Origin of the sequence: Arthrobacter sp. Soil762 (assembly GCF_001428335.1) — a bacterium.
Lineage (GTDB): Bacteria > Actinomycetota > Actinomycetes > Actinomycetales > Micrococcaceae > Arthrobacter.
The window spans coordinates 171,039-227,344 of record NZ_LMSG01000001.1 but is presented as its reverse complement, the minus strand read 5'-3'; the positions used below and the strand labels follow the sequence as shown (position 1 = coordinate 227,344).

Annotated in this window: 55 protein-coding genes and 1 tRNA gene (2 of these 56 cut by a window edge); 23 read left to right on the top strand and 33 right to left on the bottom strand. The window is 65.0% G+C overall.

Annotated elements, in window-relative coordinates:
• From ASG77_RS01050 to ASG77_RS00995, 12 genes are all read right to left on the bottom strand, one after another.
• A protein-coding gene (locus ASG77_RS01050; protein WP_056340004.1) for a helix-turn-helix transcriptional regulator crosses the window boundary here: on the bottom strand, positions 1-1,645 show its 5' portion. It extends 344 nt beyond the left edge of the window; the window shows 1,645 of its 1,989 coding nt (coding positions 1-1,645); the start codon lies at positions 1,643-1,645; its stop codon lies off the left edge, out of view.
• Positions 1,646-1,751: 106 nt separating this feature from the next.
• Positions 1,752-2,147 (bottom strand): FKBP-type peptidyl-prolyl cis-trans isomerase, encoded by a 396-nt coding sequence (locus tag ASG77_RS01045; RefSeq protein WP_056340002.1) that lies wholly within the window; start codon positions 2,145-2,147, stop codon positions 1,752-1,754.
• Between the two features lie 41 nt (positions 2,148-2,188).
• A complete protein-coding gene (locus ASG77_RS01040) occupies positions 2,189-3,130 on the bottom strand; it encodes an FKBP-type peptidyl-prolyl cis-trans isomerase (protein WP_056339999.1) in 942 nt (313 codons plus the stop codon).
• Between the two features lie 110 nt (positions 3,131-3,240).
• Positions 3,241-4,605, bottom strand: a complete 1,365-nt coding sequence (gene pafA / locus ASG77_RS01035) for a Pup--protein ligase (protein WP_056339994.1) — start codon at positions 4,603-4,605, stop codon at positions 3,241-3,243.
• Position 4,606: 1 nt separating this feature from the next.
• Complete coding sequence (prcA, locus tag ASG77_RS01030) at positions 4,607-5,338, bottom strand: proteasome subunit alpha (protein ID WP_056339991.1); 732 nt, start codon at positions 5,336-5,338, stop codon at positions 4,607-4,609.
• A 1-nt stretch (position 5,339) separates the two neighbouring features.
• Positions 5,340-6,161 (bottom strand): proteasome subunit beta, encoded by an 822-nt coding sequence (prcB, locus tag ASG77_RS01025; RefSeq protein ID WP_056339988.1) that lies wholly within the window; start codon positions 6,159-6,161, stop codon positions 5,340-5,342.
• An 81-nt stretch (positions 6,162-6,242) separates the two neighbouring features.
• Positions 6,243-6,446, bottom strand: coding sequence for a ubiquitin-like protein Pup (locus ASG77_RS01020; RefSeq protein ID WP_056339984.1), 204 nt, complete (start codon positions 6,444-6,446; stop codon positions 6,243-6,245).
• A gap of 85 nt (positions 6,447-6,531) precedes the next feature.
• A complete protein-coding gene (dop, locus tag ASG77_RS01015; protein WP_056339981.1) occupies positions 6,532-8,205 on the bottom strand; it encodes a depupylase/deamidase Dop in 1,674 nt (557 codons plus the stop codon).
• Positions 8,202-9,953: a proteasome ATPase gene (arc, locus tag ASG77_RS01010; RefSeq protein ID WP_056339978.1), complete on the bottom strand. Its 1,752-nt coding sequence runs from the start codon at positions 9,951-9,953 to the stop codon at positions 8,202-8,204. Before arc ends, dop begins: the two co-directional genes overlap by 4 nt.
• A gap of 83 nt (positions 9,954-10,036) precedes the next feature.
• Complete coding sequence (locus ASG77_RS01005) at positions 10,037-11,095, bottom strand: tRNA (adenine-N1)-methyltransferase (protein ID WP_056339975.1); 1,059 nt, start codon at positions 11,093-11,095, stop codon at positions 10,037-10,039.
• Positions 11,096-11,208: 113 nt separating this feature from the next.
• Positions 11,209-12,375 (bottom strand): site-2 protease family protein, encoded by a 1,167-nt coding sequence (locus ASG77_RS01000; RefSeq protein WP_056339972.1) that lies wholly within the window; start codon positions 12,373-12,375, stop codon positions 11,209-11,211.
• Positions 12,372-13,109, bottom strand: a complete 738-nt coding sequence (locus tag ASG77_RS00995; RefSeq protein ID WP_056339969.1) for an HAD family hydrolase — start codon at positions 13,107-13,109, stop codon at positions 12,372-12,374. Before ASG77_RS00995 ends, ASG77_RS01000 begins: the two co-directional genes overlap by 4 nt.
• A 150-nt stretch (positions 13,110-13,259) precedes the next feature.
• Between ASG77_RS00995 and ASG77_RS00990 the strand changes: the two genes are divergently transcribed.
• Positions 13,260-14,165, top strand: coding sequence for a PAC2 family protein (locus tag ASG77_RS00990; protein WP_056339966.1), 906 nt, complete (start codon positions 13,260-13,262; stop codon positions 14,163-14,165).
• Here the strand turns inward: ASG77_RS00990 and mshC are convergent.
• Positions 14,162-15,439: a cysteine--1-D-myo-inosityl 2-amino-2-deoxy-alpha-D-glucopyranoside ligase gene (gene mshC / locus ASG77_RS00985; RefSeq protein ID WP_056339963.1), complete on the bottom strand. Its 1,278-nt coding sequence runs from the start codon at positions 15,437-15,439 to the stop codon at positions 14,162-14,164. The genes ASG77_RS00990 and mshC overlap by 4 nt on opposite strands.
• Positions 15,440-15,454: 15 nt before the next feature.
• A complete protein-coding gene (locus ASG77_RS00980) occupies positions 15,455-16,288 on the bottom strand; it encodes an undecaprenyl-diphosphate phosphatase (RefSeq protein WP_056339959.1) in 834 nt (277 codons plus the stop codon).
• A gap of 50 nt (positions 16,289-16,338) precedes the next feature.
• Here ASG77_RS00980 and ASG77_RS00975 point away from each other — a divergent pair, with 50 nt between their 5' ends.
• Complete coding sequence (locus tag ASG77_RS00975; RefSeq protein ID WP_056339956.1) at positions 16,339-17,274, top strand: aldo/keto reductase; 936 nt, start codon at positions 16,339-16,341, stop codon at positions 17,272-17,274.
• A gap of 56 nt (positions 17,275-17,330) precedes the next feature.
• Here ASG77_RS00975 and ASG77_RS00970 read toward each other — a convergent pair whose 3' ends face one another.
• On the bottom strand, positions 17,331-17,597 hold the full coding sequence (locus ASG77_RS00970) for a hypothetical protein (protein WP_056339953.1): 267 nt from the start codon (positions 17,595-17,597) through the stop codon (positions 17,331-17,333).
• Positions 17,598-17,636: 39 nt separating this feature from the next.
• On the opposite strand from ASG77_RS00970, the gene ASG77_RS00965 reads away from it, so the two are divergent.
• Positions 17,637-17,870, top strand: a complete 234-nt coding sequence (locus tag ASG77_RS00965) for a DUF5703 family protein (RefSeq protein ID WP_056339951.1) — start codon at positions 17,637-17,639, stop codon at positions 17,868-17,870.
• Positions 17,871-17,920: 50 nt separating this feature from the next.
• Here the strand turns inward: ASG77_RS00965 and ASG77_RS00960 are convergent, their stop codons facing one another.
• Both ASG77_RS00960 and ASG77_RS00955 read right to left on the bottom strand, forming a co-directional pair.
• Positions 17,921-19,081 (bottom strand): acyl-CoA dehydrogenase family protein, encoded by a 1,161-nt coding sequence (locus ASG77_RS00960; protein WP_056339948.1) that lies wholly within the window; start codon positions 19,079-19,081, stop codon positions 17,921-17,923.
• A gap of 12 nt (positions 19,082-19,093) precedes the next feature.
• Positions 19,094-20,398, bottom strand: coding sequence for a M20/M25/M40 family metallo-hydrolase (locus ASG77_RS00955; RefSeq protein ID WP_056339945.1), 1,305 nt, complete (start codon positions 20,396-20,398; stop codon positions 19,094-19,096).
• Positions 20,399-20,570: 172 nt separating this feature from the next.
• Here ASG77_RS00955 and ASG77_RS00950 point away from each other — a divergent pair.
• The 4 genes from ASG77_RS00950 to ASG77_RS00930 all read left to right on the top strand — a co-directional run bounded on the left by ASG77_RS00950 (position 20,571) and on the right by ASG77_RS00930 (position 22,734).
• A tRNA-Leu gene (locus ASG77_RS00950) sits at positions 20,571-20,653 on the top strand.
• Positions 20,654-21,243: 590 nt separating this feature from the next.
• Positions 21,244-21,645 carry a RidA family protein gene (locus ASG77_RS22955; RefSeq protein WP_082575827.1) on the top strand — a complete coding sequence of 134 codons (402 nt, stop codon included), beginning with the start codon at positions 21,244-21,246 and terminating at the stop codon, positions 21,643-21,645.
• Complete coding sequence (locus ASG77_RS00940; RefSeq protein WP_235564223.1) at positions 21,614-22,228, top strand: hypothetical protein; 615 nt, start codon at positions 21,614-21,616, stop codon at positions 22,226-22,228. Before ASG77_RS22955 ends, ASG77_RS00940 begins: the two co-directional genes overlap by 32 nt.
• Positions 22,229-22,431: 203 nt before the next feature.
• On the top strand, positions 22,432-22,734 hold the full coding sequence (locus ASG77_RS00930) for a DUF4193 domain-containing protein (RefSeq protein ID WP_056339942.1): 303 nt from the start codon (positions 22,432-22,434) through the stop codon (positions 22,732-22,734).
• Between the two features lie 112 nt (positions 22,735-22,846).
• Here ASG77_RS00930 and ASG77_RS00925 read toward each other — a convergent pair whose 3' ends face one another.
• On the bottom strand, positions 22,847-23,311 hold the full coding sequence (locus ASG77_RS00925) for a GatB/YqeY domain-containing protein (protein ID WP_056339939.1): 465 nt from the start codon (positions 23,309-23,311) through the stop codon (positions 22,847-22,849).
• A gap of 124 nt (positions 23,312-23,435) precedes the next feature.
• Here ASG77_RS00925 and ASG77_RS00920 point away from each other — a divergent pair, with 124 nt between their 5' ends.
• The 4 genes from ASG77_RS00920 (at position 23,436) to ASG77_RS00905 (ending at position 27,587) form a co-directional block, all read left to right on the top strand.
• A complete protein-coding gene (locus ASG77_RS00920; RefSeq protein WP_430929457.1) occupies positions 23,436-24,173 on the top strand; it encodes a M50 family metallopeptidase in 738 nt (245 codons plus the stop codon).
• 10 nt (positions 24,174-24,183) lie between these two features.
• On the top strand, positions 24,184-25,293 hold the full coding sequence (locus ASG77_RS00915) for a glutathione S-transferase family protein (RefSeq protein ID WP_056339937.1): 1,110 nt from the start codon (positions 24,184-24,186) through the stop codon (positions 25,291-25,293).
• A 38-nt stretch (positions 25,294-25,331) separates the two neighbouring features.
• The gene (locus ASG77_RS00910) at positions 25,332-26,441 is read left to right on the top strand and encodes a serine hydrolase domain-containing protein (protein WP_056339934.1); all 1,110 of its coding nucleotides are present in this window, start codon (positions 25,332-25,334) and stop codon (positions 26,439-26,441) included.
• 93 nt (positions 26,442-26,534) lie between these two features.
• Positions 26,535-27,587 (top strand): FUSC family protein, encoded by a 1,053-nt coding sequence (locus ASG77_RS00905; RefSeq protein ID WP_056339931.1) that lies wholly within the window; start codon positions 26,535-26,537, stop codon positions 27,585-27,587.
• Here the strand turns inward: ASG77_RS00905 and ASG77_RS00900 are convergent.
• The 3 genes from ASG77_RS00900 to ASG77_RS00890 are packed head-to-tail and all read right to left on the bottom strand — an operon-like array spanning position 27,584 to position 31,224.
• Positions 27,584-28,510, bottom strand: coding sequence for a MaoC family dehydratase (locus ASG77_RS00900; protein ID WP_056339928.1), 927 nt, complete (start codon positions 28,508-28,510; stop codon positions 27,584-27,586). The genes ASG77_RS00905 and ASG77_RS00900 overlap by 4 nt on opposite strands.
• Positions 28,507-29,847, bottom strand: a complete 1,341-nt coding sequence (locus tag ASG77_RS00895; RefSeq protein WP_056339925.1) for a 3-oxoacyl-ACP reductase — start codon at positions 29,845-29,847, stop codon at positions 28,507-28,509. Before ASG77_RS00895 ends, ASG77_RS00900 begins: the two co-directional genes overlap by 4 nt.
• Positions 29,848-29,856: 9 nt before the next feature.
• Positions 29,857-31,224 (bottom strand): acetyl-CoA C-acetyltransferase, encoded by a 1,368-nt coding sequence (locus ASG77_RS00890; protein WP_056339922.1) that lies wholly within the window; start codon positions 31,222-31,224, stop codon positions 29,857-29,859.
• Positions 31,225-31,285: 61 nt separating this feature from the next.
• On the opposite strand from ASG77_RS00890, the gene ASG77_RS00885 reads away from it, so the two are divergent.
• Entirely contained in the window at positions 31,286-31,978 is a 693-nt protein-coding gene (locus tag ASG77_RS00885) for a TetR/AcrR family transcriptional regulator (RefSeq protein ID WP_442854226.1), read from the top strand.
• Between the two features lie 53 nt (positions 31,979-32,031).
• Positions 32,032-34,164: an acyl-CoA dehydrogenase family protein gene (locus ASG77_RS00880; protein ID WP_056339919.1), complete on the top strand. Its 2,133-nt coding sequence runs from the start codon at positions 32,032-32,034 to the stop codon at positions 34,162-34,164.
• A 163-nt stretch (positions 34,165-34,327) separates the two neighbouring features.
• Here ASG77_RS00880 and glgA read toward each other — a convergent pair whose 3' ends face one another.
• Positions 34,328-35,524, bottom strand: coding sequence for a glycogen synthase (gene glgA / locus ASG77_RS00875; protein ID WP_056339917.1), 1,197 nt, complete (start codon positions 35,522-35,524; stop codon positions 34,328-34,330).
• Between the two features lie 99 nt (positions 35,525-35,623).
• On the opposite strand from glgA, the gene glgC reads away from it, so the two are divergent.
• From glgC to ASG77_RS00860, 3 genes are all read left to right on the top strand, one after another.
• A complete protein-coding gene (glgC, locus tag ASG77_RS00870; protein WP_056339915.1) occupies positions 35,624-37,033 on the top strand; it encodes a glucose-1-phosphate adenylyltransferase in 1,410 nt (469 codons plus the stop codon).
• Between the two features lie 84 nt (positions 37,034-37,117).
• Entirely contained in the window at positions 37,118-38,569 is a 1,452-nt protein-coding gene (locus tag ASG77_RS00865) for an SDR family oxidoreductase (protein ID WP_056339913.1), read from the top strand.
• Positions 38,570-38,614: 45 nt separating this feature from the next.
• The gene (locus ASG77_RS00860; RefSeq protein WP_056339910.1) at positions 38,615-39,157 is read left to right on the top strand and encodes a pyridoxamine 5'-phosphate oxidase family protein; all 543 of its coding nucleotides are present in this window, start codon (positions 38,615-38,617) and stop codon (positions 39,155-39,157) included.
• Positions 39,158-39,202: 45 nt separating this feature from the next.
• Here ASG77_RS00860 and ASG77_RS00855 read toward each other — a convergent pair whose 3' ends face one another.
• The 3 genes from ASG77_RS00855 to ASG77_RS00845 all read right to left on the bottom strand — a co-directional run bounded on the left by ASG77_RS00855 (position 39,203) and on the right by ASG77_RS00845 (position 42,609).
• Positions 39,203-40,054 (bottom strand): transglutaminase family protein, encoded by an 852-nt coding sequence (locus tag ASG77_RS00855; RefSeq protein ID WP_056339907.1) that lies wholly within the window; start codon positions 40,052-40,054, stop codon positions 39,203-39,205.
• Positions 40,051-40,977 (bottom strand): alpha-E domain-containing protein, encoded by a 927-nt coding sequence (locus tag ASG77_RS00850; protein WP_056339904.1) that lies wholly within the window; start codon positions 40,975-40,977, stop codon positions 40,051-40,053. The genes ASG77_RS00855 and ASG77_RS00850 overlap by 4 nt, the downstream gene beginning before the upstream one ends.
• Positions 40,978-41,052: 75 nt before the next feature.
• Positions 41,053-42,609: a circularly permuted type 2 ATP-grasp protein gene (locus ASG77_RS00845; RefSeq protein ID WP_056339901.1), complete on the bottom strand. Its 1,557-nt coding sequence runs from the start codon at positions 42,607-42,609 to the stop codon at positions 41,053-41,055.
• Between the two features lie 204 nt (positions 42,610-42,813).
• On the opposite strand from ASG77_RS00845, the gene ASG77_RS00840 reads away from it, so the two are divergent.
• On the top strand, positions 42,814-43,803 hold the full coding sequence (locus tag ASG77_RS00840) for a YeiH family protein (RefSeq protein ID WP_056339898.1): 990 nt from the start codon (positions 42,814-42,816) through the stop codon (positions 43,801-43,803).
• A gap of 53 nt (positions 43,804-43,856) precedes the next feature.
• Positions 43,857-46,493, top strand: coding sequence for an aminopeptidase N (gene pepN / locus ASG77_RS00835; RefSeq protein WP_056339895.1), 2,637 nt, complete (start codon positions 43,857-43,859; stop codon positions 46,491-46,493).
• Positions 46,494-46,544: 51 nt separating this feature from the next.
• On the opposite strand, the gene ASG77_RS00830 is transcribed toward pepN, so the two are convergent.
• The 5 genes from ASG77_RS00830 to ASG77_RS00810 form a co-directional block, all read right to left on the bottom strand.
• Entirely contained in the window at positions 46,545-47,636 is a 1,092-nt protein-coding gene (locus ASG77_RS00830; protein WP_056339892.1) for a lipoate--protein ligase family protein, read from the bottom strand.
• Between the two features lie 110 nt (positions 47,637-47,746).
• A complete protein-coding gene (locus tag ASG77_RS00825) occupies positions 47,747-48,004 on the bottom strand; it encodes a type B 50S ribosomal protein L31 (protein WP_056339888.1) in 258 nt (85 codons plus the stop codon).
• 122 nt (positions 48,005-48,126) lie between these two features.
• Positions 48,127-48,951, bottom strand: coding sequence for a TrmH family RNA methyltransferase (locus ASG77_RS00820; protein ID WP_056339885.1), 825 nt, complete (start codon positions 48,949-48,951; stop codon positions 48,127-48,129).
• Between the two features lie 7 nt (positions 48,952-48,958).
• Positions 48,959-49,744 carry a sulfite exporter TauE/SafE family protein gene (locus tag ASG77_RS00815; RefSeq protein WP_056339883.1) on the bottom strand — a complete coding sequence of 262 codons (786 nt, stop codon included), beginning with the start codon at positions 49,742-49,744 and terminating at the stop codon, positions 48,959-48,961.
• Between the two features lie 15 nt (positions 49,745-49,759).
• The gene (locus tag ASG77_RS00810) at positions 49,760-50,545 is read right to left on the bottom strand and encodes an ABC transporter ATP-binding protein (RefSeq protein ID WP_056339880.1); all 786 of its coding nucleotides are present in this window, start codon (positions 50,543-50,545) and stop codon (positions 49,760-49,762) included.
• 166 nt (positions 50,546-50,711) lie between these two features.
• On the opposite strand from ASG77_RS00810, the gene serB reads away from it, so the two are divergent.
• Positions 50,712-51,605: a phosphoserine phosphatase SerB gene (gene serB, locus ASG77_RS00805; protein WP_056339878.1), complete on the top strand. Its 894-nt coding sequence runs from the start codon at positions 50,712-50,714 to the stop codon at positions 51,603-51,605.
• 45 nt (positions 51,606-51,650) lie between these two features.
• Here the strand turns inward: serB and ASG77_RS00800 are convergent, their stop codons facing one another.
• Together ASG77_RS00800 and ASG77_RS00795 are read right to left on the bottom strand one after the other, a co-directional pair.
• Positions 51,651-52,496, bottom strand: coding sequence for a VOC family protein (locus tag ASG77_RS00800; protein WP_235564222.1), 846 nt, complete (start codon positions 52,494-52,496; stop codon positions 51,651-51,653).
• A gap of 172 nt (positions 52,497-52,668) precedes the next feature.
• Positions 52,669-53,421, bottom strand: a complete 753-nt coding sequence (locus tag ASG77_RS00795) for an SDR family oxidoreductase (RefSeq protein ID WP_056339872.1) — start codon at positions 53,419-53,421, stop codon at positions 52,669-52,671.
• Between the two features lie 159 nt (positions 53,422-53,580).
• On the opposite strand from ASG77_RS00795, the gene ASG77_RS00790 reads away from it, so the two are divergent.
• Complete coding sequence (locus tag ASG77_RS00790) at positions 53,581-53,958, top strand: DUF5655 domain-containing protein (RefSeq protein ID WP_056339869.1); 378 nt, start codon at positions 53,581-53,583, stop codon at positions 53,956-53,958.
• A gap of 41 nt (positions 53,959-53,999) precedes the next feature.
• Here ASG77_RS00790 and fabG read toward each other — a convergent pair whose 3' ends face one another.
• The gene (gene fabG, locus ASG77_RS00785) at positions 54,000-54,725 is read right to left on the bottom strand and encodes a 3-oxoacyl-ACP reductase FabG (RefSeq protein ID WP_056339866.1); all 726 of its coding nucleotides are present in this window, start codon (positions 54,723-54,725) and stop codon (positions 54,000-54,002) included.
• Positions 54,726-54,868: 143 nt separating this feature from the next.
• Here fabG and ASG77_RS00780 point away from each other — a divergent pair, with 143 nt between their 5' ends.
• The 3 genes in view from ASG77_RS00780 to ASG77_RS00770 are tightly spaced (each overlapping or abutting the next) and all read left to right on the top strand, a layout consistent with a single transcriptional unit that may run on beyond the window.
• A complete protein-coding gene (locus tag ASG77_RS00780) occupies positions 54,869-55,303 on the top strand; it encodes a DUF3099 domain-containing protein (RefSeq protein WP_056339863.1) in 435 nt (144 codons plus the stop codon).
• Positions 55,300-55,575 carry a hypothetical protein gene (locus ASG77_RS00775; RefSeq protein ID WP_056339860.1) on the top strand — a complete coding sequence of 92 codons (276 nt, stop codon included), beginning with the start codon at positions 55,300-55,302 and terminating at the stop codon, positions 55,573-55,575. Before ASG77_RS00780 ends, ASG77_RS00775 begins: the two co-directional genes overlap by 4 nt.
• Positions 55,576-56,306: the 5' portion of an SURF1 family cytochrome oxidase biogenesis protein gene (locus ASG77_RS00770; protein ID WP_056339857.1), read on the top strand. Its footprint extends 163 nt past the window's final position; the window shows 731 of its 894 coding nt (coding positions 1-731); its start codon is at positions 55,576-55,578; its stop codon lies off the right edge, out of view.

The following is a 56,306-nucleotide window of genomic DNA, read 5'->3' as shown; positions in this document are numbered from 1 at the left end:
GCCTGAAGTTCCGCAGCCCTTGGGCCGAATGGCAGTAGGCCTCGAAATACCAGGTGTTGTCCAGGGAATACAGGCGGAGCGGATCCACGTCCCGTTCGGAGACCTGGTCGCGCTGGGCGGAGAAGTACACGAGCCGCAGCTGCGACCCCTCCTGGATTGCACCACGGACAACGTCAAGGACGGCCGAATCCGCGGGTCCCACCTCCGGACCGGCAAGCGAACCGGCCCGCAGCCCTTCTTCGCCGGCCGCTGCCATCAGCTTGAGGGTCACTGACTCCAGGGCACCTCCTTCGGCAAGCTCGGGTAGCCCATTGAGCGTCTCGAGCCCGGTCAGCAGCGCGCAGGCCTCGTCTACAGTGAACCGGACCGGCCTCTTGAGATCCAGGTCCTGGGTGATGTAAACGTGGCCTTCCTCCCAATGGATGTCCAGGAGGTCGTCAGGGTATCCTTCGGGAAGGCCGGAGCAGATGAGGATCCGCAGGTCGCTTTCCAGTTCCGCGGGTGTGACACCGAAGCGGGCTGCGACGTCCTGGATGTGCAGGCCCTGGTTGTGGACCAGGAACGGCACCAGCTGCAGCATGCGTTTGAGCTGGTCCTCGGACGTGCGTTTGCGGACGGCGCGGCCCCGCGGTGCGTCCGCAAACAGATAGGCAGGGCTGGGAGCGGCGCAGAAGGCGGCAGCGTTGCGCAGCCGGTGCCGCACGGCTGCCACCAGCTCGTCGGGAGCATATGCCACAGCGTCCGGGCCATAGGATGCGAGCTCCTCGCCCAGCACCTCAGCGTCCCTGAAGTTGACCTGCAACCGTTCGTAGCCGGCGTCGGGCGGCGTTTCCGCACTCCCGGCGGCAACCGGCGTGGCGCGCCGGCGCAGGCCAAGGAGGCGGCCCGCCCGGACGTCCACGACGGCGGTCCGGAGCGGGAGCTCCGGAAGCCGGTCCAGTTCTGCGCGGATACTGAAGTTCGGCGGCGCCGGGTAGGTTTCCTTCTCCAGCACCGTGACGGGGCCCGTGAACCGGGAGAGCCGGAAGTGGCGTGGTGCCTTGCGCGAGCGGTCGTAGCCGGTCAGGTACCACTGGCCGAAGCGGCTGCCGAGGCCCCACGGCTCCACCGTCCGTTGCTCTTCCTTGCCGGTGGTGCCGGCCAGGTAGGGAAAGCTGACGGGGTGCTGGGCATGCATGGCAGCCACCACATCATCAAAGGCCTGGCCTGCCGGCCGGATCCGCGGCTGAACACCAACCGGAAGTTCGACGTCGGACACGGTGCCGGAGGCCTGGAGCTTGCGGAGGGCGCTGGCAGCGGCGGTTCCCAGGGCGGCACGCTCCCACAACTGGGACGCCAAGAGGAGGACGGTCCACTCCCCCGGGCTGAGCTGGACATCAGGCAGGCGGTTCGATTCCTTGCCGATGCGGTAGCGGGTGGTGGCCGGATCATCTTCGCTCCAGCCGAGGTCCGTTACGGTTTCCACATCGAAGCCGAACTGCCGGAGGTCATTCTTGTCCCGCTCAAACATCCTGCCGAAGGCCACGTCGTTGCCGGACGTGTCATGGTAGACCTTCGCCCGCAACTCTGCCCGGCGCAGGCCGTATTTGGTGTTCAGCAGGGCTATCAGGAGGTTCAGCAGGCGTTCAGTACGGGAGACGGACACGCTGGCTACGTTACTAAACTCCTCCGCGGAAAGCAGAAAGCGCGGCAACCAACAGGAAAACAAAACCCTGATTGTTACCGCGCCTTCCGGCGTTACGATGCTTCGGTCAGCGGACGCCCACGAGGTCCACCACGAAGATCAGCGCTTCGTTGGGGCCAATGGCTCCGCCGGCCCCGCGGGAGCCGTACGCCAGTTCGGAAGGAATCTCCAGGCGGCGGCGGCCGCCTACCTTCATGCCCAGCAAGCCCTGGTCCCAGCCCTGGATGACCTGGCCCACGCCCACACGGAAGTCCAGCGGGGCGCCGCGGCCCCAGGAAGCGTCGAACTCTTCGCCGGTGGACCATGCCACACCGACGTAGTGGGTGGAGACGGTGTCGCCCTTTTTGGCCTCGGCACCGTCACCCTCGATGAGGTCGGTGATAACCAGTTCAGTGGGGACATCGCCTTGCGGGAAGTCAATTTCCGGCTTCTGGCGGTCGAAATCGCGCTGACCAAATGACATGGTTGCTCCTTTGATTATTTGGGTGGGTGATGTGTTGCTGTTTACTTGACGCCGAGGATGTCCACAACGAAGACAAGGTCACCCTTGGCTTCGCCCTGGCCGGCATCACCGTACGCGAGGTCCTTGGGGACCACCAGGAGGACCCGGGAGCCCACCGTCTTTCCCGCCAGTCCCTGGGTCCAGCCCGGAATGACGCCGGTCAACGGGAAGCTGGCCGGCTCGCCGCGGTCAAAGCTTGAATCAAATTTAGTGCCGCCCACGAGGTTCACGCCAACATAGTTGACGGTCAACGTGTCGGTTTCCTTAACCTCCGCGCCGGTGCCCTTGATCAGGTCCTGGGACACGAGTGCTGTGGGCGCGGCGATTCCGTCAACGGAGATCTCCGGCACGCCCTGGTCGTTGTCCTTCACGGTCGGCAGGCCGGCCGGCGGGGTTACAGTCTCGCCTTCGGGCTTTGCGAGCGGAGCGACGGTCTGCGGTGCGTCCTTGGTGGAGAGCACCTTGATCAGGAGAAGCTGCGTTGGCTGTGCGGGGGCGCCTTCAGCGGTTGCGGCCTGCCCCGGGATGGCCAGGGCAAGGCTCGAGCCGACCTTGGAGCCAACAAACGCGCTGTATATAACCGGGCTTCCGGTCTTCAGTTCCTCGTTCAGCTGCAGTGGTTCGGGCTCGCCGGGGAAAGTGTCCTCCAGCGTGGATCCGTCCGCACCGCTGAGCGCGAGGATGGAGATGTTTGCGATCTGGTTCTCTTTGACCCGGTCACCGTCACCTTCGGCGACCACCTTGATGGTGGGTTCGGTGACTTCGAGGGGCTTGGAGAACTCGACACCGGGAGCCTTCTTGTCCCCGTTGTCCGTCAGTTTCAGGGAGTCGAACTTGGCAGTGTCACCGGCAGACTGGCTGGTGGGTTCCGGTGCTGCGGGCGAACCGCCACAAGCGGTAAGCAGCAGCAGGCCGGGGATCAGGATTGCTAGGAGTCGGCGCACGTAAGAGAACTTTCGTCGGGGCAGGGTGGACGCGGAACCGGAGTCAGGCGCCCGGCACCGCTGCAAGGCCAAGGAACGGCCCCATCAAGGATAGCCCGTGAACCTGAACGTCAGCCCATAGAGCCGAGCAGGGCATCCACCCGCTCATCGACGCTTCGGAAGGGATCCTTGCACAGGATGGTCTGGTGCGCGCGGTCGTTCAGCTTCAGGTGCACCCAATCAACCGTGTAATCCCTGCCCAGTTCCTGGGCGCGCCGGACGAAATCGCCCCTCAGCTTGGCCCGCGTGGATTGCGGAGGCACGTCCACGGCGTCTTTGATCACGGTATCGTCCACAACCCGCCGAACCGCACCCCGGGACTGCAGGATGTAGTACAGCCCGCGGCTCCGCGAAATGTCATGGTACGTAAGATCCAGCTGGGCAATCCTGGGTGCGTCCAGGCCCAGGCCGTGCCGCTGCCGGTAGTTGTCCATCAGTTTTTTCTTGATGGCCCAGTCGATTTCCGTGTCGATGGTGCTGGTGTCACCGCTCTCGATGGCGTTCAGGGTCCGTTGCCAAAGATCAAGGATGAACGGTACGTGGGGATTGTGGGCCCCTTGCTCCTGAACAAAGGCCGTGACCTTGGTGAGGTACTCCTGCTGGATCTCCAAGGCCGTGAGCTGGCGGCCGTTGGCCAGACGGACCAGCGCCCTTCCACTGAGGTCGTGGGAAATCTCGCGGATGCTGCGGATGGGGTTTTCCATCCTCATGTCGCGCATGATCACTCCCGCCTCAATCATGCGCAGGATGAGGTCCACGGTGCCGACCTTGAGCAGGGCTGTGGTTTCGGACATGTTGGAGTCGCCCACAATGACATGGAGCCGGCGGAAGAATTCGGCGTCGGCGTGCGGTTCATCGCGGGTGTTGATGATAGGCCGTGAGCGGGTGGTGGCGGAGGAAACGCCCTCCCAGATGTGGTCTGCCCGCTGGGAAAACGCGTACGTGGCCCCGTGCGGAGTCTTCAGGATTTTCCCTGCGCCGGCGATCAGCTGGCGGGTCACCAGGAAGGGAATCAGGATCTCCGCGAGCCGGGAGAATTCGCCGCGGCGCGGGATGAGGTAGTTTTCATGGCTGCCGTAGGAGTTGCCGGCCGAATCGGTGTTGTTTTTGAACAGATAGACCGTGCCGTTGAATCCTTCCGCGGCCAGCCTTGCCTGCGCCTCGTCAACGAGGTCGTCGAGGATCAGCTCACCCGCGCGGTCGTGCGCAATGAGCTGGGCCAGGTCATCACATTCGGCCGTGGCGTACTCAGGGTGTGAGCCGACGTCGAGGTACAACCGGGAGCCGTTGGTCAGGAACACGTTGGATGACCGTCCCCAGCTGACCACCTTGCGGAATAGGTACCGGGCTACTTCTTCCGGGGCCAACGGCCTCGAATCGGGGCTCGAATACGAGATTCCAAACTCGGTCTCGATACCGAAGATTCTCTTGTCCATCTCAGTCCTCCTCAGCAAGCAGCGCCGTGATATCAGAATCGTTGAGCCGCCGGAAGGCTCTGCGGAAACCCCGGGAGGTCTCCGACTGTCTGTCCAGCACGGCCACCTCCACGGCCTTGGCGGGAAGGGTTCCTCCCGCTTCGCCCTGTTCAGCGGCCGGGTCTGGGCCGCTGGCCAGGCTGCGGGTAGCCAGGCGGACAGCGCCTGCGAAACGCAGCGACGGCCGCCAGCCCTCGGCGATGACCGCCGAGACACGCTCCGCCTGGCCGCCCATCACGATGAAGCCGTGCTCGTCGGCGATGGACCCGTCGAACGTAAGCCGGTAGAGGTGGTCCAGTTCCGGCGTCGGGCCAACCTCGGCGACAGCCAGTTCCACTTCGAAGGGTTTCTGTTCTGCGGTGAAAACGGCACCGAGGCTTTGCGCGTAGACACTCGCGAGCCCGCGTGCGGTGACGTCCTCACGGTCGTAGGAGTAACCACGGACATCGGCGTACCGCACCCCGGCCTGGCGCAGGCTTTCGAATTCGTTGTACTTGCCGACGGCGGCAAACGCGATTTTGTCGTAGATCTCGCCGATTTTATGCAGTGAGGGTGAGGGGTTCTCAGCGACCAGGGCAATGCCGTCCTGGCAGCTGATGACAACCACGGACCTGCCGCGGGCGATGCCCTTCCGTGCGAAGTCCGCACGGTCCTTCATCAGTTGTTCAGGCGAGACATAGAACTGCTGCGTCATCTTAGGCCTCCCGCCGTTCGGCGGACCTGGTTTCGATAATCCTGCCCGCCACAGCGGCGAGCTCGGATTCGGGGATCCGCCGCGCGCCATCCCTGTTCACGGTGTACACCACCGGCCACAACTGGCGGACGGGATCCGGACCACCCGTAGCGGAGTCGTCGTCGGCCGCGTCGTAAAGGGACTCGACCGCCACGGAGACAGCCTCAGCCTCGGCCAGGTTGGGCCGCCAGAGCTTCTTCAGCGCGCCGCGGGCAAAAACGGAACCGGAGCCGACCGTGTGGTGCTCGCGTTCCTCGTACCTGCCGCCGGTGACGTCGTAGGAGAAGAGCCGGCCCACGCCGGCAGTTGTGTCGAAGCCGGCGAACAGCGGCACGACGGCGAGTCCCTGCATGGCCATCGGCAGGTTCCCGCGGATCATGGCCCCCAGCCGGTTGGCTTTGCCGTCGAGGCTCAGCAGCGTGCCCTCGATCTTTTCGTAGTGCTCCAGCTCCACCTGGAAGAGCCGCGTCAGGTCAATCGCGATGCCGGCCGTGCCGGCGATTCCCAGCACCGAATACCTGTCGGCCGGGAACACCTTTTCGATGTGCCGGCTGGCAATGACGTTGCCCATGGTTGCCCGCCGGTCACCGGCCATCAGGACGCCGCCGCCATAACTCATCGCCACGATCGTGGTGGCATGGGGCACCTGCAGGGGAGCTGTCGCCGCCGCTGCAGCAGGCATGGCACGGTTGTACGGAAGCAGGTCCGGCCGGTCGCGCTGCAGATGCTCGGTGAATGAGGATGTCGCGTTGCCGGCTACCTGGTTGGCGGTTGTTTCCTGCACTGATGCACTCCTTGTACGTGGTCCTTCAACGTCGGTACAGATTCCGGCCGGACGCGGCTTCCGCCACCCATCCGGACCGGGTTACTGGCCGCCCTTTTGGACGAAGGCGCGGACGAACTCCTCGGCGTTGGACTCCAGGACGCCGTCGATTTCATCCAGGAGGTCGTCGACGCCCTGGGTGGCGGCCGATGCCTGGGCCTCCGGGGCTGCCGGAGGCGCCTCCGGGATCTCGTCCTCGACCTGGCTGTCGTGTGATTGTGGCTTCTGCTGCTCCTGGCCTGCCATGGTGAACTCTCCTCTAAAAATCCTCGGATCCGGACGGATCTGCTGATACGCCAATATTGCCACGCTGTCCGCCCGACGGCGCGGTTTACGCCGCAGGCGGAGCGGTGTTATGACCCAAAAGTTCGGCGAGGAACGGACCTGCCGTCCGGTGGCGGGCAAAAAGCCCTCCTGTGAGGGCCTTGGTGCCGCGCAGGGGTTCCCGGGTTGGCACGCGCTGAAGCCGGCCGTAGCCCGGAACGTCGAAGATGACCGAGTCCCAGCTGGCCCCCACCACGTCTTTGCCGAAGCTGCTGATGCACCGTCCGCGGAAGAAGGCACGCGTGTCCGACGGCGGTTCGGTCATCGCTGCGGCGATGGCTCCGTCGTCGACGATCCGCTGCATGCGGTTCCGTGCCAGGAACCGGTAGTACAGTCCCTTCTCCGGCCTGATGTCTGCCCACTGGAGGTCCACGAGGCCGAGCCTCGCGTCACCCCAGGCAAGGTTGTCGCGGTTCCGGTAACCCTCGAGGAGGGAGAGCTTGGCCAGCCATTCCACGGAGGTGGCCGCCGCGTTCCTGTCGGAATCGAGCTGGGTCAGCGTGGCAGCCCAGCGCTCCAGCACGTCATGCGTATGGCCGTCCCCGTCTATGGCATCGGCAACGCCGGTGTCCTGGGCCAGTTTTGCTGCCGCCTCGTGGTAGATCCACTGCAGGTCCAGGGCCGTCACGCGGCGCCCGTCCAGCAGCCTGAGTTTGGCTGTCAGCGACGTATCGTGGCTGACTGCCTGGAGGGCTGCGACGGGTTCGTGCACCTCCACTTTTGGCGCCAGCCCGGCCTCGATCAGGCTCAGGACCATGGCGGTGGTGCCGAACTTGAGGTAGTTCGACGATTGGCTCAGGTTGGCGTCTCCGATGATCACATGCAGGCGACGGTATTTGTCGGCGGTGGCGTGCGGCTCATCCCGGGTATTGATGATGGGACGCCGGATGGTGGTTTCCAGGCCCACCTCCGCCTCGAAGAAGTCTGCGCGCTGGCTGATCTGGTACCCGGGCGTGGAGCTGTCCTGCCCCAGGCCCACCCGCCCGGCGCCGCAGATGATCTGCCGCGTGACGAAGAACGGCGTCAGCCCCCGCACGATGTCCCCGAAGGGTACCGAGCGTGGCATGAGGTAGTTCTCGTGGGAGCCGTAGGAGACAGACTTGTTGTCCGTATTGTTTTTGTACAGGTTGACCGGGGGCAGCTCGGGATCCGCGGCCAGGCGGCGGACTGCCGCCAGCGCGACGAGGTCCCCGGCGGCATCCCAGATCACGGCGTCGCGGGGGTTGGTCACCTCCGCACTGGAGTACTCCGGGTGGGCATGATCCACGTACAGGCGCGCTCCGTTGCCCAGGACCATGTTCATCAGGAGGCTGCCGGACTCGTCCTCACCGTCCAGTTCCAACTCCTCGCGGCCGTAGGCAAGCGCCACCGCTTCGGCGTCGAGTACCGGCGGCTGGTCTGTCAGCTGGCTGGGGTGGGCCGAGGCCCGTTCCAAGGTCCAGCCGCGGGCGTCGTGGAGGGGCTCCTCGTCCGTATAGTCCCACCGCGTCTCTGCCCCGCCGGCAGCCCGTTGCCGCGTCACCTGGGCATAAGCCTGGACAACGCGGGCGGACATCATGGTGGCGTTTGCTCCGGGCGCGGACGGGGCGTGGATGCCGTATTCCGTTTCCGCCCCCATGACGCGCATGGCCCCGCCGGCCGGGAGCCCTCCCCCGCCGGCGCGTTCCGGGGCTGCCGTCACAGGTACTGTCCTGTGTTCGGCATCGTTTCGATGGACTTGCCGGGCTCCTGGCCTGCCTTACCCTGCACGATGGTGCGGATGTAGGTGATCCGTTCGCCCTTCTTACCTGAGATCCGGGCCCAGTCGTCCGGGTTGGTGGTGTTGGGCATGTCCTCGTGCTCACGGAATTCATCCACCACGGCACGCAGCAGGTGCTCGATCCGAAGACCCTTCTGGTGCAGTGTCAGGAGATCCTTGATCGCGTACTTCTTGGCCCGGTCCACAACGTTCTGGACTACGGCGCCTGAATTGAAGTCCTTGAAATAGAGCATTTCCGTATCGCCGTTGGCGTAGGTGACTTCCAGGTACTCGTTGGACTTCTCCGTGGAGTACATGGCTTCAACCGTCCGCTGGACCATGGCGTCGACTGTCGCCTGGACGTCGCCGTTGTGTTCGGCGAGGTCGGACTCGTGGAACGGCAGGTCCGTGGTGATGTATTTGTTGAAGATATCGGCCGCGGCCTCGGCGTCGGGGCGCTGGATCTTGACTTTCACGTCCAGGCGGCCGGGGCGGAGGATGGCGGGGTCGATCATGTCCTCGCGGTTGGATGCACCGATCACAATGACGTTGTCCAGCCGCTCCACGCCGTCGATCTCACTCAGCAGCTGCGGGACGATGGTGGTCTCGACGTCGGAGGAGATCCCGGTTCCACGTGTCCGGAACAGCGAATCCATTTCGTCAAAGAAAACCACTACGGGGCTGCCGTCAGAGGCCTTCTCGCGGGCTCGGGAGAAAATCAGGCGGATATGGCGCTCTGTCTCGCCCACGTACTTGTCCAGAAGCTCCGGACCCTTGATGTTGAGGAAATAGCTCTTCAGGTCGACATTGCCGGACCGTTCCGCGGCGCGGGCGGCGAGGGAGTTGGCAACAGCCTTCGCAATCAGGGTCTTGCCGCACCCGGGCGGACCGTACAGCAGAATGCCCTTCGGGGCTTTCAGCCCATGCTCGCGGTAGAGGTCCGGGTGCAGGAACGGCAGTTCCACTGCATCCCGGATCTGCTCGATCTGCGGACCAAGGCCGCCGATGTCCTCGTACGTGATGTCGGGGACTTCTTCGAGGACCAGGTTCTCCACTTCGGAGCGGGGCACTTTTTCGAGGGCGTAACCGGTGCGCGAGTCGATGGACAGTGCGTCCCCCACCCTGAGCTTTTCGGTGAGCAGGGCTCCGGAGAGCCTGATGACACGCTCCTCATCCGCCCGCCCCACCACCAGTGCGCGGTCCGTTCCGAGCATTTCCTTGAGGGTGGCGAGTTCACCGGCGCGTTCATAGCCGAGGCCGGCAACAACCAGCAGTGCCTCGTTGAGGAGGACCTCCTGGCCGACCGCCAGCTGGCTGATGTTGACCAGCGGGCTGATGCCCACCCGCATCTTCCGGCCGGCGTTGAAAATGTCCACCGATTCCTCGGTGGCAGCCTGGCCGCTGTTGCCCGCTGACGGCAGGCGCCTGGGGTTGAGCTGCAGGACGGTGCCGAAGCTGTACGGGGGCTGGCCCTCCTGGTCCAGGGCATTTTTCAGCCGCAGAATCTCGGCCTTGGCCGCTTCCAGCATGCTGACCAGTTTCGTATTGTTCTGCGTGGCGGCCGCAAGCTGGCGGTCAATGTGCCTGAGCTTGTCGCGGAGGACATTGGCCTGCCGCTCCGCAGCCGTCAGTTCGTTGGCGGCCGACTGCTCCGCCGGTGTACGTCCGGAGTCCTGATTCGGCGTCTCCATGGTGCATCAGCCCCTTCCTGCTCTTCTTCTTAAGACCTTAGCCCCAAGTTGGCAGGTACTGCTGGAGACTCCCGAAATGTGGACTAGTTCGTGATCTCCGGTTCGTCCTTGACGTTGGTGCCGGCAATGGCATCGCGCGCGGCCCGGCGCAGCTTCTTATCGGAGACGAGGCGTTCGCCGACGGCACCAGGTGTCCAGGCGTTGACGTCTTCTTCGTTGAAGCCAGTCTTGGAGGGACGGCGCTTGACGGAGATACCGGTGACGCCGTCGGCAAGCCGGCGGGTGACCAGCAGGAAGCCGGTGTGGGCCACCATGCGGTGGTCCGGACGGACAGCCAGGCCCTCAAGGTGCCACCCGCGGACCATGGACTCCCAGGCGTCGGGTTCGGTGAATCGGCCATCGGCCCTGATGGCCTCCGCGGTCCGGGAGAGCTGGGTGACCGTGGCAACGTAGTTGATCCAGACGCCGCCTGGCGCGAGGACAGTGGCGACGGCATCAAGGCACTCCCAGGGTGCCAGCATGTCCAGCACCACACGGTCCACGGATCCGGGTGCCTCGCTGCGGACTACTTCCTCCTGGAAGTCGCCGAGGGAGATCTTCCACGCCGGGTGCGGGCCGCCAAAGATGGTTTCCACATTCCCGCGGGCGATGTCCGCAAATTCCTCACGTCGCTCGAAGGAGTGGAGGTAGCCGTTGTCGCCAACGGCCCGGAGCAGCGAGATGGACAGCGCTCCCGAGCCAACGCCGGCTTCAACAACCCTGGCGCCGGGGAAGATATCGGCCATGGTGACGATCTGGCCGGCGTCCTTCGGGTAGACCACTGCGGCGCCACGCGGCATGGAGAGGACAAAGTCCGAGAGGAGGGGGCGCAGCGTCTGGTACTGCTGGCCGACGTTGTTCACGACGACTGAGCCATCTGCTTTTCCGATGATCTCGTCGTGGTTCAGGAAGCCGCGGTGCGTGTGGAAGGCGCCGCCGCTTTCGAGAGAGATGGTGTTCATGCGGCCGCGCTCGTCGGTCAGCTGGACCCGTTCGCCTTCACGGAAAGGCCCGCGGCGGCGGGCAGCTCCCACCGGCTGGGTGCCATTGGCGGCAACACCGGTGGTTGGTGCTGCGGCTTCGGCGGCAGTTTCGCTGCTCATGGATTTTCCTCGCTCCTGTAAAACTGTGGGGCCACGCATCGAAATAGGTCCGCCGGGTGTGACGCAGGCCTCCGGGCGGCCACGCGGCGGCAATGCACGGCCGGCACGTAACTCTACCGGCTTTGACCCTGCGGATGCCTATTTGACGGGTCAGCCTTGCCGGTGATGGCGGCCACCACCACGTTCTGCGCCAGAAGGCCGGTGACCGTTCCGTGATGGTCCACCACGGCATATTCGTGACCGTCCAGCTGGGAAAGGTACTGGATCAGTTCCTGCCCCTGGGACGACTCAGGTACGTAGGCTCCCGCCGCGAGGGCATAGGACACTGCCGTGGCAGGCGTGGAGGCGGCGGCATAGTCAGGAACCGCGGCGAGGGCGCCGGGATCCACAACACCCTGCGGGCGTCCATCCGGCCCGCAGACCACAACGGCACGTGAGCCGTCCGGTGACAGCCTGCGGATATCCGCCACCACCGCGGTGGCTGGAATTCCGACGGCGGGAGCCGCCAGGGCAGCGGCGCTGACGAGATGCATCCTTCCGCGCAGAGTGCCCTGCTGGATTGCGGCGCTGGCTCCCATCCAGAGGAAGCCGCCGACGAGGACCGTGATCATCAGGAGGCTGAAATCCGGTGTCTCACCGGCCAGCAGCGGCCGGGCAATGAACCAGAAGCCCAGGGCCACCACGATGACGCGGCCGGCCCAGCCGGCGGCGACGGTGCCTTTGGCCTGGCTCCCGGTTGCTTTCCACACGGCCGACTCAACGATCCTGCCGCCGTCCAGCGGGAGTCCGGGCAAGACGTTGAAGATGCCGATGACGAAGTTTGCCCACATAAAGATGTTCGTGAGGATCTCGGCCACGGTGCCCATGTTGGTGGTGGAAAGGACCACCCAGGCACCGCCGGCGAGGACCAGGTTGGCTGCCGGCCCTGCCAAGGCCACAATGACCGAGCGCGCCGGCGTCGCCGTGAAATTCTCAAACTGGGTGTGGCCGCCCCAGAGATTCAGCACGATCTTCTGCGTGGGCCAGCCGTAGATCTTGGCCGTGAGGGCGTGCGCCAGTTCGTGGACCAGGACGGAGACCAGAAGCAGCAGGGCGTACGCGAACGCCATGTAGTAGGCGGCGACGCCCAACGCCGGGTTCTGCTCCAACAGCAGGGGACCGTAGACAATGACGGTAAAGGCGGCGATCACAAACCACGAGTAGGCCAGAATGACCGGGATTCCGGCGATCCGGCCGAGCGGTATTCCTTCGCGGCGGGCGGGGGCGGGCTTGGAGCTCATGACGGGTTCCCCGTTACAAGCACTGCCGATCCAGCCGCCGCGGCGGCCAGGCTGCCCGCGGCGATGGCCTCCAGCTCGGCAACGGTGCGGCCGGCCAGGGATTCCCAGATCGTGTGCCTGGGATCGTCGGGGATCGGGACAATGTGCGGAATGGCGACGGTGGCGACGCCCGAGGCCACAGCAGCAGCCACTCCCGGCGCGGAGTCCTCCAGGGCGACGCAGTGATCCACGGTGAGGTCCGGGTCCGCTTCCTGAAGCAGCTCCACCGCCTTCAAGTAGGCTTCCGGGTGCGGCTTGCCCTGCGTGACGGTGTCCCCCGTGACCAGGAATTCGAAGTAAGGCTTGGGCAGGCTCGCGACAATTTCGCGGGCCAACGGCTCCTCCGACATGGTCACCAGCGCGCATCGTACTCCGGCGACGTGCAGGTCATCCAGCAGTTCCCGCGCTCCGGGACGCCAGGGAACAGAGTGCCGGACGCTCCTGATGACCTCAGAGGTCAGGGTGTCGATGATCTCCCGGCGCTCCAGCCGGACACCGGCTGCCTGCAGGATTCCGGCCGAATACGTCAGCGACTGACCCACAAGCTGCATGGCCTGCCCGTGCGACCAAGTGCCGCCATGCGCTTCAACGAGGGCGTGCTCGGCGGCAATCCAGTAGCGTTCAGTGTCCACAATGGTGCCGTCCATATCCCAAAGAACGGCTCTGAGCGGGGAAACGGAGGGTAGGGATCGCATGGTCCCAGTCTACGGGGCGCACCTGAGCGCCAGCCGGTGGATACGCCCTCGGCGAATATCAGCATTGCCTTCGGGCCCGCACGCGCCCCGGCGCACTTTTTGGCTCTTCATTCAATGCGTCGCGCCGGTTCTTGGACGTAGGGTGATGAGATGAATAGCTTCGACGGAGACACCGCGGAACCGGGTGCCGCACCTGAACCGGAGCAGTTCCTGCTGCCAGTGGCGGACGGGGAGCGCATTACTGTGATGCTGGCCGCATTTGAAGGCTGGAACGATGCCGGCGAAGCCGCCAGTGATTCCTTGCGCTACCTGAACAGGGTTTGGGGCGGCAAAAAGGTCGCGTCCATTGACGCCGACGAATACTACGATTTCCAGTTCACGCGTCCTACGGTCCGCAGGAACGCCTCGGGGGAACGCAAGATCAAGTGGCCATCCACACGGATCTACAAGGCCAGTGCGCCGGATTCGAACGTGGACGTCATTTTCGTCCAGGGCATTGAGCCGTCCTACAAGTGGCGGGCCTATACGGCGGAACTGCTGGTCCACGCTGAAGCGCTGAAGGTGGACTACGTGGTCCTGGTGGGTGCCCTTCTGGCAGACGTTCCGCACAGCAGGCCGATTCCGGTCAGCACCTCCTCTGACGACGCTGTGTTGCGGGAACGCCTCAACCTTGAAGCATCCCAGTATGAAGGTCCCGTCGGCATAGTCGGAGTACTGTCTGAAGTGTCCCTCCTGGCGGGCCTTCCTACTGTTTCCCTCTGGGCAGCCGTCCCGCATTACGTGGCCCAGGCCCCGTCACCCAAGGCGCAGCTGGCTCTCCTGCACCGGGTCGAGGAACTGATCCAGGTCCCGCTGGACACGCACGAACTGGCGGAAGAGGCAGCTGCGTGGGAGCGCGGCGTCGATGAGTTGGCTACCGAGGATCCGGAGATCGCCGCGTACGTCCGCCAGCTGGAAGAGGCAAAAGATACGGCCGATCTTCCGGAGGCGAGCGGTGAATCCATCGCGCGGGAGTTTGAGCGCTATCTCAAGCGTCGGGGCCGGGACAAGCCCTAAAGTACGACGCCGAGCAACGCGTCCAGGGCGTCCCTGACCAGGGCCTGATCGTGCTGGCTGCCCGCTGCCGCGGCGGAGTCCGCCGAGGCAGCCCAGCGGTCAACAGCTTCCAGGGCGGCGGGTGCGTTCAGGTCAGATGCAAGGGCGGACCGCATTTCTGCGATCAGGCCGGACGCCGATCCTTCCGGGGCAGTGGCGAGGGCGCTGCGCCACGCCGCCAGCCGGTCCTTCGCGGCCTCAAAGCCGTCAGCGGTCCAGGACCAGTCTGAACGGTAATGGTGGGCCAGGATGGCCAGGCGGATGGCTGCCGGATCTTCTCCCTCGGCCCGAAGTTTGGAGACCAGGACCAGGTTGCCCTTGGACTTGCTCATCTTTTCGCCGTCCAGGCCCACCATGCCGGCGTGGGCATAATGCTGGGCCAGCGGCACTTCGGCGAGCGAATAGGCGTGACCGGCGCCCATCTCGTGGTGCGGGAAGATGAGGTCAGAGCCGCCGCCCTGGACAGTGAAGGGAGCCGGCAGGTACCGCTGGGCGATGACCGTGCATTCGATGTGCCAGCCAGGCCGGCCCTGGCCCAACTCGCCGCCCGGCCAGCTGGGCTCGCCGTCACGGGCAACCCGCCAGAGCAGGGGGTCCAGGGCCTGCCGCTTGCCGGCCCGGCCCGGGTCGCCGCCGCGTTCGGCGAACAGTTCCAGCATTTCGGCTTCACCAAGGCGGGAGATCGAGCCAAGAGTCCAGGCATCCGGGGCGACCGACTGCTTGCCGGCAGCTTCGACGTCGTAGTAGACGTCTCCGTCGGGCTCCCCTGCCGTACCAGGGACGCGGTAGGCCAGCCCCAGCCGGACCAGCCGTTCGATGGCCGGAACAATGATGTCAACTGATTCAACGGCACCTACGTAGTGGTCCGGCGAGAGGACGTTGAGGGCCTCCATGTCGGTCTGGAAGAGTTCAATCTGGCTCGCGGCCAGGTCCCGCCAGTCCACACCGGTGGCAGTCGCGCGCTCCAGCAGGGGGTCGTCGACGTCGGTGACGTTCTGGACGTAGGAAACCTGCTGGCCGGCGTCACGCCAGGCCCTGTTCAGCAGATCGAAGGCCACGTAGCTGGCCGCATGGCCCATGTGGGTTGCATCGTAGGGAGTGATCCCGCAGACATACATGGATTGCTCTCCCCCGGCCCGGAGCGTGACTTCACTCCCCTGTGCGGTGTCGAACAGCCGGATGGCAGGCATGGCGCCGGGCAGCGCAGGGACAGGGCGGGAGGTCCAGGATTTCACAGCCTAAGCCTACGGCTAGGCGCTGATGACATTGAAACCGAGCAAAAGATACAGGGCCAGGCCCAGGAAAATCCGGTACCAGACGAAGAGCCGGTAGCTTCGGGTGGAAATGAACTTGAGGAACCAACCGATGATCACGTAGCCCACCACCAAGGCGATGACGGTGGCCAGCGCCGTCTCCGGAAGGCCGTAGGGGCCGGTAATGCCTTCCTTGGAGACCACTTTGTACAGCTGGTAAAGGCCGCTGCCGAACACCGCCGGGATAGCCAGGAGGAACGAATACCGCGCGGCGGCTTCGCGTGTGTAGTCCATCAGGAGACCTGCGGTGATGGTGCCGCCGGATCGCGACACACCGGGAATAAGAGCCAGGGCCTGGGCGAAGCCGTACAAAATGCCGTGTTTGTATGTGAGCTGGGTGAGGTCCCGGTCCTGCTTTCCGATCGCGTCGGCCACGGCCAGAAAGAGCCCGAAGACGATCAGCATCGTGGCTACGAGCCACAGGCTCCTCAGCACCGACTCGATCTGGTCCTGGAACAGCAGACCCAGCACGATGATGGGGAGGCTGCCCAGGATCACCAGCCAGCCCATGCGGGCATCCGGGTCCTGCCGGGAGACTTTTCCGGTCAGCGATCCCGCCCACGCCTTGACGATCCGCACGATGTCGCGCCAGAAGTAGATCACGACCGCCGTTTCGGTACCAAGCTGCGTGATGGCGGTAAACGCAGCTCCGGGATCGGATGCGTTGGGCAGAAACTGCCCCACAATCCGCAGGTGCGCGCTCGATGAAATCGGTAGAAATTCGGTCAGTCCCTGCACTAGGCCCAGCAGGGCCGCCTCAAACCAGTTCACGCTAAGACCCTACGTCATGGACACTGTTGATTCCCCGTAAGCTTGCAGCCATGCAGCAGCGTTACGTCGGCAACAGTGGATTGCGAGTCTCCGCCCTTTCCCTCGGCACCATGTCCTGGTCCGGCGATACCGACGAACAGGACGCCTCGGAGATACTGCGGACATTTATCGATGGTGGCGGAAAACTCATAGATACCGCGGCGTCTTACGCCGACGGCCGCGCCGAGGCGATGATCGGCTCTCTCCTGGGTGACGTCGTCTCCCGCACCGAAGTCTGCATTTCCACCAAGGCGGGGATGTCGACGTCGGACGGCCGGCGCACGGTGGACACGTCGCGCAACGCGATGCTCACCGGACTGGACGCCAGCCTGGCAAGGCTGGGGACTGACTACGTGGATATCTGGTTTGCCCAGGCATGGGACGGCAACGTCCCGCTGGACGAGACCCTGTCCGCGCTTGAATTCGCGCTCCGGAGCGGCCGCGCCCGCTATGCTGGCATCTCCAACTTCAACGGGTGGCAAAGCGCCAAGGCCGCGGCGGTGGCCGGATTTCCGCTCGTAGCCGCGCAGGCTGAATATTCACTCCTGCAGCGAAAGGCGGAAGCGGAACTGGTTCCCGCCGTCGAAGATGCCGGCCTGGGGCTGATGGCCTGGGCTCCGCTGGGACGCGGCGTCCTGACCGGCAAGTACCGCGGCGCCATTCCCGCCGATTCCCGGGCAGCAAGAACAGACTCCGCACCCTACGTAGAGCCGTATCTGGAGGCGCAGCCGTCCAGCGTGGTGGAAGCCGTGGCGATGGCGGCCAAGGGCCTGGGCCGGACACCGCTGGATGTCTCGCTGAGCTGGCTGTTGTCCCAGCATGGCGTGGCCACGGCCATCGTCGGGCCCAGGACTCCCGTGCAGGCGAAAGAAATCATGGCCGCCCAACTGACCAGGCTGCCGCCCGAAATTGCCCGCGCGCTCGAAGACGTTTCCCTGCCCGGCTGACACGCCGTTCAGGGCCGCAGCGTTAGGTCGTTGCCCGCGATGGCGGCGTGGAGTTCTCAGTCCTCAAGAATTTCCAGGTCCTCGTCGTCATCAATGCCGGCTTCATCGTCCTCATCTTCTTCATCATCGAAGACCTGAAGGGGTGTAACTTCGCTGTAAGCCTCGTAGAGTGCGTCTTCATAGACCTCGAACGCATCCGCGACCGCAAAAAAAGCCGCTTCCACCGCGGGATCGCCATCTCCACGCCGGTTGGATGCTGCTATAAGGTGTTCTTCCAAGGCGGTTGTCAAGGACTGAAGCGCGACACGCGGATCGATGCTCATGCCTTCACGTTAGCCGGAAAAGGACGAAAATGGAGAGCAATGAAGGAACATTTTCTTACCAGCTCGGTCCAGCGCGAACGGGACATTCTGAGGCAGTACGAGTACCTCGTTCTGACGGTCAGCCCTGACGATTCGCTGCCTGACGCCAGGCGCCGGCTCGTGGAGCATTCCGAGTACGGCAAGTGGGAGCTGGAACGCAGCAAGCTGTATTTGGGCGGCGGCAGGCGCTTCTGGCTCCGCCGCCGGGTGATGCAGGTCCAGCGGACCGTGTAGGAATTGTCCGGCCAGCGGACCGTATAGGAATTAACGGGCCAGTGGCCTGTTCAGTCCTCCAACGGACCCAGCCACGCGTTCGCCACGGTGTTGTGCGCCGACTCATCGTCTGATGGGTGGAACATCCCCGCCAGCACGTCCCGGTACAGGCGTTCAAGCTCCGACCCACGAAAGTAGCTGGAGCCGCCACTCACCCTGATGGCCAGGTCCACAACGCGGCGGGCCGTATCAGTTGCATTGACCTTCAGCCCCACAAGCTTGGGAAACCATTGCGGCCCGTGCTCAACGAGCGCATCCACATCGCGGCTGACGGTCAGCAGCTGGGGGTAGAGGTTCTCCATGGCCATGGCGGCCTCCGCGATCTTCCAGCGGATATCCGGATCCTGCGCGTAGCTGCGGCCGGCATTCTTGAAGGACGTGCGTCGCTTGACGGCCTCAACACCCAGGTTCAGGGCACGTTCGCCAATGCCTGTGTACACGGCAGCCAGCAAAGTCTCGAAGCACGCGAAGATGGCGAAAATCAGCGGATCGGCGTTGGGTCCCACCGGAAGTTTGCGGAAGATCCTCTCCGGCGGGACCTCGGCGCCGTCCAGGACGGTGGTGTTTGACTGGCTGGCCCGCATGCCCAGGGTGTTCCAGTCATCCAGGATGGCGTAGCCTGCGGCCTCCCGTGTGATGAACCCATGCACCAGCTCCCCTTCGCCTTCCCTGGCCTGGGCGTCCTTGCCGAAGATTCCCAGCCGGGTCCAGGCGGGCGAAAGACTCGTGAAGATCTTGGTACCCGTGAAGCTGTACGCTCCGCCCGGCAGGGGAACGGCTGCCGTTCTTGAATCAAAAAGTACCGAATCATTGCCGGCTTCGGAATTGCCGAAGGCGAAGATCTCGCCCTGGGCGGCCTCCTGCAGGACGAAGCCAAGGGAATGGTCCCCCCGTGCGGCCAGGACGTGGGCGACGCCGGTCCAGACCAAATGCATGTTGATGGCCAAGGCGGTGGCCGGGGCCGCCGTTGCCAGCCGCCGCTGGCACTGAGCTGCCGCCTCCAGCCCAAGCCCCAGGCCGCCGTCGGACGCCGGCACAAAGAGCCTGAGGTAGCCGGCGGCGGTCAGCTCCTCGAGGTCTTCAAAGAAGAAGGTGTTGTCCCGGTCATAGCCCGCAGCACGGCCGCGGATGGCCTGGAGCAAGGGCTCCGGCAGGACTTCCTCGGGAGTCATGTCCGGGCCGGCTCAGTAATTGGTGAGGAGCGTGTTGAGCACCCGGGCGCCGAACTTCAGCGAATCCACCGGAACCCGCTCGTCCACGCCGTGGAACATCCCGGTGAAATCAAGATCGTCGGGCAGCTGGAGGGGAGCGAAGCCGTAGCCGGTGATACCGAGCCGGCTCAATGATTTGTTGTCCGTGCCGCCGGAGAGCGTATAGGGAAGCACTTTCGCCCCCGGATCCTCGGTGTGCAGGGCGTCGATCATGGAATCCACCAGGTTTCCGGCGAACGGGACCTCAAGCGAGACGTCGCTGTGCACGTAGCTGACGTCGACACCGGAACCGGCAAGCTCGCGCACGATCTCCAGCACATGGTCCTGCTGGCCCGGGAGCGTCCGGCAGTCCACCAGGGCCTCAGCCGATTCGGGGATGACGTTGTGCTTGTAGCCGCCCTTAAGCAGCGTGGGATTGGTGGTGTTCTGCAGGGTTGCCCCCACAAAGCGCGCCACGGTGCCGAGCTGGTCGAGCAGGCGGTCCGGATTATCGGGATCGAATTCCACACCCGTGAGTTCGGTCACGCCGTCCAGGAACTGCCGCGTAGTGGGCGTCAGCTCAATCGGCCACTTGTATTCGCCGATCCGGGTTACCGCCGCAGCCAGCCGGGTGACGGCGTTGTCCGTATTGATCTGGGAGCCATGGCCAGCCCGGCCGTGCGCCACCAGCCGGAGCCAGGAGATGCCCTTCTCAGCCGTCTGCAGGAGGTAGGTGCGCTGCCCGCCGATGGTTGCAGAGAAGCCGCCTACCTCCGAGATGGCTTCGGTTGCGCCTTCGAAGAGCTCGGGCCGCTTGTCGACAGCGTAGCGGGCTCCGTACTCACCGCCGGCTTCCTCGTCGGCGAAGAAGGCAAAGATAATGTCGCGCTTGGGCTTGCGCCCGGACCTGGCCAAATCCCGCATCACAGCAAGGATCATGGCGTCCATGTCCTTCATGTCCACGGCTCCGCGGCCCCAGATGAGTCCGTCTTTGAGCTCCGCGCCAAAGGGATCCACCGACCACTGTTCACGCAGGGCGGGCACTACATCGAGGTGCCCGTGCACCACCAGGGCGCTGGCGGACGGATCTTCACCGGCCATCCGGGTCACAACACTTGCGCGGCCGGGCGCCGACTCGAAGATCTCGGCTGCGAGTCCTACGTCCTCGATGAGCGCGGCTGTGTATTCCGCGGCCACCCGCTCCCCCGGACCCGAGCCGTCACCATAGTTCGAGGTATCTATCCGGATGAGTTCCTGGCAGATCCGGACAACTTCATCCTCGGCACGGATGTCAGACATAGAAACTCCTTGGGCAGTGGGAAGGCTGCAAACAACCTGTGTTCTCGTGTGCCCTCAGCCTACCCATCAGCCCCGATTGGATGTTTCCGGAACGTTCGTGTTAGAGTCTTTCTCGCTGCTTCGGAGAAAAGCGAAACGCTGAAAGGCGGAAACGACCTCCGAATTACCACCTGCGCGGGTGGCGGAATGGCAGACGCGCTAGCTTGAGGTGCTAGTCCTCGAAAGGGGGTGGGGGTTCAAGTCCCCCTCCGCGCACAAATGGGAAAACCCCTGAAATCTACGGATTTCAGGGGTTTTTTCTGTTTCCGCGCACGCGAGGCCCGCTTCCGGGGGGAAGCAAAGCACTTCGGTACAAACATGACTACGGAAAACGCCAAGGCACCCGTCCGCCAGCTCCGCCTCGTTGTCGAAGCCGAGGACTACGAGGCGGCACTCACGTTCTACCGTGATGACCTGGGACTCCCCGAGCAAGAGGCCTATGAAGGAGGGGGACGCGCGCGTGACAATACATTGGTGCCGGGCGGGCGACGCTTGAGCTGTCCAAGCCCGCCCAGGTGAACTTCATCGACAGCGTGGAATCGGACGGACAGCCCAGCGCCAGACTCCGGGTAGCCTTCGAAGTGGAGGACACGGCGGCCGTAACGGCAGACCTTGTGAACGCAGGAGCAGAACTGATCGCGACTCCGCGGATAACTCCCTGGCAGTCCTTGAACTCCCGGCTTGCAGCGCCGGCAGGCCTTCAAGTGACGCTGTTCCAGGAGCTCGAACCGATAGCGGATTGGCAAACAAGCCAGACGTCAAAAAACCCTGAGCCCCTATGGGCTGTCCCGAACGCTGAGGAGATCATGTCTGCCCATCACTTCAGCCCTAACCTTCATCAGTCGCCTGCCCCGTTTTCGCATCTCGTACGCCACGGAGACACCGCCTACACAGCCGGGATCATTGGCCAGAGCCCCGACGACGGTGGACTTGTCGGCCCGGGGATTGAAGAGCAGTGCGAGTCCATGCTCAGCAACCTGGAGACGCTGCTGACTGATGTCCATCTTTCTCTGGCCCACGTCCTGCGCACCACCATTTACCTGACCGACTACGACGACTTCCATATCATCAACCCTCCACGTGGCCGGACTTCCACTCGGAGCGCGCGTGCAGATCGACGCCGTCGTGGCTGCGGGCAAATGCTTCAGGCCTCCGTCGACGGCCTAAGCTGGAGCCGTGAATCCAACCCCGCCGCCTGGCCCGCTTGAAGTCGTTGTCCATTCCGGGCCGGCCGACTGGTGGGTGATCCTTGCCGGGCTTGGACCGTTGGCTGTCCTGATTGCGGCACTCTTGGCCTTCTACATCAACTCGCGCACGCTGGCCCAGCGAACTTCGGCCGATAAGACAGCGTTGGATCAGAAGCGCGAAGCCGACGAGCAGGCACTGCGGCAAAAGACAGAGGCGGACAGCCGGGCGGAATGGTGGCGACGCACCCAGTGGGCCCTGGACCGGGCCTTGGACGAAGATAAAGGAACCAGCGCCTTGGGGCTTGCGACCTTGAACGTCCTGGCGCGCAGTGAGCTGGCCCGTACCGAAGAGCTCGAACTGTTCGACACGGCTTGGGAGAACGTGGCTGGAGGGGATAATGGTGGCCGGACGGTGGGCGCAGGTGCCTCCGAACACAGGAACGTCCATCCGCCCCGGAACGCCGCCTCGCCGCCAGCCAAGAAGGACGCCCCTGCCGAGCACCGGGTTCAGGCGGCTGCCGCCAGGCTGCGCGTGACGCTCGACGAGCGCCTTGGGCGGCTTACCCCGCCTCAGACCAAAGCCTTGGCCAAGGAACCCACCTAGGCCTTGCCTGACGGCGGCCGTGCGCTGACTTTCATTCCTGGACACCATAGTGCCCAATGTCACCCGACGCCGATCCCGGCTGTTGTCTGCACGGAAATATAGGGTCCACAGAGAAATTTTCTTGCCAAGCTATTGGGGAATACCCGCCGGATGCTGTACGTTGCATACGCGACAGACGAACCAAAGAAAAGAGATACACCTAAGTGGCAACCGATTACGACGAACTTCGCTCCGACGTCAAGGAGTCGCAGGACAACTCACTCGAGGCACTGCAGTCCGCCAATGCTCCGGACGCCCGCAGCGTCGTCCTCGAGCTCGATGAGGCCGACGGGCTGGATGGCGCCGGCGTTCCGGGCGGCGAATTCGTTGCCGAGGAACTGGTCGTGCAGGTTATCCCGCAGGCTGAGGACGAGTTCACGTGCTACTCCTGCTTCCTGGTCCGGCACCGCTCCCAGATTGCGCGGCAGAAAGACGGACACAGCTACTGCACTGACTGCGAAGGCTGATTCAAGAAACCCGGATATTTTTCCGTGGCGGCCGAGTTCCGCCAACAGGAAGTTAAGGCACGCCCACGTTTAGTAGGCGTGCCTTTCCTGTTTGGGGGCTCGAGCCGACGGCTCAGGCGAGACGGCTGCGGACGATCTCGCTGACCGCCTTGCCGTCGAAGCGTCCGGCGACTTTGGCCGTGACAGGCTTCATCACGGCGCCCAACTGACGCATACCAGGCTCCACGCCTTCGCTCCGCAGCCCGGCGATTGTCTCGTCAACGATCGCCTCGACTTCCCCGGCTGTCAGTGGCTGAGGCAAATATGCCTCGATGATCCCGGCCTCGGCGATCTCGGCCGCGGCCCGCTCGGATTCTCCGGCTTCCATATAGATCCTTGCGGTGTCACGTCGCTTTGCAGCCTCTTTCTGCAACAACGAGGTCACCTGGGCGTCGTCCAGGACAATGGGCGTCTTTCCCGACTTCTCCCGTGTTTCGATCTCGCCCAGGACATTGCGCACCGTTGTCAGGGCGGTTTTGTTCCGGTCCTTCATGTGCACCACAACATCAGCGTGCAGGCGTTCCTTCAAAGTGGTCACGGCATTCCTCGATTCATTGAGCGCCCCAAGGCGGCAGGGCGGCAGGACAGTGGTGAACCATCCTTCTAGTACCGTAGAGGGCTATGGCTGACAAACACTACTCCCGGCCCGGCGGGAAACGACCTTGATTCCCGAGCAATTGTGGCAACGGATCGTCGAAGCCTTCAGCCGTGCCGCCATCCCCCAAGTCACGGTGGCCGAACTGGCTGTGGTGCTGGCGCTGGCAACTGCATTGTCCATCCCCCGAGCCACCTGGAAGTACTTTGGGCTCCTGGCCACCGCCACGCACGAACTCGGCCATGCTTTCGCCGCCGTCATGAGCGGCCAAAGACTGAGCGGGATCCGGCTCCGGTTGGACCACTCAGGCACAACTACCAGTTACAGCCGGGGCAAGGCCGCCGCCGTCTGGTCCGGATTCTGGGGCTATCCTGTACCTGCCCTGACCGGCGCTGCCCTGGTCACCTCCGGTTTTGCCGGCTGGGGTCCGGCCGCCTTGGCCACAGGCACCCTTATCCTCCTGGTTTCGCTCGTGTTCATCAGGAACTTCGCGGGGCTGCTAATCACAGGCCTTGCCGTCGCAGGCGGCGGGGTGCTGGTCCTTGTTGTGCCCAGCAGCTTCACCGGCCATGTTGCAGTCGTGCTTGGCGTGGCGCTGCTTGTGGCCGCCGTCCGGGATCTCGCGAAGCTCACCAACGTGCACCTGAGGCGCCGTGACAGGCTGGCCAGTTCCGACGCCTACCTGCTGTACCGCGCAACGTCCATACCCTCCGGCATCTGGATCGCGCTCTTTGTCGCCGTTATTGCCGGCTCCTGGCTGGTCGCCTGGCAGCCCATCTCAGCAATCCTGGCCGCCGGAGCCTAGGCTGGTCCGCATGAGCCAGAAATCTCCGAGCGGGCCGCAGGCCACGAACGCCACCGCTGCCGACAGCACGGACACCAGCACCGAACACAGCACCCTGGGCGCATATGTGACCGGCGGTGCCGAGTTCAACCGGGACACGAATTACATTGAGGACCGGATCACCCACGACGGCCGCCCCGGCGTCAACGGCGAGCCGGGGTGGCCAGTGGAAGCTGGCCGGTACCGGCTGATTGCGGCGCGGGCATGCCCGTGGGCGAACCGGGCCGTGATTGTGCGGAGGCTCCTCGGCCTGGAGGACTCCATCTCCCTTGGCCAGCCCGGCCCTACCCACGATGCCCGGTCGTGGACTTTTGACCTCGATCCGGGCGGGGTGGACCCTGTGCTTGGCATCGAGCGCATCCAGGACGCCTATTTCCGGCGATTCCCGGATTACCCGCGCGGCATCACGGTGCCAGCGATCGTTGATATTGCCAGCGGCGCGGTGGTCACCAACAACTTCCCTCAGATCACCCTGGACTTTGCCACCGAATGGACCCGTTTCCACCGGGTCGGAGCGCCTGACCTTTACCCGGAACACCTCCGCGCCGAAATTGACTCCGTCAACAAGCGCGTCTTCACCGAGGTCAACAACGGCGTCTACCGCTGCGGCTTTGCGGGCTCCCAGGAGGCCTACGACTCGGCCTACACCAGGCTGTGGACCGCGCTCGACTGGCTCGAGGAACGCCTCACCGGACAGCGGTACCTCGTGGGTGACACCATCACGGAAGCGGATGTCCGCCTGTTCACCACCTTGGCAAGGTTCGATGCCGTCTACCACGGGCATTTCAAGTGCAACCGGCAAAAGCTGACCGAACTGCCGGCCCTGTGGGGCTACGCGCGGGATCTTTTCCAGACTCCCGGTTTCGGAGACACGATCGATTTTGTCCAGATCAAGCAGCACTATTACATCGTCCATGAGGACATCAATCCCACCCGGATGGTGCCGCAGGGTCCCGATCCGGCGGGCTGGCTGGAGCCCCATGGCAGGGAATCACTGGGCGGCCGGCCGTTCGGTGACGGCACTCCCCCGGGGCCGGTGCGCCCCGGGGAAGAAGTTTCCCCCGGCCATGGAGCGGCTTAGGATCGGGAAAGCGCTTTCTAACCGGTTAGGCTAGCCCCATGCAGAAATCTTTTGGCTTTGCAGCACCCGGTTATGAAGGCGTCTTGGATCTGTTTGAGGCCCTTCTCGCCGCGGATCCGCAGTACAGCGCCCAACTGGCGGCCTACCGGGACGGCGTGAAGATCGTGGACCTGTCCGGCGGGCCCCACATCACCGCCGATTCCGTCACGGGGGCGTATTCAGTTTCCAAGGGCGTGGCGGCGCTGGTGATTTCGCTGCTCGTCCAGGACGGGCTGCTGGACCTTGACGGGACGGTGGCGCACTACTGGCCCGAGTTCGGTTGCCATGGCAAGGACCGCTTGCTGGTGCGTGAAGCCCTGTCCCATCAGGCCGGCCTGATGGGAGTCGAGGGAGGCATCGCCCTGGACGAATTCACCACCTCCTTGGCCGCGGGAAGGTTGGCAGCGACGAGCCCCGCTTGGCGTCCCGGCAGTTGCTTCGGATACCACGCCCTCACCATCGGAATCATTATGGAGGAACTCTGTCGGCGGGTCACGGGAACCAGCCTGCAGAGCCTCTATGACCAGCGCATCCGCACGGCCTACGGCATCGACTTCTTCCTGGGACTGCCCGAAGAGCTGGAACCGCGCTACCGTGACGTCCTCTACGACGTCGATCCCCTTCAACCATGGCTGGATCCACTGAGCCTGGATGGGCTTAACAGCAACGCGGCAGTCAGCACAATCATGGAACTTCCCAATCAACGGGCCGTCCGCGCCGCGGGGATGAGTGCCGCCGGCGGTGTGGGTACGGCGGAGGGCCTGGCCAGGCTCTACGCCGCGGCCATCACCGGTGTGGACGGCCGGGGCCCCTTGTTGACCCCTGAGACCGTCAGCGCCATGTCTCAGGAGCAGGTGTGGGGCCTGGACCGCCTGTCCGGACTGGACAACGCCTTTGCCGTGGTCTTTATGAAGCCACACGTGTCGCGGAATTTCGGCAGCCACCGCGCCTTCGGCCACGAGGGTGCGAACGCTGCCCTGGGGTTTGCCGATCCCGCGTACGGGCTCGGCTTCGGATACATCCCGCAGCGGGCCGAGGACGGACGCACCCAGGGCAAAGCTCATCGGCTGGCTGCGGAGGTCCGGCAGGCGTCGTCGGCCTTGTCCTAGTACACGGGTGCACCTAGTGTGGGGCTGATGGGTGACACTCAAACGCAGCCGCAGGGCCGGCCCTCCGCTGGAACCCGAATCCTGCGGAATTCGGTGGCCGGTCTCTCGTCGGCATTCACAGTACAGCGCCTGCAGCTGGCGGCGAAGGCAGCGCTGGCCGCCGGCCTCGCTTTCGCCATTGCTCCCCTGATGCCGGGATCCGCTGCCGAGTACCCGTACTACGCGCCGCTCGGCGCCCTGGTGTCGATGTACCACAACGTGGCCGGATCCTTCCGGCAGGGTCTTCAGGCGCTCGTCGGACTCGCCCTGGGTATTGGGCTCGCCTTTGCGCTGGTCAGTGTCGGTGATCCGTCACCGCTGTCTGTTGCGGTCGTTATGGGACTCGGCGTGCTGCTAGGCGGTCTCCCCCGCATCGGCTCGGGCAGCGATTGGATTCCGACGGCGGCGCTGCTGGTCCTGCTGGTGGGGGGAAGCAACCGGGACGACTTTTCCTTCGGTTACCTCATCCAGATGGGCGTCGGCGTCGCCGTGGGCATTGCCGTCAACTTCCTGGTCTTTCCTCCCCTGCACTTCAATGCGGCGGCCACCAGCCTGGGCAAACTCCGGCTGGCCCTCGGGCGGCAACTGACTGACATGGGAACGGCCCTGACTGAAAAGTGGCCTCCCGAGCATGAGGACTGGTCCCGCCGGTCGACCGAGCTGGCCGAAGCAGCCAGCACGGTCCGCCATCTCGTGCAGGAGGCTGATGCGAGCCGGCGTGCCAATCCGCGCCGGCGGCTCCATCCCCGCGATGTGGATCTCGACTACCGCAACCTTCATGATCTGGAGCGGGTGACGTTCCACATCCAGGACATGACAGAGGTCCTGTCCGATGTCATCTGGACAGACGACGCACCTTATACGGTGCCTTTCAACGACAGTGCGCCCCTGGCCGCGGCCATGACCGCCACCGGCGAACTCCTGGCCTCGTTCGACGGTGAGGATGAAGCAGACCAGCGGCGGCTGTTCGGTGCCGCAAAGTCGGCGGTGGAGGCCGGTATGGCAACGGTTGCGGAGCGGGCCCAGGAGGATTCGGCCGTGACAGCGTCCGAGTCCATCCTCCTGAGCCTGCACCGTGTCCTCAGGGCTGTGCGGCCGGCGTCCTAGAGCGGTGCCACGGAGCCGCTGAAGTGGCGGCGGCCGGAGCGGGGGTTCCACGCCACAAATTCGGCCCGCTGCCACCCTTCGCCAGGCGTCTGTGCCGTGGTGATATCCAGGACGGTGATAGCCAAGGCAACGCGGGCAGGAAGGAACACTGGAGCCTCGAACGTGACATCCCACGTGAACGTTTCGCCCTTTGCCGGCCCGACATCCGCGAGGGCCCTCGAGGCAAGGTACATCCCGTGCGCGATGGAGCGGCGCATGCCCAGGGCCTTGGCAGAAAGCACGCTCAGGTGGATGGGGTTGAAGTCTCCTGAAACGGCGGCATACGCCCTTCCCGTGTCGACCCCCAAATGCCAGATCGCGGTGGGGTCCGGAGGCGTGAAATCGGCCTGGCCGTTGTGGGGCGTTGGCTTGTCGATGCCAGGGAGGAACACACCCTTGGCCAGGTAGGAGGAGCGCCCGGTCCACTTGATGTCCGGCGTATCCGCGCCACGGATCTCTGCCACAACGTCAAGTTGCGTGCCGGACCGGTGGCCCCGGAGGTTCTCAACCCTGGCCTGGATGTCCAGGGATTCCGTGAAGAGCACCGGCGACCTCTGCTCCACATGGTTGCTGAGATGGACCATGCCCAGGAGTGGCAGCGGGAAATCGTCGCGGTTCATCACACTCATGGCCAGCGGGAATGCCAGTGCGTGGAGGTATCCGGCCGGCAGGGTGTCCCTGGCAGTCAGCCCGATGAGGTGCTGGTAGGCGGTGAGGTTGCCGACGTCGGCCCTTACCCCGCGCACTTCGTGGCTAGTGGCCGGAAGGTTTGATCCGTTGTGCGTGCCCAAGACGCGCCGCCGCGCGGTCTGCGCGGCGGCATTGACGTAGAGCTTGGACAGGGACGGCATCTCCCCCAGGATGACCGGCTGGACAGTACTCATGCCCCCACCAGATTCTGTCCGCAGATCCGCAGCACGTCGCCGTTGATGCCCCCGGCGGCGTCGCTCGCCAGGAAGGCAATGGCCTCCGCTACGTCGGACGGTTGGCCACCTTGCTGCAGCGAGTTCAGCCGCCGTCCCACTTCGCGGACGGCAAATGGGATCCGTGCTGTCATGTCTGTTTCGATGAATCCGGGCGCCACCGCGTTAATGGTCCCGCCGTTCGCCGCCAGAAGGGGCGCAGAAGCGCGCACCATACCCATCACACCGCCCTTGGACGCCGCGTAGTTGGTCTGGCCGCGGTTGCCCGCGATGCCGCTGGTGGATGCCACCGAGACAATCCGTGGTGAATTACGGAAGTGTTCGGAAGCAAGGAGCGCTTCGTTGATTCTGAGCTGGGCGGCGATGTTGATGTTCAGGACGGAGGTCCAGCGGCCGTGGTCCATATTGGCGAGCAACTTGTCCCGGGTAATTCCTGCGTTGTGGATGACGATGTCCAGACGGCCATGACGCTGCACGGCGTGGTCGATGATCCGCTGGCCGGCATCTGCGCTGCTGATATCCAGTTGAAGCGCCGTGCCGCGGACTTCGTTGGCAACGGCAGCCAAATGGTCCCCGGATGCCGGGATGTCTACGAGGACCAGGGTGGCACCGTCCCGGTGGAGGGTCCGGGCAATTGCCGCACCGATGCCGCGGGCGGCGCCGGTGACCACGGCAACCTTGCCGGCGAGCGGCTTCTCGAAGTCCGGTGGCAGGTGGCCCTGCTCGGTTGCGACAGTCAGGAACTGGCCATCCACGAAAGCCGACCGGCCGGACAGAAAGAACCGCAGGGCTGCCAGGGCGCTGGGGCTGGTGCTCTGCACACCTTCTGCCAGGACGATGCCGTTCGCTGTTGCGCCGGCCCGGAGTTCCTTGGCAAGCGACCGCAGGAAGCCATCCACGCCTTGCCGGGCAGCCGACTGTGCAGGGGACGCGGTTTCGGCGGCCGGCCGGGAGATGCTGATGACGCGGGCACTGGGGCCGAGATCACGCAGTGAGGCCGCGGCGGACAGCACAGGCTTTTCAAGATCCTCGGGCCGGGTCAGCTCATCCAGGACCAGAATGATCGCGCCAAGTTTTTCGCGGGGCACCGCGTGGCGCCGGACGTCCAGGTCCCAGGAGAGCAACTTGGCGGCCAGTTCGTCGGCACCGGCGGTGTTGCCCTGGACCAGGACGGGGCCGGTGACCAGGGGCTGGCCAGGCTTGAAGCGGCGCAGCACGGCAGGCTGGGGCAGGCCCAGCCGTTTGGCGATGTTCTTGCCTACGCCCTGGTTGACGAGCGTGGTGTATTTATCCGTCATCCGGTGCCCCTAGAGTGCTTCGAGTATTGCGACGACGCCCTGGCCGCCGGCGGCGCAGATGGAAACAAGTCCGCGCGCAGGCCTTCCCTCGACGGTGCCTTTGGCCTGCAGCATCTTGGCCAGCGAGGCCACGATGCGTCCGCCGGTGGCTGCGAACGGGTGGCCCGCGGCCAGGGAGGAGCCGTTGACGTTCAGTTTGGTGCGGTCGATGCTGCCGAAGGCACCCTCAAGTCCCAGCCGGGTGCGGCCGAACTCATCATCTTCCCAGGCGGCCAGGGTGCTCAGGACAGTCCCGGCGAAGGCTTCGTGGATCTCAAAGAAGTCGAAGTCATCCAGCGTCAGTCCGTTGCGGGCCAGCAGCCTGGGGACCGCAAACGCGGGAGCCATAAGCAGTCCGTCCTTGCCGTGGACGAAGTCCACGGCGGCAGCTTCACCATCCACGACGGTGGCGAGCTTCGGCAGGTCATGGGCATCAGCCCAGTCTTCGGATGCGAGCAGGACCGTGGAGGCCCCGTCGGTCAGCGGTGTGGAGTTTCCCGCCGTCATGGTGGCCTCGGCGCCGAGGCTCTTCCCGAAGACGGGCTTGAGTGTAGCCAGCTTCTCCAATGTGGTGTCCGCCCTCAGGTTGGAGTCCTTGGCGAGGCCTCGGTATGGCGTCAGGAGGTCATCGAAGAATCCTGCGTCATACGCGGCGGAAAGGTTGCGGTGGCTGTTGAAAGCCAGCTCATCCTGCGCCTCGCGCGAAATGTTCCATTGCGCGGTGGTCAGCGCCTGGTGTTCGCCCATGGACAGGCCGGTGCGTGGCTCCCCCGTACTCGGAGCATCGGGGGCCAGGTCCCTGGGCCGCAGGCGGCTGAGTACCTGCAGGCGCTGGGGCAGTGTCTTGACGCGGTTGAGGTCCAGGAGTATCTCGCGGAGGCCTTCACTGACAGCAATGGGGGCATCCGATGCCGAGTCGACACCACCGGCGATGGCGGAATCGATCTGGCCCAGTTTGATCTTGTTGGCCAGGCCCAGAACCGTTTCGAGGCCGGTGGCGCACGCCTGCTGCAGGTCGTAGGCGGGCGTTTCCGCCGACAACGCCGAACCCAGGACTGCCTCGCGGGTGAGGTTGAAGTCGCGGGAGTGCTTGAGTACGGCCCCCGCCGCAACCTCGCCGATCCGCTCATCCTGGAGGCCAAACCTGGCGATAAGACCGTCCAGTGCGGCGGTGAGCATGTCCTGGTTGGAAGACTTCGTGTAGGCCCCGCCGGACCGGGCAAACGGGATCCGGTTACCACCCACAATTACGGCCCGGCGGACTGGACGCGCCGCGCCGGAAGTCGTGGGGCTGGCGAATTCGTGGGGTCCGGTGCCGGACTGTCCATTGATGGACATGGGTGACTCCTCTGATCTGCGACGGTTACCGATACCCAGCGTACCTGATACGCTGAGTATCGTGAACAACCTCCACGCAGAAGTCCCGACGCCGGCAGCCGGCGCAATTGCCGACGGCCGTTCGGCCCGCTGGCAGACCCACCGGGAGGAACGACGCCGGGAGCTCATCAAGTCCGCACGCCGCGCGGTCCACGCGCTGGGCAGCGATGCCTCCATGGAGGAGATTGCAGCGGCCGCCGGCACCTCAAAGTCGGTCTTCTACCGCTATTTCGGCGATAAGGCAGGACTTCAGCACGCCGTCGGGGAAGTGGTCCTGAGCCAGATGCAGCGCAAGATCCGCGAAGCGGCGCAGGGTGCCCAGACTCCTCGGGAAGGGCTGCTGGCCATGATTTCTGCCTATCTCCAGATGGCGGAAACCAGCCCCAATGTCTACAGTTTCGTCACCCGCTATGCGCCGGTGGATTCGGACAGCCACCAGGGATCGGCGGCCATTTCGGGAGCCCTTGGCCACTTCTTCGATTCCATCGCAGAGATGATCGCCGTGCCAATGCGGACCCACCTCGGCGAAGGCAAAGAAGCGGTGATCGGCTACTGGCCCACGGCGGCCATCGGCCTGGTCCGAAATGCGGGTGAGCAATGGCTCAGCACGCCGGCTTCGGCGGCGAAGCCGGACCAGGAAGCCATGGCCCGCCAGATCACGGCCTGGTTGTGCGTGGGGATCGCCCCCGAGCTTAGCCCCGCCAGCGCGGCATGATTCCGCCCCAAGAACCTCACACCCTCCTGTCAGAACCAACGAAGGACATTGACATGACCGAAGTAGTGGACCGCCCCACCGGCCCGGACGCCGCCGTAAAGAATACAGCCGCTGCGGGCCCAGCGGTCACCAGCCCCGGCGCCACCTACGGCTCGGCTGTGCAGCCCGCCGTCGACGTTGCCGCCCTCGGCGAGCAACTCCTGGGCAAATGGGCGGACTCCCGTCGCCAATCCCGCGCGCTGGCCAGTGACCCTGCACTGCACAAAATTGAAGGACTGACGCACACCGAACACCGGACGCGAACCTTCGGCCAGTTGAAGTACCTCGTGGACAACAGCGCCGTGCACCGGGCCTTCCCGTCGGCACTGGGCGGTTCCGATGACCACGGCGGCAACATCGCGGCGTTCGAGGAACTGGTCACCGCCGACCCGTCCCTGCAGATCAAGGCTGGTGTCCAGTGGGGCCTGTTCGGCTCGGCCGTAATGCACCTGGGCACGCAGCAGCACCACACCAACTGGCTGCCAGGCATCATGAGTCTGGAGATCCCCGGCTGCTTCGCCATGACGGAGACCGGCCACGGTTCCGATGTGGCCAGCATCGCCACCACTGCGACCTACGACGTCAAAACCCAGGAATTTGTGGTCCACACACCGTTCCGCGCTGCGTGGAAGGACTACATCGGCAATGCAGCCATCGACGGCCTCGGCGCCGTCGTTTTCGCCCAGCTCGTGACAAATGGCGTCAACCATGGCGTGCATGCCTTCTACGTTGACCTCCGGGACCCCCAGACCAAGGAGTTCATGCCCGGGATCGGTGGCGAGGACGACGGAGTCAAGGGCGGCCTCAACGGGATCGACAACGGCAGGCTGCATTTCGACAACGTCCGCATCCCCCGCACCAACCTGCTGAACCGCTACGGCGATGTGGCACCTGACGGGACCTACACGTCGTCCATTGCCAGCCCCGGCCGCCGCTTTTTCACCATGCTGGGAACCCTCGTCCAGGGCCGCGTGTCATTGGACGGCGCGGCCGTGGCGGCATCGAAGGTCGCCCTGACAGCAGCCATCCGCTACGCCACCGAACGGCGCCAGTTCAACGCGTCGTCACACACCGACGAAGAGGTCCTCCTGGACTACCAGCGCCACCAGCGGCGCCTGTTTACCCGGTTGGCCACGACGTATGCCGCGGGCTTCGCGCACGAGCAGCTCCTCCAGAAATTCGACGACGTCTTTTCCGGCGCCCACGATACTGACGAGGACCGGCAGGATTTGGAAACCCTCGCCGCAGCCCTGAAGCCGCTGAGCACCTGGCATGCCCTTGACACCCTGCAGGAATGCCGCGAAGCGTGCGGCGGCGCCGGCTTCCTGATCGAAAACCGCTTCGCCTCCCTTCGGGCGGACCTGGACGTCTATGTCACGTTTGAGGGCGACAACACCGTGCTGCTCCAGCTGGTGGCCAAGCGCCTCCTGGCCGACTATGCCAAGGAGTTCAGGAATGTCGATTTTGGCGTCCTTGCACGCTACGTGGTGGCCCAGGCAACGGGCGTGGCGATCCACCGCACCGGCCTGCGGCAGGTGGCACAGTTCGTCGCCGATACCGGATCAGTCCAGAAAGCTGCCATTGCGCTCCGGGACGAGGAAGGCCAGCGCGCCCTCCTGACGGACCGCGTCCAGACCATGGTGGCCGACGTCGGGGCGGCTCTGAAGGGCGCCAACAAGCTGCCTGTCGAAAAGGGGGCGGCCCTCTTCAACCAGCACCAAAACGAGCTGATCGATGCCGCCCAGGCCCACGCCGAGCTCCTGCAATGGGAGGCGTTCACAGAGGCCCTGGAAGATGTCACGGACCCCGGCACCAAGCGGGTACTGACATGGCTGCGCGACTTGTTCGGCCTGTCGCTGATCGAAAAGAACCTGTCCTGGTACCTGATGAACGGCCGGCTCTCCATGCAGCGGGCACGCACCGTGGGTGATTACATCAACCGCCTCCTGGTCAAGATCAGGCCACACGCCCTAGACCTCGTAGACGCCTTCGGGTACGGGGATGACCACGTGCGCGCGGCGATCGCCACGGGTGCCGAGAAGACCCGCCAGGACGAGGCCCGCGCGTACGTCAGGGCACAGCGGGCCAGCGGCAACGCACCCGTTGACGAAAAGGTGCTGCTGGCGCGCACGTCAACCTCCCGATAAAGCAACGCGAGGTCACTTCAATCCCCTCTGACGCCCCGGAATGGGCACTTTGTGACCCCGCGTTGGATCAAGCGTTATGTACGAACGACGGCGCCGGTCCCCTCGGTGGGGGCGGCGCCGTCGTGCGCTGTTTGGTCACTAGTGCTGTTGTTCCTGCCGTCCGTCAGGAAAGCACTGAGCGGTAGACCTCGAGGGTGGTCTCGGTGATGGAGTCCCAGGAGAAGTGCTCCTCCGCACGGCGGCGCCCGGCCTGGCCCATGGCACGTGCCCGTTCGGGATCGGACACCACCTCGGTCAGGGCGGCGGCAAATTCCGTCACGAACTTCTCCGGATCAAGCGGCGTGCCGGTACCGTCGGTGACCTGCTCCAGGTCCACCAACAGGCCCGTCTCACCATGCTGGACCACCTCGGGAATGCCGCCCGTAGCGCTGGCCACCACGGCAGCACCGCAGGCCATCGCCTCGAGGTTGACGATGCCCAGCGGTTCATAGATGGACGGGCAGGCGAACGCTGTCGCGTGGCTGAGGACCTGGATGAGTTCGTTCCGCGGCAGCATCCGTTCGATCAGCACGACGCCTGTCCGCTGGCTCTGCAACTCTTCGATCAGGCGTGCAGTTTCTGCGGCGAGCTCGGGGGTGTCCGCCGCGCCAAGGCACAGCACGAGCTGCACATCGGCCGGAAGCTTCGCGGCGGCACGCAGGAGGTACGGCACGCCCTTCTGGCGCGTGTTGCGGCCGACAAACACCACGCTCGGCTTAACCGGATCAATGCCCAGGGCGCGGACGGCGTCCTGGTTTTCATCGCGCTGCCACAGTTCGACGTCGATGCCGTTGTGGACCACCCTGACTTTGGCAGGGTCAACGTCGGGGTAGCTGCGGAGGATGTCCTGGCGCATGCCTTCCGAAACGGCGATGATCGCTGCTGCCGCCTCGTAAGCAGTTTTCTCGACCCAGGAGGACAACGCGTAGCCGCCGCCAAGCTGCTCGGCCTTCCACGGCCTCAGGGGCTCCAGGCTGTGGGCACTTAATACGTGCGGGATGCCGTGGAGCAGGGACGCCAGATGGCCGGCCATGTTCGCATACCAGGTGTGCGAATGGACCAGATCGGCACCTGCCACGTCCGGCACGATCCGCAGGTCCACCCCGAGCGTCTGGACGGCGGCGTTGGCCGAGCCCAGGTCTTCGGGAACGGAATAGGAGGTCACCCCGGCACCGTGGTATTTGGCTTCGCGGGGTGCACCGAAGGCACGAACCTGCAGGTCAACATGCTTGCTAAGCACCCTGCTCAATTCGGCCACGTGGACTCCGGCGCCTCCGTAGATCTCGGGCGGGAACTCTTTAGTCACAATGTCTATTCGCACGTTACCCAAGGTAGTCCTTCCGCACTATCTGTTCTAGTGTGAAGGAGTCCGGGCATGCCGGACTGTTTGGGGTTACGAAGGCGTACAGGAGCTACTACCATGCCGTTGAATAAAAGAGTCCTGGCCATTGTCCTCGCGGGCGGCGAGGGAAACAGGCTAATGCCACTGACGGCAGACCGGGCGAAACCTGCAGTGCCGTTTGCCGGCAGTTACCGTCTGATCGACTTTGCGCTGTCCAACCTGGTGAATTCACGTTACCTGCAGATCGTGGTCCTGACCCAATACAAGTCCCACAGCCTTGACCGCCACATTTCCGAGACCTGGCGGATGTCCACGCAGCTGGGCAATTATGTGGCCTCCGTGCCGGCGCAGCAGCGCGTCGGCAAGAGCTGGTTCCTCGGCAGCGCCAACGCCATCTACCAGTCCCTGAACCTGATCCATGACGCCAACCCCGACATCGTTGTCGTGGTTGGTGCGGACCACGTGTACCGCATGGACTTCGCCCAGATGGTGGAGCAGCATGTGCAGAGCGGTGCCAAGGCCACTGTGGCCGCCGTGCGCCAACCGTTGAGCATGGCCAACCAGTTCGGTGTGATCGAGGTGGACCAGGAGGACCCGCAGAAGATCGCTGCATTTGTGGAAAAGCCCGCCACAACTCCTGGCCTGGCTGCTGATCCCACCCAGTTCCTGGCTTCCATGGGCAACTACGTTTTCGACGCCGACGCGCTGGTGGATGCCCTGCACGTGGACGCCGAACGGCTCGACACGAAGCACGACATGGGCGGGGACATCATCCCCTACTTCGTCAGCCAGGGTGAGGCCGGAGTCTACGACTTCACCCTCAACGACATCCCCGGCTCCACGGAACGCGACCGGACCTACTGGCGCGACGTCGGCACCATTGATTCGTTCTACGACGCCCACATTGACCTCATCTCGCCGTTGCCTGTGTTCAACCTCTACAACTCTGAATGGCCCATTTACACGCGCCAGAGCATCTCCCCGCCAGCCAAGTTCGTCCGCGGTCAAAACGACACCGTGGGCACCGCCCTGGACTCCATCGTGTCCAGCGGCGTGGTCATCTCCGGTGGCGTCGTGGAGGGCTCCGTGCTGTCCAACGACGTCTTTGTGGGGAACGGCAGCAGGGTCATCGACTCGGTCCTGATGGACAAGGTGAATATCGGCGAAGGTGCCGTGGTCAACCGGGCCATCCTGGACAAGAACGTTAAGGTTCCGGCCGGCGCCGCGATCGGCCTGGACCATGACCTGGACCGCGCCCGCGGTTTCAAGGTGACCGACTCCGGCATCACCGTGCTCGCCAAAGGCCAGCAGGTGCCCGAGCCCGGAGACGCGGAACGTGCGCTCGCCGCTAAGAACCTCCACCAGGTACCGGATGCCGTCAAGGCGGCCACAGCCAACTACCCCGGACTCCGCGAATCAGTCGAACAGGCCGCTGCGGTCCACGCGGAAACAGCAGCCCAGGCCGCCCCGGGCGGCCGCCGCGCCTAAACGAAGGACAGCCGGGCCTGACCGGGCTGCGAAACCCCGCGGCACGGTCAGGCTGGATCTTCGCCAGGCTGTAAAATCGGTACAATGAGCTCCCCCGATCTGACGCCTGAGGAAATCCAGGCCTGCCTCAAGGTTTTGAACACCATCCACGTCTACGACGAGGAACACCCCGACTATGTCTCGGTGCGCCGTGCCACGGGGAAGATGTTCAAGGCCGTGAAGCGTCACCGCCGCGTCACCAAGCGGGACCTGATCTCCGAAGCCGACCGGGCCGTCATCGCCCAGACGGCAACGGCAGCACCGGATCGGATCGACGACGAGACCCGGGGCAACAAGCTGGAGACCTCGGCGACGGGCAAGGTGGCCGGACACCTGATCCGTTCCCGCCCCTGCTATGTCTGCAAGAAGCACTACACGCAGGTGGACGCTTTTTATCATCAGCTCTGCCCGGAATGCGCCGCCTTCAGCCACAGCAAGCGGGATGCCCGCACCGACCTGACAGGCCGGCGTGCGCTGCTCACCGGCGGGCGGGCCAAAATCGGCATGTACATCGCGCTGCGCCTGCTCCGGGATGGCGCGCACACCACCATCACCACCAGGTTCCCCAAAGACGCCGCACGCCGTTTTGCGGCAATGGAAGACAGCAGCGAGTGGCTGCACCGGCTCCGGATCGTGGGCATCGACCTGCGCGACCCGTCGCAGGTGATGGCCCTGACGGATTCGCTCAACGCCGCGGGCCCCCTGGACATCATCATCAACAACGCCGCCCAGACGGTGCGCCGATCCGGCAACGCCTACAAACCCCTGGTGGACGCCGAGGACGAGCCGCTGCCGGCCGCGCTGGAACCGGCCAACGGCGGTCCGGAACTGGTGACGTTCGGCCACGCCCACGACAAACACCCCCTCGCCCTGGCGAGCAGTGTCACGGATCACCCGGTGCTGGCCGGCGACACCATCACTTCGCTGGCGCTCTCCACCGGCTCGGCCTCGCTGGAGCGGATCGCCTCCGGAACAGCGATCGACGCCGGCGGGCTCGTCCCGGACCTGGCTGACATCAACAGCTGGACCCAGGTGGTGGACGAGGTTGACCCCCTGGAAATGCTGGAAGTCCAGCTCTGCAACGTCACTGCCCCGTTCCTTTTGGTTAGCAGGCTCCGGGACGCCATGAAGCGCTCCACGGCGGACCGGAAGTACATCGTCAACGTCTCCGCCATGGAAGGCCAGTTCTCCCGCGCCTACAAGGGCCCCGGGCATCCGCACACCAACATGGCCAAGGCAGCCCTGAACATGATGACCCGCACCAGCGCCCAGGAAATGCTGGACGCCGACGGGATCCTGATGACTGCGGTGGACACCGGCTGGATCACTGACGAACGGCCACACTTCACCAAGGTCCGCCTCATGGAGGAGGGCTTCCACGCGCCCCTGGACCTGGTGGACGGCGCCGCCCGCGTCTACGACCCAATCGTGATGGGCGAAAACGGCGAGGACCAGTACGGGGTTTTCCTCAAGGACTACAAGCCCAGCCCCTGGTAGGACAGACACTGTCCTGAGCAGGGTGTTGGGCGTAGGCTCGGCGGCATGAGCAGCGAGCCAAAGTCCGGTGAACCACTGTCCGGTGACCCAGCGTCCAACGAGTCAACGTCCCGAGAGTCCAACTCCGGCGAGTCAACATCCCAGGTCCAGAACCTGGAACACCACGAATGCTGGGCCCTGTTGCGGACGGTTTCGGTAGGCAGGCTGGCCGTCCTGGTGGACGGCCAGCCCGATATCTTCCCCATCAACTACACGGTGGACGGCGGAACATTAGTGTTCCGCACCGGCGCTGGAACCAAGCTGGCAGCCGCCTCGGGAGGTGCCGCTGTGGCGTTGGAGGCCGACGGCGTGGATGCCGTCAGTGGCCTGGCCTGGAGCGTGGTGGTCAAGGGACCGGCAAAGGCCATCACAGGAACCGAAGGCATCCTGGACTCCGCAGCCCTATACCTCTTCCCATGGCAGGCCGGGAAGAAGGACACCTTTGTCCGGGTGAGCCCGGGAACAGTGACCGGGCGCCGGTTCAAAGTCACCGCACCCATGACCTGGTGGACCCAGCTCAGCGGAGCGGCCAAGGCAGCCCCGGAGTAGTGCTGGGCCGGACCCTGGGCAGGACGAGGAAACGCCCCCGGCTGCCTAAGCGAGGCGGGTGATTTCCACGCTCACGCTGAGCGCCGATCCGCCGCCCCCGGACAGGATGCCCTTCAGCGGCGGAACGTCCCGGTAGTCCCGGCCCCTGGCGACGGTGACGTGGTAGTCGCCTGCCGGCTTGTGGTTCGTGGGATCCCAGCTGCGCCACTCGCCGTCCCAGAACTCCAGCCACGCATGTGACTGGCCGGCCACTGTCTCGCCGATGGCCGCCGTCGACCTCGGGTGCAGGTAACCGGAGACGTAGCGGGCGGGAATGCCGCAGCTGCGCAGCGCGCCGATGGCGAGGTGCGCGAGGTCCTGGCAGACGCCCTGCCGCTGGCCCCACGCTTCTTCGGCGTTGGTGGTGACCGCGGTGGAACCGGACATGTAGGTCATCTCGCCGCGCATCCACTCGAAGATGGCCATCGCAGCCTCGTGCGGGTTCTTGCCTTCGACCACGCCTGGAATGATTCCCAGCACCTCGTCGCCGGGACCGCTCAGCTGCGACTGCGGCAGCCAGTCGCTGAACGTATTCAACGACTCCTTCGATGCCAGGACGTCCCAGCCGGCGATGTCAGCGTCGGCGGGGATTTTTTCCGCCCGGTGCACTTCGACGGTGATGTTGGAAACGACCTCAAGGTGGTCATGCGGCATCTGCATGTCGAAAGCCGTGACCCGCGTGCCCCAGTAGTCCCGGTAGTTGCTCACGGCCGCCTGCGACGGCGAGACCTTGAGCACGGATTCAAGAACCACCTGCTGGGGATCGGTCAGCGGCGTCATGCGGGCCTCGTTGTAGGAGAGCGTAACGCGCTTGTTGTACTTGTAGGCCGTGGTGTGGATGATGCTCAGCCGGGTCATGAAACTTCTCCCACCCAGGCCAGTTCGTCTGCCTGATTGAAGTATTTACGGGAAATGGCGTCCGAGGCCTGCGAGACGGCCTTCTGCACGCGTTCCATGTGCTCGGGCAGTTCGGACATCAGATCGTCCGTCCGGTGGAACTCGAGGAACGTACGGGCCTGGCCCACGATCCGGCGGGCGTCGTTGATGAAACCCACGCGCTGTGCCGAAGGGTCCAGCTTGGCGAGGCACTCATCGGCGTCGCGCAGGGCGTAGACGATGGACCGCGGGAACAGCCGGTCGAGCAGGAGGAACTCGGCAGCGTGCTGGTCCCCGAAGGCGGCCCGGCGCGTCCGCAGGAACGACTCATAGGCCCCCGCGCACCGCAGCATGTTGACCCAGGACATGCCCGCAGAGAGGACATCCCGGGTGGAGAGCATACGCGCGGTCATGTCGGCGCGCTCCAGGGACCGGCCCAACACCAGGAACAGCCAGCTTTCGTCATGGCTCACCGTGGTGTCGGCCAGGCCGCTGACCATGGCCGTCCGTTCCAGTGTCCAGTTGCAGAAGCGGTACGTCCCCACTACATCCTTGCGGTGCTGGCTCAGCCCGTAGTACGTGGTGTTGAGGCTTTCCCAGAGGCCCGAGGATACGGTTTCGCGGGCACGCCGCGCGTTTTCGCGGGCCGCGCCCAGCGACCCGGCGATGGACGTTGCGCTGGTTTTGTCGTATGCCAGGGCGTGGAGGAGTTCGGGCAGGCCGAAGTCCTCGCTCTGCGGCCGGGCACCCATGACTGCGAGCAGTTCCTGGGCCACCCTGCGGCGTTCGTCCATGGGGAGGTGGTTCAGGCGTTCAAGGTGCACGTCCAGGATGCGGGCGGTGCCGTCGGCCCGCTCCACATAGCGTCCGATCCAAAATAGGGACTCAGCAATACGGCTAAGCATTCGCGGTGACCTCCTGCGCGTCCGAAATCTGTGGGGATGCCCCCGTGAACAATTGTGCCGGTTCGATGGCCCGGCTCACTGCTGCTGCTCCGACTGGCGGTCGCGCCAGTTGCTCTCCACTGGCCAGACGGATACCCGCTCACGGATGGAAATGGTGGGCCGCGGAACAGTTTCCACCGGCACCTGGGGTGAGTCTGCCAGCACCCAGGTGTCCTTGGAGCCGCCGCCCTGGCTGGAGTTCACAATGAGGGAGCCTTCCTTGAGCGCCACCCTGGTGAGTCCGCCGGGAAGCACCCAGACGTCGTCGCCGTCGTTGACAGCAAAGGGGCGCAGGTCCACGTGCCGCGGGCCGAATTTATCCCCGCCGAGCGTGGGCACTGTGGAAAGCTGCAGCACCGGCTGCGCGATCCAGCCGCGCGGGTCCGCGACGACCCGTTTGCGCAGGGCCTCGAGTTCATCGTTGGAGGCGTCCGGCCCGATGACCAGGCCCTTGCCGCCGGAGCCGTCCACGGGCTTCACCACAAGCTCAGCAAGGTTGTCCAGGACGTATTCCCTGGAGTCCTTCTCCTCCAGCCGGAACGTGTCCACATTCGCGATGACGGGCTCCTCGCTGAGGTAGTAGCGGATGAGGTCCGGAACGTAGCTGTAGACAAGTTTGTCGTCGGCCACGCCGTTGCCCACGGCGTTGGCGATGGTCACGCCGCCGGCCCTGGCGGCGTTGACCAGCCCCGGGCAGCCGAGCATGGAATCAGAGCGGAACTGCAGGGGGTCCAGGAACTCGTCGTCGATGCGTTTGTAGATCACGTCCACGCGCTGCTCACCGGCCGTAGTGCGCATGTAGACGCGGTTGCCGCGGCAGATAAGGTCGCGGCCTTCGACGAGCTCCACGCCCATCAGGCCGGCCAGCAGTGTGTGCTCGAAGTAGGCGCTGTTAAAGACACCGGGGGTCAGCACCACTACGGTGGGATCGTCGACGCCGGCGGGCGCCGTTTTGCGCAGGGCGGACAGCAGCCGGCGGGGGTACTCTTCGACCGGCCGGATGAGCTGCTGGCCAAACGCTTCGGGCAGGCCCTTGGCCATGGCCCGCCGGTTTTCCAGGACGTAGCTGACGCCGGACGGCACCCGCACGTTGTCTTCCAGGACGCGGAAAGTGCCTGCTGCGTCGCGCACCACATCGATGCCGGAGATGTGGACGCGGACACCGCCCGCCGGCTCGAAGCCGTGCACCTGGCGGTGGAAGTGGGCGCTGGTGGTGACGAGCTGGCGCGGGATGACGCCGTCTGCCACTACGTTCATTTTGTCGTAGACATCGTTGAGGAAGGCTTCCAGGGCCCGGACGCGCTGCGCCACGCCCTTTTCCAGCACGGTCCACTCATCGGCGGAGATAACGCGGGGGACAATGTCGAGCGGAAACGGCCGCTCCTCCCCCGCGAAGTCAAACGTCACGCCGCGGTCCAGGAAGGTCCGTGCCATGGAGTCCGCCCGGGCGGAGACGTCGGCGAGGGATAGCTTGCTAAGGGCATCGGCCACCTGGCCGTACGACTCGCGTGCTTCCTGGCCGGGAGTGAACATCTCGTCGTAGGCGCCCGTGCGCCCGGCGGCCTCGGAGTAATCCTGGAATAGGTCTGACATGTCCTTTAGCCAACCATCTTTTTGTTTCGAAATCATTACTGCCATCCATTGTGGCGTGTTGCCGGGCACAGCGCCGGTTCGTTGAATCCGTGTCCTGTCCGGCAAGGTTAGTGGGTGCCAGAGACAAGTAATCCCGGGAGCTCCGGAGCCGGCGGGAACAGTGGCCGCCGAAGCGCACTGCGGGCCCGCGTTCGTGACGCGACGATGCGTTCCCGCCGGCTCCTGCCCGGCCTCCTGACGGCCACCCCTGCGCTGGCCGTGGCCTTCGTCGTACATGCCGTGGTGCCGGCCCTGCCCGCCATGACCGTCGCGGTGGCGCTGGGTCTGCTCGCCGCGAACCTGCCTGGCACGGCGGTGTGGATCGCCGGACGGGCGCGTCCGGGCCTGGACTTCGCGGGCAAGCACCTGATGCGGGGCGGCATCGTCCTGCTGGGCCTCAAGGTGAGCATCATGGATATCCTGGGCCTCGGCTGGCTGGCCATGGTCCTGATAACGGGCGTGGTGCTGCTGAGTTTCGGCGGCACCTACCTGCTGGTGCGGCTGTTCCGGCTGCCGCGTGAGACCGCGCTGCTGGTGGCAACCGGCTTTTCGATCTGCGGGGCATCCGCCATCGGTGCCATGGCGGCCGTGCGACGGATCCGGCATGCGGATACTGTCTTGCCGGTGGCGCTGGTGACACTGTGCGGCACGCTGGCGATCGGCATCCTGCCGCTGCTGATGCATCCCCTGCAGTTGAGCCCTCTCGCTTTCGGCGCCTGGACGGGTGCATCGGTGCACGACGTCGGCCAGGTGGTGGCCACGGCGCAGACCGCAGGCACCGCAGCATTGGGCATCGCCGTCGTCGTTAAGCTCACCCGCGTGCTGCTCCTGGCGCCGGTGGTTGCCGTGGCAGGCGTGCACCACCGCATGAGCACATCAAGCCACCAGGCGTTGCCACCGCTGGTGCCCCTGTTCGTGGTGGGGTTCGTGGCCATGGTGGGGCTCCGTTCCACGGGATGGCTCTCCGACGGCTGGCTCGACGCCGGTGCCGGGCTGCAGGAAATTCTCCTGGGAGCGGCGCTGTTCGGGCTCGGGTCCGCCGTGCGGATCCGCACGCTCCTGCACACCGGAGCGAGGGCGCTGCTCGCGGCGCTGGCTGCATGGCTGCTGATCGCGCTGCTGGGCCTGGCAGCGGCCCTGCTGATGACAGCCTAGGCGGGCAACCGGATGGTGACCGGCACGCCCGCGTCCCGTGATTAGATAGCTGAGTGTCACATGAGAATCTGGAGCGCAATGAAGCCGCTCAACGGTCAGCCCTGATCAGCACCCACAGTTACGACGTCTCCCTGGATGTGCGGCACGCAGCGGACCCGGACGTGGCGGGCTACACCAGCCGCAGCGTTATCAACTTCTCCGCCGCCGTGCCGGGCCAGGGGCAGGTGGCGTCCACATTTCTGGATTTCATCGCCGGTGAGGTCCACAGCGTGTTCCTCAACGGCAAAGCGCTGCCCGTGGCCGACGTTGTGGACGGTTCCCGGATCCTCCTGGACAACCTGCAGGCAGAGAACCAGGTCACCGTCACCGGTACCGCCCTGTACAGCCGGTCCGGCGAGGGCATGCACCGCTTTGTGGATCCGGCCGACGGTCAGTGCTACCTCTACACGCAGTATGAGCCCGCCGACGCCCGGCGAGTGTTCGCGAACTTTGAACAGCCTGACCTCAAGGCCCAGTACACATTCCACGTGATGGCACCGTCCGGCTGGGAGGTGGCCTCCAACGGCGTGGAAGCGGCCCGGACACAACTGACCAGCGATCCGGCCACCAGCCGCTGGGACTTCGCCACCACCCGGCCCATGTCCACATACATCACTACAGTGCTCGCCGGGCCGTACTTCAAAGCCCAGGACCATTGGAGCGCCACGCTCGACGACGGCACGCAGCTGGAGGTTCCGCTGGCGCTGTACTGCCGGGCTTCCATGGCGGAATCGTTCGATGCCGCGGAGCTCTTCCACCTGACCAAAAACGGGCTGGACTTCTTCAACCGGCTTTTCGATTTTCCCTACCCGTGGGGGAAATACGATCAGGCCTTTGTGCCCGAATACAACCTGGGCGCGATGGAAAACCCGGGGCTGGTCACGTTCACTGAAAGCTATGTGTTCACGTCCCGCGCCACCGACGCGCAGTACCAGGCACGGGCCAACACGCTGATGCACGAAATGGCGCACATGTGGTTCGGCGACCTCGTCACGATGCAGTGGTGGGACGACCTGTGGCTGAAGGAGTCCTTTGCGGACTACATGGGTACCCTCGGTGTGGACCGTGCCACGGACTGGGAGACAGCCTGGGTGAACTTCGCCAACAAGCGCAAGGCGTGGGCCTACGTCCAGGACCAGCTGCCCACCACCCACCCGATCGTTGCCGACATCCCTGACCTTGAGGCCGCCAAGCAGAATTTTGACGGCATCACCTACGCCAAGGGCGCCTCGGTGCTGAAGCAGCTGGTGGCCTACGTCGGATTCGAGGCGTTCATCAGCGGCTCACGGCAGTACTTCCGCGAACACGCCTACGGAAACACCACCCTGGCGGACCTGCTGAAGGCCCTCAGCGCTGCTTCCGGCCGGGACCTTGCCGGCTGGGCTGCCGCGTGGCTTCAGACCTCCGGCATTTCCACACTGTCGCTGGAGACGGGCACGCACGACGGCGCCCTCGGCGCCGTAACGATCGTCCAGGCTGCAGTGGACCCCGTTACCGGACGGGAGGAACTGCGGCCGCACCGGCTGCGGGTGGGCTCGTACAACTTCGACGCCGACGGCGCCCTGGTCCGCACCGGCAGTGTCGAAACGGACGTTGCCGGAGCGCGGACGGAGGTCCCGGAACTGGCCGGGCAGCCGAGGCCCGCCCTCCTGCTCGTCAACGATGATGACCTGACCTACGCAAAAGTCCGCCTGGACCCGGTGTCCGAGGAAGCAGTTTTGGCATCCCTGGACCGCATCACCGATCCGATGGCCCGCGCCCTCTGCTGGACCGCGCTGTGGAACTCCGCCCGCGACGGGGAAAGCCCGGCCTCCCGCTACGTGGAGGCCGTGACGTCGTTCGGCCCGTCCGAAACGGGAGTCGGCGTGCTGCTGAACATCCTCGAGAACGCCGCCACCGCCGTCGAACGCTACACCCCCTTGGCCCAACGCGACGCGGTGCGCGGCTCCTTCCTGGCGGCGGCCGACGCCCAGTTGGCTAAGGCAGCGCCGGGCTCGGACCACCAGCTGGCCTGGGCGCGGACGCTCGCAGCCGTCAGCCGTCACGACGCTGCCCTCCTCCCCCGGCTCAGGGGCCTTCTGGACGGCACGGCGGTGGTGGACGGCCTGGTCGTGGACGCCGAGCTGCGCTGGAGTTTCTGGCACACCCTGGCGGCCAACGGGAAGGCCACCCCCGAAGAGCTGGACGCAGAACTCGAACGCGACACCACCGCCTCGGGCCGGGCGGGCCACGCCACAGCCCTCGCCGCCCGTCCGGAGCCTGGTGTGAAGGCCACCGCATGGCACTCTGCCGTGGAGGGGACGGAGCTGTCGAACCAGCTGCTCAGCGCCACCATCGTTGGATTTACCACCGCCTCTGCTGCCCTGCTGGAACCCTTTGTGGAGCCGTACTTCGAGTGCCTCCGCGGTGTCTGGGACAACAGGAGCATTGAAATCGCCAGCCGGATCGTCCGGGGGCTCTATCCCCTGGCGCAGGATCTGCCGGCGGGGACCTTGCCTGCGGAGCACGCCGTGGTGCTCCGCACGGATGCCTGGCTGACGGCCAACTCTGACGCGCCGCGGGCGCTGCGCCGGATCATTGTGGAGCAGCGGAGCCACCTTCTGAGGGCGCTCACCGCACAGGCCACAAACTCCTCATCGATTGCTCCGTAACCGCCCTTTAGAGCGCTCATAAGGGCCCCTACGGAGCAATCGATGAGGTTCTTACGGGACCCGGTGCAGCCAATCCTCGGCGCCGAACTTGGTGGTCACCCGGTCCCGGGCGGCAGTGAGCTCGGCGGCAGTGAGTTCGGAGAGGGTGGCGGCGTACCGTTCGGTGAAGACTTCCATCATGGCCGCGATGATCTCCGTGCGGGCCAGCCCGGTCTGCCGGCGCAGCGGATCAACCCGCTTCTTGGCGCTGCGCGTCCCCTTGTCCGAGAGCTTCTCCATACCGATGCGCAGCACCTCCACCATCTTGTCGGCGTCGATGTCGTAGCTCATGGTGACGTGGTGCAGCATGCCGCCGTTGGCCAGGCGTTTCTGGGCAGCGCCGCCGATCTTGCCCTGGTCCGTCGCGATGTCGTTCAGGGGCACGTAAAACGCGGTCACCCCGATTTTCTCGAGTGCGGCCATCACCCAGGCGTCGAGGAATGTGTAGGAGTCCGCGAAGCTGATCCCGTCCACGAGCGTCTGCTGCAGGTATAGGGAGTACGTGATGCAGTTGCCGGGCTCCATGAACATGGCTCCGCCGCCGCTGATCCGGCGGACCACGGTGATGCCGTGCCGGGCGACGCCGTCGGGATCCAGCTCGTTCCGGACGGACTGGAAGCTGCCGATCACCACGGACGGTTCTTCCCAGTCCCAGAACCGCAGGGTGGGGTTGCGGCGGCCGGCGCCCACCTCTTCGGTCAGCACCTCGTCCAGGGCAACGTTGATATGCGTGGGCAGCACGGTGGGAGCGATGATGTTCCAGTGGTGGTCAGTCCAGGACGTGGCCCTGGCCAGGGCACGGCGTATGGTGACAGCCACGGCGTCGGCAGAAAAGCCGAACAGGACTGCGCCGGGAGGCAGCGAAGCCGTGACGGCCGCGGACAGCTCCGCCGCCGTCGTGCTTTCCGGAAGTCCGGTCAGCGCCCGGTTGATGGCAGGAAGCGCCTCGTCGGGTTCGAGGAAGAAGTCGCCGCTGAGGGAGACGTCGGCGAGGACACCGTCCACAACGTCGAAATCCACCACCACAAGTTTGCCGCCGGGGACTTTGTACTCACCGTGGTGGCTGCGGGGGCGGTCTTCAGCGGCAAACGGCGAGGCAGTCATGACATCCATCCTGCCCCACGATAGGGGCTCCCCGAAACGACAAGACCCCAGACGCAAAAAGCCCGCACCGTTGCCGGTGCGGGCTTTCCAAAGAACCTTGGGGGGGTGAATTACTTCGCGCCGCCGAAGCCCTTGAAGCGAGCGTTGAAGCGCTCGACGCGGCCTGCAGAGTCCATGATGCGCTGCTTGCCCGTGTAGAACGGGTGGGACTCGGAGGAGATTTCGACGTCAATGACCGGGTAGGTGTTTCCGTCTTCCCACTCGATGGTCTTCTTGGAAGACACGGTGGACTTGGTCAGGAACTTGACGCCGGAAGCCAGGTCGTTGAAAACAACAGCTTCGTACTTCGGGTGGATATCAGACTTCATAATGGGGCCTTTGTTCGCACAACTGGATTTTGCCAGCTGCCAGGTATGAATGGGATGGCTGGTGTCTGCTTCACTGCCGCAAGGCAGAAAGCGCAGGACAGCCAGCTGTTAATAATAGCTGATCAACGCGGACCCTGCGAACCGCGGGGCCGGAGTTCCCAGAACGCCACGGCGGAGGCGGCCGCCACGTTGAGGGAGTCCACGCCGGCGCGCATGGGGATCTTCACGGCGAGGTCGACGGCGGCGAGCGTCTCGGCGCTCATGCCGGCACCTTCGGTACCGAGCACCAGGGCCAGCCGGTCCGGATTGCGTGCGGCAAGCGCATCCACGTCCACGGCGTCCCCGGTGAGTTCCAACGCGGCCACAGTGAAGCCGGCTTCCTTGAGCAGCGACAGGTCCTGCGGCCAGGACTCCAGCCGCGCCCAGGGCACCTGGAAGACCGTTCCCATGCTGACCCGGACACTGCGGCGGTAGAGTGGATCGCCGCAGCGCGGCGAAATCAGGACGGCATCGACGTCCAGGGCCGCAGCCGACCGAAAGATGGCACCCACGTTGGTGTGGTCCACGATGTCCTCCAGGACAGCGACCCGGCGCGCGCCAGCCAGCAGCTCGTGGAGGGGCGCCGGTTCCGGCCGTTGCATGGCCGCCATGGCGCCGCGGTGGAGGTGGAAGCCGGTGATCTCTTCGAGCAGGGCGGCGCTGCCAATGAAGGCGGGAACGTCCGGGTAGGCACTGAGGACATCCTGCAGGTCAGCCAGCCATTTCTCGGCCAGGAAGAATGACCGTGGCCGGTGGCCAGCCGCCAACGCCCGGCGGAGGACCCGCGAGGATTCGGCGATGTACATTCCTTCGGCCGGTTCGCGGAGTTTCCGGAGGTGCACGTCCGTCAGCTGCGTGTAGTCGGAGACGCGGGGGTCCCCGGCGGATTCAAGATAGTGGATTGTCACCGGCTGATTATTTCAGCAGGTTGGCGATCATAAAGCCCAGCGCCACCAGGCCGAGGGCAAAGATCACACCGCGAAGGACCGGCGGCGAAAGCCGGCGCCCCACCTTGGAACCGATGACGCCGCCGATGAGGGAACTGACCGCGATAATGGCCACTACGGCCCAGTTGATGCGGCCGAAGGCGAACAACAGGTAGGAGGCCGCCGCCACGACATTCACGCCGAGGACCAGGATGTTCTTCATGGCATTGGCGTTCTGGATGGTTCCCGTCATGAAGACGCCCAGGATGCCCACCAACAGGATTCCCTGGGCCGCCACAAAGTAGCCGCCGTAGACGCCGGCCAGGTACACCAGCACAACCAGAAGCAGGCCGTGGCTTTTGTCTTTGAGGGCGTGCTCGGGGTTTTCCTCCCTGGCCCGCACCCACTGCTGGAGCCGGGGCTGAAAGACCACCATCAGCAGTGCGAGGACAATCAGGGCCGGAGCCGCGTAGTGGAACACCACTTCGGGAAGGTGCAGCAGCAGCCACGCGCCGCTGATGCCCCCCAGCAGGGAGGCCGGAAGCAGCCTGAGCAGTTGCCGGCCCCGGCCTTTGAGTTCCTTCCGGTATCCCCAGGCGCCGGCAGCATTGCCTGCCACGAGCCCCGTGGCATTGCTGATGGAGGCCGTGACCGGCGCAATGCCGAGGGCGATCAGGACCGGAAAGGTGACCAGGGTGCCGGACCCTACAACGGCGTTGATGGTGCCGGCCCACAGGCCGGCGAAAAACACAAGGATGCTGCTGAGGAGCTCCACGGGGGCAGGACCGCGCTAGCGGCGTGCGGCGGCGGTGTACCTGCCCGCGCTGGCATTTACGTCAAGCTCAAGGCCGAACGTCTGGCTCAGGTTCTCAGCCGTCAGCACCTCGGTAATGGGGCCCGACGCAACCACGTTCGCGTCCCGGAGCAGCATGGCGTGCGTGAACCCGGGCGGGACTTCTTCAAGGTGGTGGGTGACCAGGACGATGGCCGGCGCAGATTCGTCGCGGGCGAGCTCGCTGAGGCGGTGCACCAGTTCCTCGCGTCCACCCAGGTCCAGGCCGGCGCCCGGCTCGTCCAGGAGGAGGAGCTCAGGATCCGTCATAAGGGCGCGGGCGATCTGGGCCCTTTTTCGCTCGCCCTCGGACAGGGACGCGAACTTCCTATTGAGCAGGGGCCCCATGCCCCAGTCGTTGAGCAGCCTGAAAGCGCGGCGTTCGTCGGCCCGCTCATAGCCTTCACGCCAGCGGCCCGTAACGCCGTAGGCGGCCGTGACCACAACGTTCAGGACGGTCTCATCCTCAGGAATCTGATTGGCCAGTGCGGCAGAGGACAGGCCGATGCGCGGACGGAGTTCAAACACGTCCACGGAGCCGAGGATCTCCTCGAGGATGCCGGCCATGCCGCTGGTGGGGTGAAGGCGGGCTGCGGCAATCTGAAGAAGAGTGGTCTTGCCTGCGCCGTTGGGTCCCAGGATGACCCAGCGCTCGCCCTCCTTGACCTGCCAGTCCACCTTGTTCAGGAGCGTCTTAGACCCACGGACAACGCTGACGGCGGCCAATTCAAGAACATCACTCATAGGAGTAGACACTAGGACAAAACAGGGACGGACTGATAACTGAAACGTGGACAGCGACGCTTGTCACAGTCACGGCCACGGCCCGTCTGCTTGCCGGCCCACGGGTTCGCCATCACGTGGCGCAATCAATTCGGGCGGCTCTTCCCCGCTGGCTAAGATTGCAGCCATGACTTCGAACGTGACTGCGGTCAGCTATGGCCCAAAACTGACTGCCTCCGGGCTCGACAAGCTGCGCTCCACCCTGACGGGCAGTGGAGCAACGCTCCAATCCGAATCAAGGGGCGGGGACAGCCGGTTTGAGGTCCACACTGCCGAGGTCGCCGTCGCGGATGGCACGGACGCCGGCATTTCGGCCCTCCGCCGGGCGGTGGCCGAAGCGGCGCAGGATGGCCTGGACACCGCCATCGTTCCCGCTGGCCTTCGTGCGGCTCCGCGGAAGCTGTTGATCATGGACGTTGATTCGACGCTGATCCAGCAGGAAGTCATCGAGCTTCTGGCAGCCTATGCGGGCAAGCGGGAGGAGGTGGCGGCAGTCACCGAAGCGGCGATGCGCGGTGAACTGGACTTCGCGCAGAGCCTCCACGCGCGGGTGGCCGTGCTCGCAGGGCTGCCGGCCGCCGTCGTCGATTCCGTCCGGGCGGAAGTGAAGCTGAGCGAAGGTGCCGCGGAGCTGGTTGCGGCGTTCAAGGCTGCAGGCCACGTGGTGGCCGTGGTGTCCGGCGGGTTCAACCAGATCCTGGGTCCCATCGCTGAGGATCTGGGCCTGGACTACTGGCTGGCGAACGAACTTGAGATTGTGGACGGCGCCCTTACCGGCAAGGTGCTCGGTGCCGTCATCGACCGTGCGGCGAAGGAAAAGTACCTGCGCGAGTGGGCGGCCGCAGAAGGAATCGCGATGGAACACACCATTGCCGTGGGCGACGGCGCCAACGACCTGGACATGCTCGGGGCCGCCGGGATGGGAGTGGCGTTCAATGCCAAACCTGCGGTCCGGGCCGTTGCGGACTCTGCGATCAACATGCCGTACCTCGACGCCGTGCGCCACATCGCCGGCGTTTGAGCCGCAGGCTCCGTCCCGCCGGCCGGGTCCACCAACCTGGTCCGCTCAGCCCGTCGGCGGCGTGTACTGGCTCGCGGTGAATACGGCTCCGCCGGGATCCCGGATCAGGACGGTGCGCGTCCACTCGGTATCGTCCTGCCCCAGGATGACGGCGCCGAGGCGCTCCGCATCCTCGGACGCACGGTCCCGGTCCGCGACAGTAAACGTCACGAGCCACTGCGGACGCTCACCCGGCGCCGCGGAGGCAAGCCAGGCAACAGCGTCCTCGAAGCCGCGGGGCACGAGGTCGCCCGACTGGCGGACCCTGATGTTGGGGTCCACGGTGGCCTCAAGGTGATCACCGTATCCGGGGCGGCGGATCATGATTCCGAAGTCCAGGTTGTCGAACTGCCAGCCGAAGGCCTTCGCGTAGAAAGCGACTGCTGCCCCGGTGTCTGTGGTGTGGAGATCACTGAAGTTCCATCCGCCGGGAAGGTTGACGGCCTGGGCACCGAGCCGCTCGCGGGACTGCCAGATGCGGAACTCGGCGCCTTCCGGATCCGCCAGCACGGCCTGCACGCCTCCTGAGCCCGCATCGGCAGGGGCCGATTTCAGTGTTGCGCCGACGGAGAGCAGGTGGCGCGCGGCAGCATCTGCTTCGTCGACGGAGACGTAGGTGTTCCACGTCGCGGCACCGGTTCCGGGGCCCGTGATGGCGCCGGCATCCTGGCCGTCAAGGGTGGCTATGACGTACCTGCCGGTGCTGCCGGACGGGGCAATGTCCTCGAACTCCCACCCGAAGATCCCGCCGTAGAAGTGCATGGCGGCGTCCACATCGGGCTGCTCGGTGTCCACCCAACAGGGAACACCTGCCGGATAGCTACGGCCCGTCACGTCTCGTTGCTGTGCCATGCGTAAAACCCTAGGCGGCCCTGACCCCATAGACAACGCCCCCGGCAATGCCCTCGACAGACACGCCAGGCGTCACGGCAGACAAAAGCCCCAGGCAGGAGTGCTGCCCGGGGCTCGTCGTGGTGATGGGTTTGCCGCGTGGAAACACGGCCCTTGCGGGATGCCGGAAGCGCTACTCGGCGCCCTTGCCGAAGTAGTCGGAGCCGCCGGCGTACTCCGTGTGGCCGGATTCGACGTCGGCGGTGGCCATGCTGGCCACAACTTCAGCGAACTCCTCCACGGAGTAGAGCTTTCCGGCCTCGGCGCGGCGGGCTTCAATGGCGCCCGGGTTCGAGCGGTCCAGCAGCGTCGCGGTGACGGTGCCTTCGATCATGTCGCCGGAGACAACCACCAGCGAGATGCCCTTTTCCGCCAGGTTCGGCAGGAGCTCACGCAGGGCGTCCTCGCCGGCACGCTTGCTGCGGGCAACGGGCTCGTATTCTGGCATGGTGGGCACGGAGTCGATGAAGTGGGCCTGGTGGCTGGTCACGAAGACCACGCGTGAGCCTTCCTTCATCAGGGGCACGGCGGCGTTGAGCATGTTGACCTGCGCATCGCGGTTCAGCTTCAGGGCGTAGTCGTCTGCCATGCCGGACTCCATGCCGCCGGAAGCGTTGAGCACCAGGACGTCCAGCGAACCGAAGTTCTCCATGGCGGCGCTGGCCAGGGCCTGCACGCCTTCCTGGGTGGTGAGGTCCGCACCGACGGCCGTGGCGCGGCCGCCGGCAGCTTCGATTCCTGCGACCACCTTGTTGGCGCGCGGCGCCTTCTGGCGGTAATTCACTACGATGGCAGCGCCTTCGGCAGCGAGGTTCTTGGCCACTTCGGCGCCGATTCCCCGTGAGGATCCGGTCACGATGGCGGTTTTGTTGTCCAGCAGTCCCATATGGGCTCCTTTGTTCGAAACGTCTAAATCGCATGATGTCTGGAGTCCATCATGCCAGCGCCTCCCCTACATTCGCTTGTGCGACCCCCACAAAGAAGGCAGTTCACCGTAGTTCCGTAGAGCCTCCCTGCGGTGTTCCGCCCGGCGTATGCTCCCCCTATGACGGGCAGCGCCGGCACTGCTTCCACACCGGAGGAAGTCTTCAGGGATTCACCTGGCGGACTTCAACTCTGCGAGGCAGTCCACTGCGCCATCATGAACGCCGTGCCGGCGACCGTGCGCACCACAAGCAGCCAGATGGCTTTCCGGAACCGGCGCGGCTTCGCCTACGTCTGGAATCCACGCCGGCACCTCAGGACCGGGGTGCCGGCGGTTCTTTCCATCGCACTTTCCCGGCGAATTGACTCGCCCAGGTTTAAGGAAGTGGTCCAGCCGTCCCACGGCGTGTGGATGCACCACCTGGAACTGAACACCGCTGGGGACGTCGACGCCGAGGTCACCGCCTGGCTGCGGGAAGCGTTTGACGCCGCCGCCTGACGGGCCGCGTGGGTCAGTATTCTGTTGTCAGCGTTTCGTGGTCAGTGGCCCATGCCGAGTCCGCCGTCAACGGGAATGACGGCACCGGAAATGTAGGCCGCCTCGTCGCTGGAAATCCAACGGACCACGTTGGCCACTTCCGACGCCTCGGCAAACCGGCCGGCAGGAATGCCGGCGAGGTAGTTTTTCTGGGTGGCCTCGGGCAGTTCCGCGGTCATGTCGGTGTTAATGAATCCGGGGGCTACAACGTTTGCTGTGATCCCGCGCGAACCTAGCTCGCGGGTCAGGGAGCGGGCGATGCCCACCAGGCCGGCCTTGGAAGCGGAGTAGTTGATCTGGCCCGGCGCGCCATAGAGTCCGGAGACCGAGGAAATGAGGACCACGCGGCCCTTGCGCATCCGAATCATGCCCTTTGAGGCGCGCTTGATGACGCGGAATGCGCCGGTGAGGTTGGTATCGATCACGGATGTGAAGTCATCTTCACTCATGCGCATCAGGAGTGTGTCCTTGGTGATTCCCGCGTTTGCCACCAGGACTTCAACGGGACCGTGGGCAGCTTCCACCTCGGCGAAGGCAGCATCCACGGAGGCCTCGTCAGTCACATCGGCCTTCACACCCAGAATCCCGGCCGGCAGCTCCGACGCGCTCCGGTAAGTCACGGCCACCTTGTCGCCGTTGGCAACAAAAGCCTGCGCGATGGCCAGGCCGATGCCGCGGTTTCCACCGGTGATCAGGACGCTGCGGGCCGCTGTAGGTGCTTCAGACATAAAACGCTCCGGGATTCTGCGGCATGTGCAGCCGCGGGTAGGACGGGGTGTGATTTTGCTGCCTCCGATCTTAGCCCGCGTTTGGGCACCACTGACGATGGTGAGAGAATTGAGGCAAGCCTTTGGAGCGTGATCAATCAGCCGTGACCCTTGAAAACCATGCTGGACAGTCCGTGCCTGGAGATCCCGAAAGGTTCTCTGGGGATTCCGGGGTCCACAGCATTACGGACGCGGCGGCCGCCCACTCGGAGGACATGCGCCAGCGCATGATCAAGTACGCGCTGGCCATGGGAATCCGCATGGTCTGCCTCATCCTCATTTTTGTGGTGGACGGCTGGTTCAAACTCGTAATGGTCGCCGGTGCAGTCTTCCTCCCGTGGATCGCGGTGGTGATCGCGAATGGCAGCGACCAGGCGGAGGTCCACAGCGACTCGCTGCTGGACTCGGCGCCGCTTGCCGAGCTGGAAAGCCCGTCCGGGTCGCCGGAACAGGGCGGCTCCACGTCCGCGGTGATCCAGGGCGAGCTCATTGACGACGACGACGAACCCACGCAAGGACAGGAACGGCGCGCCTCATGAACATTTTTGACCTGGCTGCAGGGACCGCTGGTCCCCCGCCGGCCATGGCGGCCATGTGCTCCCGCAAGGCCTGCCGCTCGGAAGCTTCCTGGCAATTGCTCTGGAACAACCCCAAAATCCATACGCCGGACCGCCGCAAGACCTGGCTTGCCTGCGATGACCACCGTGACTGGCTGGAAGATTACCTCCAGACCCGCGGGCTCTGGAAGGAAACCCTGGTCCTGGATTCGGGGCAGGACACCGGCCGGGCGCCGGTAGGGCAGGACGGCTGAATGTACCGCTTCCTCTTTTCCAGCAAGTGGCTGGGATACCTCCTGCTTGCCGCCATCTTTGCCGCTGCCTGCGTCTTCCTCGGCCGCTGGCAGATGGACCGCCGCGCAGAGACCCTCGCGGAGATCAACCGCGTGGTCACCAACTATTCCGCCACACCCATCTCCTTCGACGAGGCGAGGGACGAGTTCTCCGCCCTGGACCCGTCGAAGGAATGGACCCAGGTGGAACTCCAGGGCACGTATGATCCCGACGGCCAGCGGATTGTCCGCAACCGTCCACTGAACGGGCAGCCCGGGTATGAGGTGGTTGTCCCGTTCAAGCTGGAGACCGGTGAAACCGTGGTGATCGACCGCGGCTGGCTGCCCATCGGCAACAAGAACCCGGGCAGTCCGGATTCCATCCCGGCGCCTCCCGCCGGGCCCGTGACCGCCGTCGTCCGCCTCAAGCACGGCGAGCCGCAGTTGGACCGCGGCGCCCCCGACGGCCAGCTTGCTTCCATCGATCTCCCCACTTACGCGGACCAACTGGGCTATCCCGTACTCACCGGCGCCTACGGGCAGCTGGCGTCTGAATCTCCCGCCCCCGCTGACATGCCGTTACCGTTCCCGAAGCCGGCCACCGAAGAAGGCACGCACCTGTCCTATTCGTTGCAGTGGTTCGCGTTTGGGGTGCTGATGTTCGTGGGCTTCGGGTACGCCGCACGGCAGCAGGCCAGGAATGCCGCGATCGA

Excerpts from the sequence above, each read along its gene's own strand:
- ASG77_RS00825 (WP_056339888.1), bottom strand. The coding sequence starts at position 48,004 with ATGAAGTCTGATATCCACCCGAAGTACGAAGCTGTTGTTTTCAACGAC.
- ASG77_RS00845 (WP_056339901.1), bottom strand. The coding sequence starts at position 42,609 with ATGTCAGACCTATTCCAGGATTACTCCGAGGCCGCCGGGCGCACGGGC.
- ASG77_RS00890 (WP_056339922.1), bottom strand. The coding sequence starts at position 31,224 with ATGTCCATCAATGGACAGTCCGGCACCGGACCCCACGAATTCGCCAGC.
- ASG77_RS00975 (WP_056339956.1), top strand. The coding sequence starts at position 16,339 with ATGCAGCAGCGTTACGTCGGCAACAGTGGATTGCGAGTCTCCGCCCTT.
- ASG77_RS00775 (WP_056339860.1), top strand. The coding sequence starts at position 55,300 with ATGAACATTTTTGACCTGGCTGCAGGGACCGCTGGTCCCCCGCCGGCC.
- ASG77_RS00865 (WP_056339913.1), top strand. The coding sequence starts at position 37,118 with ATGAGCTCCCCCGATCTGACGCCTGAGGAAATCCAGGCCTGCCTCAAG.
- ASG77_RS00990 (WP_056339966.1), top strand. The coding sequence starts at position 13,260 with ATGAATAGCTTCGACGGAGACACCGCGGAACCGGGTGCCGCACCTGAA.
- ASG77_RS00895 (WP_056339925.1), bottom strand. The coding sequence starts at position 29,847 with ATGACGGATAAATACACCACGCTCGTCAACCAGGGCGTAGGCAAGAAC.
- pafA (WP_056339994.1), bottom strand. The coding sequence starts at position 4,605 with ATGGACAAGAGAATCTTCGGTATCGAGACCGAGTTTGGAATCTCGTAT.
- arc (WP_056339978.1), bottom strand. The coding sequence starts at position 9,953 with ATGGAGACGCCGAATCAGGACTCCGGACGTACACCGGCGGAGCAGTCG.
- ASG77_RS00800 (WP_235564222.1), bottom strand. The coding sequence starts at position 52,496 with ATGGCACAGCAACGAGACGTGACGGGCCGTAGCTATCCGGCAGGTGTT.
- ASG77_RS22955 (WP_082575827.1), top strand. The coding sequence starts at position 21,244 with ATGTCTGCCCATCACTTCAGCCCTAACCTTCATCAGTCGCCTGCCCCG.
- ASG77_RS00970 (WP_056339953.1), bottom strand. The coding sequence starts at position 17,597 with ATGAGCATCGATCCGCGTGTCGCGCTTCAGTCCTTGACAACCGCCTTG.
- ASG77_RS01000 (WP_056339972.1), bottom strand. The coding sequence starts at position 12,375 with ATGAGCTCCAAGCCCGCCCCCGCCCGCCGCGAAGGAATACCGCTCGGC.
- ASG77_RS00965 (WP_056339951.1), top strand. The coding sequence starts at position 17,637 with ATGAAGGAACATTTTCTTACCAGCTCGGTCCAGCGCGAACGGGACATT.
- ASG77_RS00855 (WP_056339907.1), bottom strand. The coding sequence starts at position 40,054 with ATGACCCGGCTGAGCATCATCCACACCACGGCCTACAAGTACAACAAG.
- ASG77_RS01005 (WP_056339975.1), bottom strand. The coding sequence starts at position 11,095 with ATGAGCAGCGAAACTGCCGCCGAAGCCGCAGCACCAACCACCGGTGTT.
- glgC (WP_056339915.1), top strand. The coding sequence starts at position 35,624 with ATGCCGTTGAATAAAAGAGTCCTGGCCATTGTCCTCGCGGGCGGCGAG.
- prcA (WP_056339991.1), bottom strand. The coding sequence starts at position 5,338 with ATGACGCAGCAGTTCTATGTCTCGCCTGAACAACTGATGAAGGACCGT.
- ASG77_RS00840 (WP_056339898.1), top strand. The coding sequence starts at position 42,814 with ATGCGTTCCCGCCGGCTCCTGCCCGGCCTCCTGACGGCCACCCCTGCG.
- ASG77_RS00960 (WP_056339948.1), bottom strand. The coding sequence starts at position 19,081 with ATGACTCCCGAGGAAGTCCTGCCGGAGCCCTTGCTCCAGGCCATCCGC.
- ASG77_RS00910 (WP_056339934.1), top strand. The coding sequence starts at position 25,332 with ATGCAGAAATCTTTTGGCTTTGCAGCACCCGGTTATGAAGGCGTCTTG.
- ASG77_RS00810 (WP_056339880.1), bottom strand. The coding sequence starts at position 50,545 with ATGAGTGATGTTCTTGAATTGGCCGCCGTCAGCGTTGTCCGTGGGTCT.
- ASG77_RS00830 (WP_056339892.1), bottom strand. The coding sequence starts at position 47,636 with ATGACTGCCTCGCCGTTTGCCGCTGAAGACCGCCCCCGCAGCCACCAC.
- fabG (WP_056339866.1), bottom strand. The coding sequence starts at position 54,725 with ATGTCTGAAGCACCTACAGCGGCCCGCAGCGTCCTGATCACCGGTGGA.
- serB (WP_056339878.1), top strand. The coding sequence starts at position 50,712 with ATGACTTCGAACGTGACTGCGGTCAGCTATGGCCCAAAACTGACTGCC.
- ASG77_RS00995 (WP_056339969.1), bottom strand. The coding sequence starts at position 13,109 with ATGCGATCCCTACCCTCCGTTTCCCCGCTCAGAGCCGTTCTTTGGGAT.
- ASG77_RS01020 (WP_056339984.1), bottom strand. The coding sequence starts at position 6,446 with ATGGCAGGCCAGGAGCAGCAGAAGCCACAATCACACGACAGCCAGGTC.
- ASG77_RS00955 (WP_056339945.1), bottom strand. The coding sequence starts at position 20,398 with ATGTCTGACATCCGTGCCGAGGATGAAGTTGTCCGGATCTGCCAGGAA.
- ASG77_RS00790 (WP_056339869.1), top strand. The coding sequence starts at position 53,581 with ATGACGGGCAGCGCCGGCACTGCTTCCACACCGGAGGAAGTCTTCAGG.
- ASG77_RS00900 (WP_056339928.1), bottom strand. The coding sequence starts at position 28,510 with ATGAGTACTGTCCAGCCGGTCATCCTGGGGGAGATGCCGTCCCTGTCC.
- ASG77_RS00860 (WP_056339910.1), top strand. The coding sequence starts at position 38,615 with ATGAGCAGCGAGCCAAAGTCCGGTGAACCACTGTCCGGTGACCCAGCG.
- ASG77_RS01045 (WP_056340002.1), bottom strand. The coding sequence starts at position 2,147 with ATGTCATTTGGTCAGCGCGATTTCGACCGCCAGAAGCCGGAAATTGAC.
- ASG77_RS00915 (WP_056339937.1), top strand. The coding sequence starts at position 24,184 with ATGAGCCAGAAATCTCCGAGCGGGCCGCAGGCCACGAACGCCACCGCT.
- ASG77_RS00880 (WP_056339919.1), top strand. The coding sequence starts at position 32,032 with ATGACCGAAGTAGTGGACCGCCCCACCGGCCCGGACGCCGCCGTAAAG.
- ASG77_RS00795 (WP_056339872.1), bottom strand. The coding sequence starts at position 53,421 with ATGGGACTGCTGGACAACAAAACCGCCATCGTGACCGGATCCTCACGG.
- ASG77_RS00850 (WP_056339904.1), bottom strand. The coding sequence starts at position 40,977 with ATGCTTAGCCGTATTGCTGAGTCCCTATTTTGGATCGGACGCTATGTG.